A 43,261-nucleotide genomic window follows, 5' to 3' on the forward strand; every position below is an offset into this window, starting at 1 on the left:
TGGTACTGACCTTCGATCGTCTGATCGCCGGTCTCCACCAGAGTGATCGCAAAGTCACCCTGAGCCGTCTTCAGGAGGGTCGTGCCGTCGCCGCTCAGCGTCAATCCGTAGACCTCGGAATCAGTCGCAGCCGCATCGTCCGCACCAAACAAAAGTGCTGCGGAGATGATCGCGGCCTCGCTCGTCGCAATGATCGGACCGCCCACAAAGGCTTCTCCGGCATCCGTCTCGTCCAGAACCACGGAGTCAGCCACAACCACGTTACTCACGCTCGGCTCATCATCAAGCACGCTGATCGTGACCGTCGCGCTCGCGCTTGCTCCGGCGGCATCGGTCACAGTCACGGGGAAGAAGTCGCTGACATCCCCGTCGGAATGATCCTGCGGAGCTGCGAGCTGATACAAATACGAAACCACGCCTGTTCCGGCGTCAAAGCCTGTGATGGTCAGGACGCCGAGGCTTGTGGGGACTACGCTGCCGACCAAACTACCGATCGGGATCACCACGCCATTGATTGAAAGGGAGGTTATATCGCCCAATCCGTCCGGGTCGGAAATGGTGAAGCTACCCGGCAGAAATTCGGCGTTTGATTCCGCGATCGTTCCATTTTCAAGCCCGGCTTCATTAACAATTCCGCCAGAGGCGGAAATTGTTGGCGGACTGTTCAGCACCGACTCTTCCTCCTCCAGCGGATCAGCCTCCAGCGCCTCTATACTGATCGAAGTGAACTCCCTCGGATCCAGGCCGCCCAGCTTGTCCACTCCATCAATAAGATTTCCCGCGTCGTCCCTGTACTGACCGACACCGCCGCTGCCTTCCGCACCACCCTCGGGTCCGGCGGCGGGTTCAACTTCGCTTTCACCCAGGGAGGCCAGGAATTCCTCCATGTTCAGAATGGTTCCATCAGGCATGACCACGTTGGGGGCCTGGGCTGTGCCGAGGTCAGCGAAGTTCAGGACAACCTGTCCGCCACCTTCGAACTCGAAAATGACGTTGCCATTGTTCAATATCACTTCGGCCTGATCAAAAGCAGCCTCAAGCACTATGTCCTGTCCCGGAATCGCGTTGACGATCACGGTCTGTCCAGCCTGAGGGGCCTGTACGTTTTGTCTGGAGTTCTGTGATTCAGCCATGATGTCCTCCGCCTGCGGGGTTATGATAAATTTGGGTATTAATGCCTATTTACTAACATTTTATATTCTTTGAGATTATATATGAGTGCATGAAGGCGTAGGGTCAAGTATGAAAGATTTTTTCCGAGAACCGAGTATTGAATGCGTATTGCCTGATAGGTTTAACTAATCATTTCCGAGTATTAAAAAATTAAAACCATACACAATAACACTAGTACTTCACGCCCCCTCGCCCCCGAGTCTCACACTAACGCATGAACAAGGGCAGCTCGGTGGTCTGAGCAAGGACGGTGCACGGATACAAAAAGGACACGAACTCTCATGACTTACGTGCCGCGAAGTTGCCTGACAGATGAATGCCGCACGGCGCGGCCAGATAGCCCAGAACGGGGGGGGCAGAGGCGTCTTCTCTGTCCCACTAGGCCCAAGAAAAATGCCCCAACCCTCGAAGAATTGAAGCCCTCCTCCAGCCCTGCGCATAAACGACCATAAAAATAGTCATCAAGCTATTTAATGACTATTTTACTGCGCATCTTTCATTTTCATTATTGGAACGTCCTGCCATGCTTCGTGGCAGGACAAAACCGAATTTCCCTTGCAAGATGACAGGGCAGGACTTAGTTTCCGGCAACATATCAATATCATCGAGGCCAAGCACGCATGAATGATCCCAAGGTCGCCATTCCCATACCGGCTCCACCGGCCGCCGCCAAACTGCGGCCGGCAATCACCGCCCAGATCAACCCTTCACAAGTTTATTTCACCCCGCCGCTGGTGGGATGTTTGTCCGTGATCTCCCGCCTGCAAGGTCGGCCCGTCAGCACAACGGCCCTGGAAGCGGGCCTGCCACGCACCCAGGAAGGCATGACTCCTTACGCGGTGATCCGTGCGGCGCGGCGTGAAGGCATTGACGCCCAGATCGCGCACAAACCGGTCATCGACAAAATCTCCCCCCTGAACCTGCCCTGCATCCTGCTCATGCAGGACGGCTCGGCCTGCGTGCTGGTCAGCGTGGCGTCAGGCACGGCCCGCATCATCATGCCCGAGAACCCCGACGCGCCCTTCGACACTCCGGTCGAGACGCTGAAAGAAACGTACTCCGGACACGCCGTCTTCGCGCGCCCCAAGGCCAGTCTGGATGGCAGAACCAAAGGGCTCAAGATCTTCAACACCAAGAAGTGGTTCTGGGGCACCATTTTTCATTTTCTGCCCATTTACCGGCATGTCATCCTGGCCACGATTTTCATCAACCTGCTGGCCATCGCCTCGCCTCTTTTCACCATGAACGTGTACGACCGGGTCGTGCCCAACAACGCCCTTGAGACCTTGTGGGTGCTGGCCGTGGGTGTCGGCATCGCCTTCTTTTTCGACTTCGCGCTCAGGAACCTGCGCGGCTATTTCGTGGACGTGGCAGGCCGCAACTCCGACATTCTGGTGGCCAGCAAGCTCATGAGCCACATTCTGTCCATCCGCCTCGATCACAAACCCGAATCCACGGGAGCGCTCGTCAACAACATGCGCGAGTTCGATTCCCTGCGTGAGTTCTTCAGTTCCACCACGTTGCTCGCGCTGGTCGACCTGCCCTTTTTGATCCTTTTCATCACAATCATCTTCTACATCGGCGGCCCCGTCGCCATTGTTCCGGCCGTGGTCGCGCCCATTGTGATTTTGGTCGGCATCATCATGCAGGGCCCGCTGAGACGCGCCATCGAAGGCGGCTACAAGGAATCGACCCAGAAAAACGCGTTGCTGGTCGAGACCGTGAGCGGCCTTGAGACCATCAAGACCAGCCGGGCCGAAGGCTCCATGCTTGGCCGCTGGGAAAACATCGTCGGCATGGGCGCAAAATCGGCCATCCGCTCCAAGTCGCTCTCCACCTTTTCTCTCAGCTTCACCCAGTTCGCCTCTCAGATCGTCTACTGCGGCGTCATCATCTGGGGCGTGTACCGCATCTCCGAAGGCGCGATGACCATGGGCGGACTCATCGCCTGCTCCATTCTGGTCGGCCGGGCCATGGCTCCCCTGGGCGCGGTGGCGGCCATGCTGACCCGACTGCAGCAGAGCCGCATGGCGCTCAAGAACCTGGACCTGCTCATGCAGATCCCAAGCGAGCGCCCCGAAGACGTCCAGCACCCCGAACATCAGGATCTGCGCGCCAGCATCACCTTCGAGGATGTGAGCTTCAAATACCCAAACGCCCTGACCAACGCCCTGTCCCACATCGACCTGCACATCGCGCAGGGCGAACGCGTGGCCATCATCGGTAAGATGGGCTCGGGCAAGACCACCCTTGGCAAGCTCATCAACGGCCTCTACGAGCCGCAAAAAGGGGCGGTGAAGATCGGCGGGCTTGACATCCGCCAGATCGACCCGGCCGAATTGCGGGCCAAGATCGGCTACATGGCCCAGGACAATTTTCTTTTCCATGGCACGGTGCGCGAGAACATCACCCTCGGCGCGCCCCACGTCAGCGACCAGGCCCTGCTGCGCGCCGCGACCATCGCCGGGGTCACGGACTTCATCAAAAACAACCCCGCCGGCTTCAACCTGCAGGTCGGAGAACGTGGCCTGTCCCTTTCCGGCGGCCAGCGCCAGGCCATCACCATCGCCCGCACCCTGCTGCTCGACCCGGACATCGTCATCCTCGATGAACCCAGCAGCTCCATGGACGTGGGCGTGGAGGCCGTGCTCAAGCTTCGTCTCTCCTCGGCATTGAAAGGCAAGACCCTCATCCTCATCACCCACAGACCGAGCCTGTTGTCCCTGGCCACGCGAGTCATCGCCCTTGAAGGCGGATCGATCATAGCCGACGGACCGCGCAACGAAGTCCTGACCGAACTGCAAAAGCGCGGCAACGGAGCTAAAAATGTCTAATCGAGTATATTCCGAATCCGACCTTGAATACATGAGCGTGGTCGACGCGGCCATGTATCGCCGGGGGCACCGCTGGGCCTACGTGCTGTCCGCGACCATCTGCCTGCTCCTTGGTTCGCTCCTGGCCTGGACCCACTTCGCCATCCTCGACGAAGTCACGCGCGGCATGGGCCAGGTCATCCCGTCCCAGCGGGTGCAGATCATCCAGAACCTCGAAGGCGGCATCCTCGAAGAAACCCTGGTGCGGGAAAACCAGCTCGTGGAAAAAGGCGACATTCTGGTCCGCATCAGCAATGAACTGGCGCAGAGCTCCCTGAAGGACACGGCCAGCCAGGCGTTGGAGCATCAGGCCGCCATCGCCCGCCTCAAGGCCGAATCGTCGGAAACGGAGCCGGTGTTTTCCGAAGAGCTCAAAACCAAGGCCCCCAAGGCGGTAAATGACCAGATGGCCATTTATCGGGCGCGCATGGACCAACTGACCCAGGAGATGAACATCCTGCGCAGCCAGTACACGCAGCGTTTGCAGGAAGCCCGCGAGATGACCATCCGGCGCAACCAGACCGCCCAGGACCTGAAGCTGGCCCAGGAGCAGATGAATATCGCCAAGCCCCTCATGGAAAAGAACGTGTACCCGAGAGTCGATTACCTCTCCCTGGAACGTGCCGTCAGTTCCCTGCGCGGCGATCTGCAGAGTCTGGGCGTGGCCATCCCGCGCACGCAGCAGGCGGCCCAGGAAATCAAGGAGCGCCAGGCCCAGCGCATGGCCGAGTTCAAGGCCACGGCCCTGCAGGAGATGAACCAGCATCAGGTGGAACTCAATTCCAAGCTGCACGCCCTGTCCGCCGGTCAGGACCGCGTCACGCGCACGGACGTACGCAGCCCTGTGCGCGGCACCGTCAAGCAGGTCATCCTCAATACCGTCGGCGGCGTGGTCAAACCCGGCGAACCGATCCTTGAGATCATTCCCCTGGACGACACCCTGCTCATCGAAGCCAACATCAAGCCCGCCGACATCGCCTTTCTGCATCCGGGCCAAAAAGCCATGATCAAGATCACGGCCTACGACTTCTCCATCTATGGCGGGCTTGAAGGTTCCGTCGAACAGATCAGCGGCGACACCATCGAGGACCAGAAGGGCGAAAGCTTCTACAAGGTCAAGCTGCGCACCCAGGCCTCGGCCATCGTCTATCGCGGCGAAAAACTCCCGATCATCCCCGGCATGACCGCCAGCGTGGACATCCTGACCGGCAAGAAGAGCGTGCTCGACTATCTCTTAAAACCCATTCTCAAGGCCAAGGAGAACGCCTTGAGGGAGCGTTGACCTATTGAGATGGCCCGTCACCACGATTCTTTCGCTGCTGGCGGCGGCCCTGTGTTTTCCAAGCGATTTCGCGGCAATGGGAACCGGAGCCGCGCCGATGCAAAACCAGACGAGCCAGGTGGAGCTTGCAAGCGAAGATGCAGGTGCCGCAACGGGGGGCACCCACCAAGAGACGAGGCAGGACAGCGGTTCCTCTCGGATAGCCGACCCTTTGAAGACGCAAGCGAATATCAGGCCGGACCAGGAACAGGCCAAGGATGCCACCCCGGCCGTTTCGCTAAAACAAGGAGAGATCCTCGACTCGCAGGCAAGCGATTCCTTGGAACAGGCTCCGGGAACGCCGGCGGCTGTGCAGGGTCGAGATTCAAACGTGACGACGGTTGCCCAGGCGGAGCGGAATCAAGAATCGTCCACCTCAAAAGCGCCCCTGCCCGTATGGCGTCAAGGCGCCCAGACTCAAGCCCCGACACCTTCAGGCCAGGCTCCGCGAGCACAGTCAAACACCGGCGATCAGCCTATACGGCTTTTTCAGAGCGCGGCCTTTCGCGGCAATTTCAATGCCCTGCCCAAATGGAAGCGAATCCTGTCCAAGGTCAAGGGACAGCTCCAGACGCTTGGCAGCTGCACTTCGGCCAAGACCTGCCCGCCCGGCGCGACCAGCTGGCAGCGCATCATAAAGCAAGCCAGAGGCAAGGAGCGCATGGAACAGCTCAAGATGATCAACTCCTTTTTCAACAAATGGCCCTACCGCCTGGACCAGGACGCCTACGGTGTCTCGGACTGGTGGGCCACTCCGCAGGAATTCCTGAAGATATCCGGAGATTGCGAGGACTACGCCATCATCAAGTACTTTGCCCTGCGGGAGCTGGGCTTCTCGAAGGACGAACTGCGCATCGTCGTGGTCAAGGATCGCATCAGAGGCATCGCGCACGCTGTTCTGGCAGTATTCACGGACGGGGATGCCTACATCCTGAACAACATCTCCGACGCAATTTTCACGCACGGCAAATACAGACACTACATTCCGCAATACTCCTTGAACGAGGAGCATCGGTGGTCACACATCCCTGTAGCGAACTAAACTTAACGGAGAGGGGAATATGACAGCATCAAGCAGCAAAGCAGCTCTGCCCGCCATGGGCAAAAACAGGTCGGAACTGGTCATGGGGGTGGCCATCATCTCCCTGATCATCGTGGCCCTGTTGACCTGGGTGGCCTGGAGCGTCCGGGCCAAGCAGGGAGAGCTGCAAGAGCAGATCCAGGGACGGCTCGAATTGCTGGCCACCAGCCGCGCCGAAGTGCTCACGGCATGGCTCTCGGGCCTGGTCGAGCAGACCGACAAGCTCATCTCCTCGGACCTGTTCCGGCTTTATGCCACGGACATGGATCTCATCGACGCGGACCCGAGCTTTCTGATCACGGGCATCATCCCCGAAGGCGCTTCCTATGACCAGATGGCCCAACTGACCGACCAGTTCCCCCTCATGCATCAGACCTTCGCCGATTTCACGGTCTTCGCGGGCTTTCTGTCCGGGCGTATCGTGCACCGCAGCGGACAGTCCTACATCGGCTCCGACTCGCGGGTGAACCCGCTCTCTCCGAGTCAGTCGGCCTTGATCAAAAAGACCTTCGCCTATCCCATGGCCTACTTCTCGCCCCTGCGCCAGACAGACAATGGACTGGTCATCGACATGTGCGTGCCGATCTTTTCCACGGCCGAGGAAAACGGGGAAAAGAAGGCGGTGGCCGTGGCCATGCTGACCAAGAGCGCAGGCATGACCATCACCTCCCTGCTCTCCAACACCCCGCTCTCGACCAGGGGGGAGCGGACACGGATCATGCAGATGACCGAGGCCGGATTTCAGGAGATCGTGCCCTGGAGCCCTGGCGGAATCGCCACCATCCAGACGCCGCCGGAACTGGATTCGGGGCAGCGGCTCGGCTTTGACAAACGCAATAGCCTGGGCGGCCAGACTCCCGTCTTTTCACTTGGCGTGAAGCTTCCCGATCTTGACCTGTGGGTCGTCCAGGAGGTGGATACCCAGAGCGCGACCGTGGGCTTGCAGGAGTACACCCGGATTTCCCTGCTCATCGCGGGCCTCATCGCCATGGTCACAAGCCTTCTCTTCGGAGCCATCTGGTCGCGCACCATGGGTCAGAGCCACAAGCGCATCGCCGGCAAGTTTCAGACCCTGGCCCAGGAGCTCGAACAGCAACGCAACTTCCTGGATTCCATCAACGATTCGATCCCGGATTTCATCGCCGTCAAAAACCTGAGCGGCAACTACACCTACGCCAACCCGGCATTGGCCGAAGGCGTGGGGCGGCCGGAAGACGAGGTGCTCGGTCTTGACGATATCGCCCTGTTCGGCTTCGACACCGGCAAACGCCTGGAACAATCCGACGCCCAGACCCTGCAGACCGGGGTGCCCGTGACAGTCACCGAACGCGTCTTCCTCAAGTCGCGGGAACACCATTTCCAGATCACCAAGGTCACCTTGAAGGGCGATCAGGACACGCCGCAAGGCATCGTCTCCGTATTCCGGGACATCACCGCCATGGTTCAGGCCGAGGACCGCAAGCGCCAGGCCATCTCCCAGACCGTTGAAGCGCTGGTCAAAGCCATCGAGTTCACGGACCCATACCTGGCCGGACATTCCCTGCTGATGCGCGACGTGTCCTCCCTGCTGGCGGACAGCCTCAACCTGTCCCCTGAAGACAAATCCACCGTGGAAATCGCCTCCAACCTGTCCCAGATCGGCAAAATCTTCATCGACAAGGCGATCCTGACCAAGGTCGACCAGCTTACCGAGAAAGAGAAGGAAATGGTTCAGAGGCATGTCGACCATGCAGCGGAAATCCTGCGCCAGATCGACTTTGAACTGCCCGTTTACGAGGCTGTCTACCAGATGAACGAACGTCTCGACGGCAGCGGCTACCCCAAAGGGCTGCTCGGCGAGGAGATCAGCATCCAGGCCAGGGTCCTGAGCGTGGCCAACAGCTTTTGCGCCATGATCCGCCCCAGAGCCTACAGACCGGCCATGCGCCCCGGGCAGGCCCTTGAGAACCTGCGCTCGGCGACAAACAGTTACGACCTGCACATCGTCGAAGCCCTGGCCGCCGCCCTTGAAACATCACGCGGCAACAGGCTGCTGGAAAAGGCGGGAGAATAGGACCGCGCCAAACACTAAAAAAAGGCCCATGCGCGTGAAGTGCATGGGCCTTTTTTTGTGCATCGTGATGCGGGACAGGCTGCTTAAAAATCAGGCCTGGAGTTGATTGATCGTGCGGGCCAGCTGGTTGCCAAGAGAGGTCTTGCGGGTAACTTCCTGTTCAACGGAGGCGATACCCTTGATGACCGTGGAATGCTTGCGGTTGAAGCGGCGGCCGATATCCATGAGAGACAGTTCCGTATGCTTGCGCGCAAGGTAGAAGGCCGTGTTGCGGGCGATGACCCGGTCCCGCTTGCGGCTCTTGGAGCGCAGGTCGTCAAAGCCGAAGCCATAGGCCTGGCAGACGAAGCTGATGATTTTGTCGAGATCTATGGAGGCACTGTCAAGGTTATAATTCTGCAGTATCTCCCAGGCCAGATCCATGGTGATGTCCATGTTCAGGAGCTTGGCCTTGAGGATGATGTTCTTCAGGCAGCTCTCAAGCTGGCGGACATCGGTCTTCATCCTGTTGGCCAGAAGCTCGGCCACGCTGCCCGGCATGCTGACCTGCGAAGCCTGCGACTTGGCCTGGATGATGCCCATACGGGTCTGATAGTCGGGCTTGTCGATGACGGCCATGAACCCCTGCGCGAAACGGGAGAGCAGGTTGGCGTCGATGTCGGACAGCTCGCGGGGCAGAAACGTGCTGGTCATGACCACCCGGCGCCCCTGGTTCTGGAGCGATTTCAAGGTGTTCAACAGCTCATCCTGCATTTTCTCCTTGCCCTGGAAAAAATGCACGTCTTCAAGCAGGAGCAGATCTACGTTGGTTCTGAAACGGGCCTTGAACTGCTCCACGGCCTTGGCTTTGATGGCCATGACCAACTGGGAGGCAAACTCCTCGCCGCTCAGGTAGCAGACGCGCAGGTGCTGCCGGTTGGTTTGCCGGGCGATCTCGCTGCCGATGGCCTGGGCCAGATGGGTCTTGCCGAGGCCCGGCGCGGAGCACAGGAAAAGTTGATCCGACCCCTGCACGTCCTGGCAGAAGCTGCGCGACGCGACATAGGCGAGATTGTTGCAGGGTCCGACGATGAAGTCGTCAAAATCATGCCGCCAGTTCTGCACGGTTTGAGTAGGCAGGGCGTGAGCCATGGGCAGGCCCATTTGGCGGGTGATGATCTTCTTGGCGGGCGCGGGCTGAACATGCACGGTCGCGGGCGCATCGGCCTGGGCGGAACAGAGCTCTATGGTCGGCGCGAAGCCAAGGGTCTCGGCGGCCGCATCCTTGATCTTGCCAAGCATGCGTTCCCGGACCCATGTGCATACAAAGGAGTTGGGCGCACAGAGGACCAAGGTGTCGTTGTCGAGACACCCCTGTAGGGGTTTGATCCAGAGCTGGTAATGGCCCGGAGTGAGGTTCTTCTCAAGGGAAAGTGAAATGTGATGCCATGCGTCAATCATGGGAACGGTTCCTAGCCAAGCGACAGCCCTGCGACAACTCCGGTATAACCAGCCAGTCGCAACTTGGCCCAACTCTTTCTATACAGGACAACAGCCTAAAATAATTACACTTCCTTCTTATGCATTGCTTTTGTGGCTCTGACGCGAAGCTGTCATTGTCCCGCAAGACCGGGGCTCCCGAGTTGTCAACACTTAATTTTAAACAACTGCGGAAAACTTTTAAACAATAGCTACAAAATTATCTCCGTTTTTCGCTTATTTTCTTCAAATTTTGATTTTCCCATTTAAAGTCTTGAAAGTTCCAATGCTTCCGGCTTCTACTGACAAACATGAAATATATTATACTTAAATATTAGTATAAAATATTAATTACAAGGTAGGGTCGTTTTTTTGCCATCTCTGAAAATATCCCGATACGGGAAAAAAAATAGATGTAAACGCTCCGAATTTCCTGCATCAAATAGGCAAAACTGGGATTAACTCTTGCTAGACCTCGTTTCCAAGCCATCCCACGATTCTGTCGGACATTTCCTCACATCCCCCAAAAAAAAAGGGCACGTTTCTTGAACATGCCCTTAGGTACTCTCAAGCAGTATAAAATATCAGAACAGGCGGGCGGCGGCGCCCTGGGACTCCAATTCGGCGAGGGGTTCGGCGAAACGCTCCCCGAGATCATCGAAGAGCAGAGGAATGCGCTGCTGAAAAGCGCTCATGAGCGGAAGCATGACCTGGCGCATCTGCGGATGGGCGGCCTTGTCGCAACGCAGTTTGAAAATGTGCCGCCATTCCCGGATGTTGGCCGTGGTCACGATCTCGGTCTTGAGGCTGTTGGGCAGGACGCTTCTGGCCTCCTGGGCCGTGGCCCCGGCGTCCACCAGGCGCAGGTAGGCGTCCTCGCAAGCCTGCATGGTGGACAGCCACACCGCGTAGCGGGCGTCATCCTCGGCCCAGAAAAAAGGACGGATCACCGTGATTTCGCTGCCGAACTTGTCCTGGGCGTAGTTGGCGTAGCGGGTGCTTTCCTGAGAGAAGGCGCACAGCCGATGGCGGACCAGTTCGTGGGTTACACCCCTGTCGCAGACGATGCGCACCGTTACGCTGATATGCTCAAGAACACTGTCATGACCCAGGCGCACGATGCGGGAGAGTAGCTTGCGGGCCGAATCCGGACTGGCCTTGTCCTCGGACTTGTAACATGTCCGCGCGGCCAGTTCGAGGTGACTCAGGACAAACTCGCCGTCGGGCAGGTGCATGAAGGAAAAACTCGGATCAATGACTTTCATGGCTCCTCGCTGGGCTTAGGTGATGACAGGTCAAAAAAAAAGAGTCGGACAGAACCGACGGCCGGGGCATTGTCCTTGCCGCCTCAAATGAGCACCTCGGGCTATTGGCCGCGCAGCTTGAGTCCACCGTCGAGATGCTGGTAGGCCTTGGGCGTGACCACCCGTCCCCGGGGGGTGCGCTTCAGGAAACCGCACTGAATGAGGTAAGGCTCGTAGATATCCTCGATGGTCCTCACCTCTTCGGAGCAGGCCGCCGCAATGGTTTTCACGCCCACGGGACCGCCGCCGAAATGATCGATGATGCATTCGAGGATCTTGCGATCCATCATGTCCAGACCGCGCGAGTCAACATCCATGATATCAAGGCCCTTGGCCGCCACGTCCGCGTCGATGAGCACGTTTCCGGCCACCTGGGCGTAATCGGCCACGCGGCGCAGCAGGCGGTTGGCGATGCGTGGCGTCCCCCGGGAGCGCTTGCCGATCTCGAGCGCTCCGTCAGGGCTGATCTCAAGGCCGAGGATGCGCGCGGCGCGCGTCACGATCAGTGACAGCTCCCGAGGATTGTAGAACTCCAACCGACAGATGACACCGAAACGGTCGCGCAGGGGCGAGGTCAAAAGTCCGATGCGTGTTGTCGCGCCTACCAGTGTGAACGGTTCAAGCTCGATCTTGACCGTGCGCGCTCCAGGACCCTGGCCGACGATGAGGTCGAGCTTGAAATCCTCCATGCCGGGGTAGAGGATTTCCTCGACCACGGCCGGCATGCGGTGGATTTCATCGATAAAAAGCAGATCGTGCCGGTTCAGGCTGGTCAGGATGGCTGCCAGATCGCCGCTGCGCTCCAGGACCGGCCCGGAGGTGGAGACCATGTTCACGCCCAGTTCGCTGGCCATGATCTGAGCCAGGGTGGTCTTGCCCAGACCGGGATTGCCGTAGAGCAGGCAGTGATCCAGATGCTGACCACGCTCCTTGGCCGCCTGCAGATAAATCTTCAGGTTGCCGCGGACATCCTCCTGGCCGATGAAATCGTCCAGGGTGCGGGGCCGGATATGCTCTTCGCTGGGGTTTTGCATCATGCTACTTGGCGGCAAAAATCTTCAAGGCCTGCCGGATGGCGCTGCCCGCATCCAGATCAGGCTCGTTTTCGAACACGGTTCGTACCACCTCGTCCACATCATGCCGCCCATATCCCAGCGATACCAGAGCCGCCGCGCAGTCCGAGGCGGCCGAGACCACCGGTGCGGTCCTTCCCGGACCGAGAGACGGCCGGGCCACAAGCTTGTCCTTCAGGTCAAGGAGCAGGCGTTTGGCCGTCTTGGCGCCGATGCCGGGCACGCGGGTCAGGGCGGCCACGTCCTCGCGGGCAATGCATGCCGCAAGCTCGGCGACATCGTAACAGCCAAGCATGGCCAGCGCCGTCTTGGGCCCGAGCTTGGGCGCGCCGAGCAGGGTCACGAAGGCCTGCCGCTCCTCCCAGGAGGTGAACCCATAAAGAATGAGCGCGTCCTCGCGGACCAGGGTATGAATGAAAAGCCGGGCCACTTCGGCCCCGGAGCCAAGGGTCGACAGCCCTTGCGTGGTCAGGTGCACCTGATAGCCCACGCCCCCTGCAGTGAGCAGGACGCAAGACTCTTCATCGCGGCGCAGGATTGTTCCTTCAAGGTAGGCTATCATGTGTGGGAGCTATAGACGAGTTGACCCGTCTTGACCAGTAGGCTGGCCAGGGGTCTGGCCAGCGCTGACAGCGGCCATGAACCGAAAATGGTTCAAATGGCAAATGGCCAGGGCCAGGGCGTCTCCCGCATCCTCGGCCCAGTCCGGCCGAACGCCCAGAAGCTGACCGACCATGAACGAGACCTGACTTTTCTCCGCCCGCCCCGCGCCGACCAGGGACTTCTTGACCAGGGTGGGCTCGTACCCGAAGACCTCCACCCCATGCACGCCGCAGGCGGCCAGCACGGCTCCCCGCGCCTGGCCGAGCTTCAGGGCCGAAGCGGAGTTACGGGCGAAGAAGACATTCTCCACGGCCACGGCACAGGGGGTATGGGCGCCGATCAACTCGGCGATGCGCGTGTACATGAGGCCAAGGCGCGTGCTCATGGCCTCTTCCGAGGGACGCACCACACCCGCCTCCACCAGGGACAAAACCCCGGACCGCTCCCGCACAAGGCCGTAGCCCATGCAACGGGATCCGGGGTCAACGCCCAGGATGATGCGTTCCACTGCCATGCGGCCGGGCTACATCTCCGCCAGGAGTTCTGCCGGCAGCTCGAAATTGGCGTACACGTTCTGGACGTCATCGTTGTCGTCCAGCGCGTCATAGAGTTTCATGACCTTGCGGCCGGTCTCGACATCGACGGCCACCGTGGTCTGCGGGATGCGGTTCAGCTCCGCGCTCATGATCTCGATGCCTGCGGCCTCGAAAGCGCTTCTGGCGGTATGGAAATCCTCGGCCGCGCACAGAACCTGCCAGGAATCGTCGTCATCGAGCACATCCTCGACGCCGCCCTCAAGCCCGGCTTCAAGAAGTTGATCCTCGGTGTATTTTTCCTTGTCGAAGGCAAAGACGCCCTTTGTGTCGAACATCCAGGCCACGCAACCGGCCGCGCCCATGGACCCGCCGTTCTTGCTCAGGATGTGGCGCACTTCGGCCACGGTACGGTTCCTGTTGTCCGTGACAGCCTCGATGAGAATGGCCACGCCGCCCGGGGCGTATCCCTCGTACATGATCTCTTCGAGGGCCTCGGAAGCCAGCTCGCCCGTGCCCTTCTTGATGGCCGTCTCGATCTTGTCCTTGGGCAGGTTCACGGCCTTGGCGGCGTCAATGGCCGCGCGCAGGCGGGCGTTCATATCCGGATCGCCGCCGCCCTTGGCCGCCAGAATGATCTCCTTGCTGACTTTGGTGAACATCTTGCCACGCTTCAGATCCTGACGTCCCTTACGATGCTGGATATTCTTCCATTTACTATGTCCTGCCATACAATCCTCCGAAAAAAGTTATGCGGGCGGGGCCTCGCTGGCCGCGGGAACAAAACCCAAACCCAGGATGAATATTTCCTTGCTCTCCGCCCGGCTGCTTTTGGGCTTGAACATGCCGACCTTGGCGAAACGGACTTTAAGAGACTGCACAAAGGGCTGCACGTCCGGACCTTCGAAAACCTTGGCAATAAAGGTGCCGCCGGAAACCAGCCATTCCTCGGCCACGCCGAAGGCCGCTTCCACCAGCTGGATGGAGCGGGCCTGATCGGTGAACTTGGAACCCGTCGTCTTGGGGGCCATGTCGCTCATGACTACGTCGAAAGGGGCAAGCGCCTGCAAATGCCCGAGAAAAAGAGGAGTGCGGGCAAAGATGTCTTCCTGCAGGAAAATCACCTGTTCCGGGAAGCGGGTATCCGGCATGTTCAGGTCGATGCCCAGCACCCGACCTCCCGCGCCGACGCGTTCGGCGGCGTAAAGGGTCCAGGAACCAGGGCAGGCTCCGAGATCAAGTACTTTCTGGCCCTGGCGCAAGAGCTTGTGCGCCTTGTCCATTTCCTGAAGCTTGTATACGGAGCGGGCAGGATAATTGTCCTGCTTGGCCTTTTTGAAATAGTAATCGCGGTATTGTTTCATGCTTTTATGACCGGGGCAGCATCCCGACCACCCAAGCGAGCGCCTTCATGCCAGCCAGACCCATACGTGTAAAGTTGAAAAACGAACTCGGGAATTCTACATCGCTCCCCGCAGGAGAGCAATATCTTCATCTCCATGGCCAAGGCGAGGATCTGCTCATCACCTTTCCCGGACCGGAACCGGGCCTCTGCGCCCGTCACACGAGCGGCAGGCGCCGCGTCATGCGACTGCGCGTGCCGGGGATCGACGGCCAGATGCCCGAGTCATGGCACGCGGCTCTGCCTTCAGACTGGGAAGACATCACCCTCGCGCAGGCGCACAGCCTTCTGCCCGGCATGCGCGTACTCCACTATGCCCCGGCAAGCCGCCTCTTTCCTTCCATTTTCGCGCCCCTGATGGCCAAACTCGACCCGGCGCCCTTGATTCCGCCTGCCAAAAGTCTCTGGCTGCCCGGACCAAAAAACGCCCTGATCATCCCGGAACTGGCCCATGCGGCCAGGGACCTGGGCCTTGATACCAGGCGTCTGCCCGCAAGCCTCTCGCCTCAAGACCTGCGCCGTCTGCTGGAGCAGGAGCGCCCAAGCCTTTTTCTGAGCGTCAACTTCCACGGCCTGGACCCGTACGGGGAAAATCAGGCCCTGCTGCAGGCTGCGGGCGTTCCCACGGCCGTCTGGTGCGTGGACAACCCGCTGCACCTGCTTACCGATCAGAAGCATCAGCTCTGGAAGAACTTGCCACTCTACGTCACCGATGACTGGTTCGTCGAGCCCCTGCGCGGCATGGGCGCAGACGCGCGGCACCTGCCTCTGGGCGTGAGCCCGCGCTTCTTTGCCCCCGGTCGGCCCTGCCCTTCGGGAAACGACCTGACCTTTGTCGGCCGCTCGGCTTTCCCGGACAAGGATCGTTTCTTCGCGGCCTGCCGCATTCCGCAGGAACTGGCTAAAAAGGCTCAGGCCATGCCCGGGCGCGATGCGCATTTCGGATGGTGGCGTCAGCGCCTTCCAGGACTTGCGTTGTGGCCCGGAAACGACGTGCGGATCATAGGCCTTGGCGCGGAAACAGCTTCGGCCGCCTGGCGGCAGGAATGCCTCGCCGCGCTTGCAAAAGAGATCGACCTGACGGTTGTCGGCGACGAACAGTGGCAAGCCCTGTTGCCCGGAACCAGAATCCAGCCACCCGTGGACTACTACACGGGACTGGCCGATACATACCGCAACGCGTCCTTTTCCCTGAACCTGACCAGCCTGCTCCTGCCCCACGGCCTGACCCAGCGCCACTTCGACGTCTGGGCCTGCGGCGGCTTCCTGCTCACGGACAACACGCCCGGCATGAACATCTTCCCACGGGAACTGGCCCAGGCCGTGACCTTCAGCTCACCGAAAGAAGCAGCGGAACTCCTGCGCGCCCTTGCCGCCGACCCGAAACGCAAGGAAGATCTGCGCCGCGCCTGGCAAATGCATGTCCTGGAAGAACATGGCTATTGCCGCAGGCTGGCAAGCATCACGCGCGATATCATCCCATCATCCTCGACCACGGAGAATCCATGCAACCCCTGGACGTAAGCCTGATCACATATACCTATAATGACGGGCATTTTGTCGACGGCCTTCTGGATGAGGTTTCCAGTTGGACGCATCGCCCATCGGAAATAGTCATCTTCGACGACGGATCTTCCACTGCGTATTCTCCACCGCCCACCACCATCCCCACCCGGGTGTTTCGGTACGACACCAACCGCGGCATAACCGTGACAAAGCATGAAGCCATCTCGGCAGGTTCTTCCCGCTTCCTCCTGGCCATGGACTGCGATACCAGGATTTCGCCAAACTGGCTTGAAACCAATCTCGCGCACGTTCAGCAGCCGGATATCGGCATGGTTTCGGGCCCGGTCATCTACTTGTCAGGCAACGATCTCGTTTCCAGGTTCCAGCGGTATTTCGGCGACAATCACAATCTGGAAAAGACGGGACCAGTCGATTTCATCCCGGGAAACGCGTTTCTGATGCGACGGGAAATCTGGGAACAGTGCGAAGGCATGGCAGGCCACCATCGCAACGTTTGCGAAGATCATTTCTTGTGTCAAAAAATCAAACAGCGGGGCTTGAAATTATGGATCGACGCCAAGGCCAGGGCACGGCAAATCAGGCGCATCAACAGAATTGCGATGCTCAAGCGCTATTGGAAATGGTGCCATGCCCCCATCAAAAAAGAAGCTGAACACCAGCAGGACATCCCGAGGTATCTCCAGCACGCATTGATAACCCCTCATGCCGATAGACTGAAATTTTCCATTGAACGTGAAGAACTTTTGTTCATCTACATCGAGATGCTCTATGCCAGCTTCATTGTTCTGGACGTATTGGACCACTTGATTCTCAATAATCGCCAGGCATCCGTCCAGAAGGCCGCCTGGTGGTTCGAGCTTTCCAGCATCGTCAGGCAGTACCCGCTCATGTACGCGGTTCTTCGCTCGGACCTGGCCCAACTGGGACAGACGCCGGTTCCGGGATGGGAATCGAGTCAGCAAAATCCATGGTCGCATGCATTCGAAGCGTTGCGGGCGATAGAACCCAGCGGGGTGTATGACTGGCTTAACAGGTCGGGAATACCGTCCATGCTCGCCGAGGAAGAATCCTTGAACTATGATTTTTCATTTTACGAGAACGAAATCTTTTGCCCATCCGCGCGCCGAAGCTGAGCAGCAAAACGCATCATCGACGCGGCGCGAATAAAAGCTTCCGCCGGGAAATTTCGCGGAATTCCGGCGTAAAAATCCCCAAAAAAGGCTCTCAGCGCTCGTTCATGGTGCAGATCCTGTTTCTCCCTCGCCCCTTGGCCCGGTACATGGCCTTGTCGGCCTCGTCGATGAGCCTGGCTCCCGCCTCGTCGGCCCACTCCCGTTTCAGCTCGGCCACGCCGATGGACACGGTGATCTTGATGCCCTTCTGCAGCACCTGCCCGTTGTGGTCGCGGATGATGAAGTTGTAGTCCTCGATGATGGTGCGTAAGTTTTCCGCGTCTTCCGCCGCCTCGGCAAGCCCGATCCCGGGCAAGGCGACCACGAACTCCTCCCCCCCGAAACGAGCCGGAAAAAAGCTGCGATTGGGGATGGTGCCGTACTTTTGCGCGTAGCCGGTCAGCTTGCTGGCCACGGTGACCAGGGCTTGATCCCCTATGCGGTGTCCGTAGGAATCATTGAAATCCTTGAAATGATCGATGTCGAGAAAAAGGAGGCTCATGGGGTTGCCCGTGACCATGTATTCGAGCAGCGTCGTCTGGTAGTAGCGGTCGAAGGCCCGGCGGTTGCTGAGCTTGGTCAGGGAGTCGGTATAGCTCATCTCGACCAAATCCCGGGTGTCCTGCTCCATGTGCGTAAGCACCTTCTCGAAGGCCGCCTTGATGCCAAGGACGATGTCTTCCAGGGCGTTCTGTTCGGTCACGGTGTGGATGGTCGTCTCCCGCAGATCCCGGACCTCCTTGGTCCGCATGAGATTCTGGGAGCGCACATGCTCGATGAGGGCCACGGTTTCGCGAAAGGTCTCCTCCAGCTTCTTGTTCCAGGGCTGATAGAGGATCTGTTCCTTGCGGCGCACGACATCCTTGAACTTGGCGTCGGAAAAATCCCCGTCGCGCACGATGTTCATGACCAGGGTCTGCATCTGGCGCTTCTGGTCGGCCGAAAGAAAATCGTATTCCGAAATGGAACGCATATAGAGAATGAGCGCGCCCCACTTGGAATTGGACGGCACCCCCGCCTTGATGAGGGAATTCACGACCTCGTGCGAACAAAAGAAGTTTTCGTGCTGCATGCTCATGGTTCGATCCATTTTGGTTGACTGCTAGCTCTTTTCTCCGAAGGAGCGTCCGATCTCGAACGCCTGGCCCACATACTCGCCCACGGTGTGATAGGCCCTGGTCACGGGGGTGAATATGAGCGGCCTGACCTTGGCTACGTCGGGATAGCCCTTCTCGTCGAGGACGTCCGCCTCCGCCTTGACATCGACTATTTCTCCAACGAACTGGATATGCATGCCAAGCTCCACGGTGCGTAGCAAAGTGCACTCGAGCACCAGCGGAAATTCTCCCACATAGGGGGCGTCGACCAGTTCCGAACGCACCGGGGTCAAACCCGTGGCCGCGAACTTGTCCACGTCTTTTCCCGATGCAATTCCAAAATAATCGGCTTGCGCCGCGAACGCGACCGAAGGCACGCTGACCGTGAACGCACGACGCGCAAGAATGGATGCATAGCTGTGGCGATCTTCACGCAGGGAGACGGTGATACACGGCGGTTTGGAACAGCATATCCCGCCCCAGGCAGCAGCCATTGCGTTGGCATTGCCTTTTTCATCATAGGATCCGACAATCCACAACGGCGCAGGCTGGGCCAGCGTCTTCGCACCAAGAGAAATTTTCATCACCATCTCCGTAATACAATAATATTCATCTTGCATTTTCCCTGCCACTTGTCAGCCATTCTCATATGGTTATAAGAAGCATCCCGCAAGTCAAATGTCATCCTTCAACCGTTCACAACAGAGACTTCATGGACACCAAAGTCATACATATCGCCGGCGCGCGTCAGCATAACCTGAAGAACCTGACCCTGGACATCCCCCGCGACAAACTGGTCGTGGTCTGTGGTCCGTCCGGCTCGGGCAAGTCCACCCTGGCCTTCGACATCGTCTACGCCGAAGGGCAAAGACGCTATGTCGAATCCCTGTCCGCCTACGCCCGCCAGTTCCTGCCGCAAATGGACAAGCCGGCCATCGACCTCATCGAGGGGCTGACCCCGGCCATCTCCCTGGAACAACAGACCCTGTCCAAAAACCCGCGCTCCACCGTGGCCACGGTCACGGAAATCTACGATTTCCTGCGCGTCTTCTATGCCCGTCTCGGCACGCCCTGCTGCCCGGATTGCGGGGTACCCATCGCGGCCCAAAGCAGCGACGAGATCATGGAGCGCATTCTGGGCCTTCCGGAAGGGACGAAATTCATGCTTCTGGCACCCCTGGTCGATCACAAAAAGGGCACCCACGCCGATCTCTTCAAGAAGCTCAAGACCCAGGGCTTTGTCCGCGCCAGAATCAACGGCGAGGTGACAAATCTTGATCCGGTCCCGGAGCTGGCCAAAAATCTGAAACACAACATCGATCTGGTCGTGGATCGTCTGGTCTTGAAACCCGACATGCGCAAGCGCCTGGCCGATTCCGTGGAACTGGGCCTCAAGTCCGGCGAGGGGCGCATCATCGTCTCCATCATCGGCGGCGAAGACATCTTCTTCTCAACTGACGCCGTCTGCCCCAAATGCAACATCAGCCTGCCCAAGCCGAGCCCCCAGCTCTTCTCTTTCAACAGCCCGCAGGGAGCCTGCCCGCACTGCTCGGGACTTGGAGCCGTCGAATACTACGAACCCCTGCTGCTCGCTCCCAACGGGGGGCTGTCCCTGCGCCAGGGCGCGGTCCTGCCCTGGAAGGGCCGGGCTTTCGAGCGCCACGCCCAGGACCTGAAGGAACTGGGACTCAAGCTCGGCTTCACCCTGGACACACCGCTGCATGACTTCAAGCCCGAGGCCCGGCACGCCCTGTTCCACGGTGACGCTGCGTGGCCGGGGGTAATCCATTTTCTGGAACAGGGAGGTGGCCTCGGACACATCTGGCGCGACGAACTGTCCCGCTACCGTCAGACCATGGCCTGCCCATCCTGCCACGGAGCACGCCTGCGGCCCGAGTCCCTGGCCGTACGCATCGAGGGCCTGAACATTTTCGACTTCTGCTCGCTGCCCATCACCCGAGCCCTGAACTGGCTGCAAGGCCTGCACTTCTCCGGCGTGAATGTGGAGATCAGCACCCCGCTCCTGAAGGAACTTCGCCACCGGCTTGAATTTCTGGTCAACGTCGGGCTCGACTACATCAACCTGGCCCGCAACATGACCACCCTGTCCGGCGGCGAGGCCCAGCGCATCCGCCTGGCCGGACAGCTCGGTTCAGGGCTGGTCGGAGTGACCTACGTTCTGGACGAGCCGAGCATCGGCCTCCACCCCCGCGACAACCAGCGCCTCATCAACACCCTGCGTCAGCTTCAGGGGCGCGGCAACACGGTGCTCGTGGTCGAACACGACGAGCCGACCATCCGCGCCGCCGATCATGTGCTGGAACTGGGCCCCGGTTCGGGCTTTCTGGGTGGAGAGCTGGTCTTTTCCGGATCTCCCGAGGATCTGGTGGGAAAATCAAAAAGCCTGACCGGCAAATACCTGCGCGGCGAACTGCGCATCGCAAGGCCCGCCAAGCGCCGGACCTCGGACCGGGCCATCACCCTGCGCGGCGTGACCACCAACAACCTGCGCGGCATCGACGCCCGCTTTCCGCTGGGCACCCTGGTCTGCATCACCGGCGTCTCCGGCTCAGGCAAAAGCTCGCTGGTCATGGACTCGCTCTACAAGCATCTGGCCCTGGCCCAGGGGCTCAAGGTGGACAACCCCGGCACCATCGGCGGCATTGAGGGCGCCGGAGCCGTGGAAAAAATCATCTCCATCGACCAGAGCCCCATCGGCCGCACGCCGCGCTCCAACCCGGCCACCTACACCAAGATCTTCGACGAAATCAGGGCCATCTTCGCCGGGAGCAAGGACGCCAAGAAGCGCGGCTACAACGTCGGCAGGTTCAGCTTCAACGTACGCGGCGGCCGCTGCGAAGCCTGTCAGGGCGACGGGCAAATCCGTGTCGAGATGCATTTTCTGCCCGACGTCTTCGTCACCTGCGAGGTCTGCGGGGGCAGGCGCTACAACCGCGAGACTCTGGACATCCTGTACCGCGACAAGTCCATTGCCGACGTGCTCGAAATGACCGTGAGACAGGCGCGGCAATTCTTTGCCAACCATCCGGCCCTGGAACGCAAACTGGGTGTGCTGGAGGAGGTGGGCCTCGAATACATCCGCCTGGGCCAGCCCGCGACGACCCTGTCCGGCGGCGAGGCCCAGCGCATCAAGATCTCGCGCGAGCTCGGCAAACGCAGTCTGCCGGGGACGCTGTACATCCTGGATGAACCGACCACCGGTCTGCACATGCACGAGGTCGGCAAGCTCATCTCCGTGCTGCACACCCTGGTCGACAAGGGAGCCTCGGTCATTGTCATTGAACACAACCTCGACGTGGTCGCGGCCTCGGACCACGTCATCGATCTTGGACCCGGCGGAGGAGAAAACGGAGGCCTCATCGTGGCCGAGGGAACACCGGAGGACCTTACGAGCAACCCCGGGTCGGTCACGGGGCCTTTTCTGGAGCTGTAAAATCAGCCGGGCCGAAAAAGGCCGCGTTGCGTCAGGCGCAAGGCGTGCCCCATTTTAGGGCAAGCACGATCCTCAACCAACTCGCTGCAAAAGCAAGGCGGGCGACCGGGGAAATCCCTAGCCGCCCGCCTTGCTTTAATCCCAAAAAAATCAATATCTTGAAGTCAGATGCGCATAGGCCTGCATCAGATAGTTCTGCACGTAATCGGTCACCCCTTCCTCCAGCGGCCTGAAGTTTACGTCGCAGCCGCGACCGGCGAGCTTGGTCAGGTCGGCGCAGGTGTAGTACTGATATTTGCCGCGCAGATTGTCCGGCATGTCCACGTATTCGATCTGCGGTTCCCGTCCCATGGCCGCGAACACGCCTCGCGCCAGATCGTTCCAGGTCCGAGCCTGTCCCGTGCCTACGTTGAAGATGCCGCCCACGTCCGGATTTTTGATCAGCCAGTCGATGACTTTCACGCAATCCTTGATGTAGACGAAATCCCGGCGCTGTTCGCCATCGGCGTATTCCTCGCGGTAGGACTTGAAGAGCTTCAGCTTCCCGGTCTGGCGGATCTGGGTGAAGGCCTTGCAGACCACGGAGCGCATGTCGTCCTTGTGGTATTCGTTGGGGCCAAAGACATTGAAGAACTTGAGCCCGGCCATCTGGTCCAACAATCCGTCACCCTTGAGCCAGAGGTCGAAGAGATGCTTGGAATAGCCGTACATGTTGAGTGGATGCAGGCCTTCCATGGCGGAATCCGAGTCGTCGAATCCGCGGCTGCCGTCGCCATAGGTGGCTGCGGAGCTGGCATAGATGAAGCGCGCGTTGCGCTCCTGGGCGAAACGGCACATGGCCTTGGAATATTCCAGATTGTTGCGGATGAGATAGTCGCAGTCGGCTTCCGTGGTCGCGGAGCAGGCGCCCATGTGGATCACGGCCTCGATGCGGCCTTCCATGTATCGGGTGTTGAGCAAATCCAGGAATTTGTCTTTCTGGATATAGCGATGATAGGCCAGACCGACCAGATTGCGCCATTTATTCGTGGATGCCAGGTTATCGACCACGACGATGTCCCTGTATCCCTGCCGGTTCAATTCCCAGACCATGGCGCTGCCGATGAAGCCCGCGCCGCCGGTGATGATGATCATAAATCCCCCTTCGAATCTTCTTCACCCGCCCCTAGCCCGAAACCCTGGCCGGGGCAAGACGCCTTGCGGCCAGACACCGGGGAGCACCTTCGCCCAGGAACCCGGCCGCTGCAAAAAAGCCGGGCAACCGGGCCTTGGTTTTTGCGAGGTCTTTAGCTAGAGTGTCTTCTTTTCACCCCATGCTACAGGAGCTCCCCATGCTAGCCATCCTTGACTACAAGGCCGGCAATCTGACCAGTGTCAAGCGCGCACTCGACTATCTCTCCATCCCGTGCACCATCACTGCCGACGCTCACGCCATCGCGGACTGCCAGGGCCTCATCTTCCCCGGTGTCGGCGCCGCCGGTTCGGCCATGGCCAATCTGCACCAATCCGGCCTGCGCGACGTCATGGCCCGGGAAATCGCGGCCGGCAAACCGCTCCTGGGCATTTGCCTGGGCTGCCAGATCCTGCTCGAATACAGCCCGGAGAACGACACCAAGACCCTCGGCCTCATTCCCGGACGCTGCGACATCTTCACCCCGGATCTGACCGAAGAGGACGGCGCGCCCATCAACATCCCGCACATGGGCTGGAACACTGTGAACACCAAAAAGCCGTGCCCGCTCTTCAACGGCATCTCTCCCGAGAGTGAATTCTATTTCGTGCATAGCTACTACCCGAATCCGGCTCCGGAATTCGTCATCGCCACGACATATTACGGCCGGGAATTCTGTTCCGTGCACGGCCGCGACGGTCTGTGGTCGGCCCAGTTCCACCCGGAAAAGAGCGGACGGCCGGGCCTGAAGATGCTTTCAAACTTTTACGATTACTGCAGGGAGGCGGCCAATGCTCAGTAAACGCATCATTCCCTGCCTCGATGTCCGGAACGGCAAGCTGACCAAGGGCATCAAATTCGAAGGCAACGTCGACATCGGCGACCCCGTGGAGACCGCCCGGCGCTACTACGAAGAGGGCGCAGACGAGATCGTCTTCTACGACATCACGGCCTCGCACGAGGGCCGGGGCATCATGCTCAAGGTCGTGGAGAGCGTGGCCTCCCAGATTTTCATTCCCTTCTCCGTGGGCGGAGGCATCTCCACCGTGGCCGACATGCGCGACGTGCTCCTGGCCGGAGCCGAAAAGATCTCCGTCAACTCGGCGGCGGTCAAAACTCCCCACATAATCTCCGAAGGCGCGGCGGCCTTCGGCTCCCAGTGCATCGTCGTGGGCATGGACGTGCTGCGCGTACCGAAAAGCGAAGCCATCCCCTCGGGCTACGAGATCGTCATCCACGGCGGCCGCAAGCACATGGGCATCGACGCCCTGTGGTGGGCCAAAGAGGTGGAACGTCTGGGTGCGGGCGAACTGTGCATCAACTCCATCGACGCCGACGGCACCAAAGACGGCTACGAGCTGACCCTGACCCGTCTCATCGCGGACAACGTGCGCATCCCGATCATCGCCTCGGGCGGAGCTGGCAATCCGCAGCACATGGTCGACGCCGTGACAACGGGCCGCGCCTCGGCCGCGCTCATCGCATCCATCGTGCATTACGGCGAATACACCGTCACGGACCTCAAGAACCATATGGCCGGAAAAGGGGTCAAGGTCCGCCGAATCTGGTGAGAAGGTATTGAGTTCAGAATTGAAAAAGCCTCCGTATGAACGCGGAGGCTTTTTCAATTCTGAAGAAGGGGGCCAGGCAACCGCCGGAGGTTACGCTACCCGTTTTCCACGGTTCAAGCGCGCCTCAGCTTGGCGATGGTGTTAATGAGATCGGTCATGCCGACCGGCTTGGGCAGGTAATCGTCCATTCCCGCCCCCAGGAACAATTCGCGATCCCCGCTCATGGCGTGGGCGGTCAGGGCGATTATGGGAATGTCCTTCTTGGATCCAGACAAGGCGCGGATCTTCCTGGTCGCTTCAACGCCGCTCATGACCGGCATCTGCACATCCATGAGGATGCAGTCGAAATCTTCCGCCAGCAGCAAATCCAGCACTTCCTGGCCATTGCACGCCAGCGCGACCACATGCCCGGCCCGTTCCAAGAGCGTGCGCATGGCCAGCTGATTGATGGCCTCATCCTCGGCCAAGAGAATGCGCAAGGAGCGTCCCGCGCCCGTGTCCACAACTTCCGCAACGGTCTCCGCGAGCGGGCGATAGTCACTGGCGGCGCTCAGGGGCAGCGTGACGCGCACGGACGTTCCCGTTCCGGCGGCGCTCTTGACCTCGATGCTGCCATGCATGAGTTCCACCAGTCGACGAACAATGGTCAGGCCAAGCCCGGCGCCTTCGTATCTGCGGGTGTGGGAGCCCTCCACCTGCCTGAACGGCTCGAACACACCCGAGAGCATCTGTTCGGGGATGCCGACACCCGTGTCGGCAACATGCAGGCAGACGCCGCCTGACAGGCAGGAATCTGCGCGTAGTGGAGACAATTCGACTGTCACGCCGCCCTGATCCGTATATTTCAAGGCGTTGCCGACCAGATTGAAGAGAATTTGACGCACCCGCGCCTCATCGCCGACGAGTTGTGCTGACAGGCCTGGATGAATGACGCAATCAAGCGAAAGCCCTTTTTCACGCGCGGGGATCGCAAACAATTCCACGACCGAATCGACAAGCTCGGCCACACTGAACGGAGCCTCAAGGATACTCATCTTCCCGGCCTCGATCCTGGAGATGTCCAGAATGTCGGTCAGCAGACGTGTCAGCCGCATGGCTGACGTGATGGAAAGATCCACGAACCGTTCCTGCTCCGGGTCAAGGTTGGTCTGCCGCAGAAGCTGCATCATGCCTTGAATGCCGTTGAGAGGAGTGCGGATTTCATGGCTCATGTTGGCCAGAAATTCCGTCTTGACCGTGTTGGCGGCTTCGGCGGCTTCCTTGGCGTCCAGCAAGGCCGCCTCGGCCATTTTGCGTTCCGTGATATCGATCTCGACTCCGTCCCAGAGCACGCGATCCGCTGACAACATGCGCGGCGCCGAGGCCAGATGGCTCCAACGCACAGTTCCCGACGGCAGACGGAATCGAACCTCGGCCTGAAAAAGCGACTGGGCCGATTCGGCTTGAGCCTGGCGCTTGGCCAAGAACGCCCGATCCTCGGGTTCGACCTGCGCGTAGATGACCGCAGCGTCATCCAGTACCTCCTGCACGCTCACCTCATGCAAAAGTTCGACGCCCGCGCTGACGTATAAAAAACGCCGATGTCCGCCGCCAAGGTCGGTCTCCAGCTGATACACGAGCCCGCCGGGCAGATTGTCGCTGAGCGTCCGCAGTCGCTCCTCGCTTTCCCGCAAGGCCTCCTCGGCCCGTTTGCGCGCGGTGACGTCGCGGTAGATTGATTGATAGGTCCCGTCCGGCATCATCTTGCTGCGCATCTCGACATGAAGTTCGGACCCGTCCGCGCGCAGAAGAGTGCGCTCTTTTTGCACGATTTTGCCCTCTTCCAGCAAATGGAAGTGCAAGGGTGTTTTCGCCAGACTCTCAGGCTTGAACGGAAGGTCGCCGACATGTTTTCCAATCAAATCCTCACGCGTAAGGCCAAGAAGATCACACATGCATTCGTTGGCACCGATGATCACGCCCTCATGAGAGCCAAGGAGAATTCCGTCCACGGCAAGTTCGACCAGGGTCCGATATCGGGCTTCGCTTTCGCCGAGAGCCGCCTCGGCCCGCTGCCGCTCGCCCAACTCCAGCTGCATTGCCTGCATGGTATCGGCCAGCTGCAGGGCCATCCGATTGAAGGAACGGGTCAAGCTTTGGACCTCTGAAAACCGGGAGATTTCGTCTATCCTCTCAAGTCCCCCGCCTCCGGCCAATCGCCCGGCGGCGGCATCAAGCCTCGATATGGGTTTGACGATCCGGCGGGCCAGCACCGCCCCGACCAGCAGCGCCAATATGAGAACGCCGGGAATCAGAACCATGCTGACGCGGGCATTTTCCCCGATCCTGGCCATGAAGTCCGCTTCCGGCACCACGACGACGATCAGCCAGTCAATGCCCAGGGGATCGCGCAGCGGCGAGGCCGTCATCAGGATTTTTCGGCCTCGGTCGGTAAAATCAAGGTGGTGCTCCGCGTTGATCCGATCAAGCGCGCCGAATTTGGAAACAAGGGTTTGAACAGCGCCTTGCACCAGCGGATCCCGGCTGTGCTCGCCCAAAAGACGGCGGCCGGGGTTGCCGTCCCGGCCCGGTATGAAGAGCGGTTCCGTACCCGAACCGGCCACCATCAGGCCCGCGCGATCCACGATAAACGCCTTCCCGGCACTGCCGATGCGAAGCCGCTGCAAAAAAGCGGTGATCTGGGACAAAAAAACATCGACGGAAACCACCCCAAGCGTTTGACCCCGATCGTCAAACACCGGGCGGCTGGCGGCAAGGGCCAGGTCCTGGCCGGTAAAAAGCACATATACATCACTCCAGACCGGCCCCTCCGCGAGCAGAGCCTTGGCATACCACGGGCGCGTCCGCGCATCGAAGCTGGTCACACTGGCCATTTCCTCGCCCTGATTGCCAAGTGAATCCATGGCAAATTTGCGAAAAACACCGGCCTTGAAATCGTCTGTGCGGATGGAATACTTGAAGCCATGCTCAGGATCCCGACCACTGTTGGCAAGGCCACCCTGAACATTTCCAAAATAGATGCTCGACACGGAAGGAAAAAAATCCACCTGCTCGGCAAACCGCGCAACCAGCTGCTCGGGATCGTCGGCGGACACGAACCCGGCTTGCAGGGCCCGCGCGTTGCCGCGATTTATTTCGTGGGGCAGTCGAAGGAAATCCAGCAGATGCTCGGAAATGCGCTGGGAAACCTCCTTGCGCAGTTGCAGGCCAACATCCCCGACCGCTTCACGGCTCCCGGTGAACGAAACCCAGCTGATCAGGATGGTGGAAAAAAGGATGACGCAGACCAGAAGCAACGGGATCGAGGTACGAAGAGAAATGCCGCCGCCAAAAAATCTCATGCGAAATCCTCGCGTAGGTCGCGCCACCAGGCATGTCCGACCGGCGCTACAAGCCCAAGGTTCAAACCCACGCCGGCTGCATGGCCAGTGTCGCGCAACGTGCAAGGAGATTCGTGATCCATGGGCAGCTTGTATGACAGGAGTTCAGACTCTGGCAAGACAGCCTTCAAGCCCTCATACCGGGCCAAAGGTAAAAACACCATGCACCCGCGACTCGCCTGGAACATGGGCGCAAAAAAAGGCTGAACACCATGTGAACAGCCTTTTTTTGTTGACGCAGCAGATCGCCACTTTTCAACGACCTGCTAGGAACGCGCGACAGGTCCCAGCGGAAGCACCGTACGGCCATAAACCTCGTTCAAAACCTGCGCGATGGCCGTATAGAAAGCGGAGAAACCGCACAGGATGCCCACATATCCGCCAATGACCTTGTACGCCGCGATGTGGGTCAAATCACCGATGGCCAGCAGCCAAAACAGAGCGACCAAAGTGCCGAAAACGACCTGTAGAGCCCGGCTCAGGCGGAAGGTTCCGATGAACATGCCAAAGGTGAAAAGACCCCAGATGGCCAGATAGAAGCCCATGGCGGTTTCATCGGCCTTCTCGGCAAGGCCCAGGGCGGGCAGGGTCCAGATGGCCACGAGCGAGAGCCAGAAGGAACCGTAGGCGGTAAAGGCTGTCAGGCCGAATGTGTTGTTTTTCTTGGATTCGAGGATGCCGGCGATGATCTGGGCGATGCCGCCCACGAAAATGCCCATGCCCAAAATCATGGAGTTATTGGGATAAAGACCCGCATTGTGGATGTTGAGCAAAATTGTGGTCAGCCCGAAGCCCACCAGTCCCAGCGGAGCAGGATTGGCGGAAGTGTCCTTGATGCGCATTTCAGAGTTCACGAATAATCCTTGTTTGTTATGAAAAAAAATTACTTTCCGTTGTCGGATGGAGACAGGCCTTGTTTGCAAAAAAACGCGCTCTGGAAATCCAAAGCGCGCACTCATAATTTCCGGGAGTGGAGATGCTACTCGGCGTTGAACTCGCCGCTTTTTCCACCGCTCTTGTGCGTAAGCCTGCAATCCGTGATCAGAATGTCGCGCTGCACGGCCTTGCACATGTCGTAGATGGTCATGGCCGCAACCTGGGCGGCCATGAGCGCTTCCATTTCCACGCCTGTGGGTCCGGTGGTCCGCGCCTCGGCCTCGATCTCTATGGCCAGATCGGCAGGCACGGGCGTGAGCTTCACGTCGACCTTGGAAAGCAAAATAGGGTGACACATGGGAATGAGCTCCCAGGTACGCTTGGCGGCCATGATCCCGGCCACCTTGGCCGTGGTCAGCACGTCACCCTTGGGCAGGGCGTTTCTGGTCAAAAGGTCGAAGGTGCGTGCATTGAGCAGAACCCGTGTCCGCACCACCGCCCGGCGCCTGGTATCCGCCTTGTCGCCCACGTCCACCATGACCACGTTCCCGGCCTCATCGATATGCGTCAACCTCTCGTCCATGTTCCCCTCCGCAAAAGAAAAGGCCGGAAACATGCGCTTCCGGCCTGCTCGATTCATGTGTAAAGATCAGTCGCCCATGGCTTTCTTGAAGAAATCCTTGACCTTGTTCAAGGGACGGCTCTCTTCGAGTTTGTCGAACTCGCGCAGCAGTTCTTCCTGTTTCTTGGTCACCTTGGTCGGGATGCGCACGGAAACCTCCACCAGCAGGTCCCCTTTCTGAGTGCTGCCCAGATGTGGCAGTCCCATGCCCTTGATGCGCAGAATCTTGCCGGACTGCGTGCCCTTGGGAATTTCCAGGGTCACGGGCTCGTCAAGGGTAGGCACCTCGATCTTGGCGCCAAGGATGGCCTGCACGATGGAGATGTCGGCCACGATGACCAGATCCTGGCCCCGGCGGGTGAAGATCTTGTCTTCCTCGACATAGATGACCACGTACAGATCGCCGTGCGGGCCACCGAAATCACCCGGCTCGCCCTCGCCGCGCAGACGCAGGCGGCTGCCGTTGTCCACGCCCCCGGGAATGCGCACCTTGAGGCTCTTGTTGACCTGCACGATGCCCTGTCCGCGACATTTGGCGCAGGGATGGGTGACGACCTTGCCTTCTCCCCGGCAGACCGGGCAGGGCACGGAAATCCTGAAAAAGCCCTGGCTCTGGGTCACCTGGCCCTGGCCGCGACAATGCTGGCAGGTCTCGGCCGTGTGTCCGGGAGCGGAGCCCGAACCGGAACAGTCGGAACAGACTTCCTTCTTGGGGATGTTGAGGTCAACCTCCGTACCCTTGGCCGCGTCACGGAATGAAACGGTCAGGTTGTAGCGCAGATCAGCCCCGGCACGGGGACGCCTGCGGCCGCCGGCGGCAGCGCCGAAGCCGAAGAAATCCCCGAAAATATCCCCGAAAGCACTGAACACGTCTTCAGAGGAATGGAAATGGTCTCCAAACCCCTGGCCATTCATGCCGGCGTGCCCGAAACGGTCGTACTGGGCGCGTTTGCTCGCGTCCCCCAGCACCTCGTATGCTTCTGCGGCTTCCTTGAACTTGTCTTCCGCCTCCGGATTGTCGGGGTTGCGGTCCGGGTGGAATTGCAACGCCATCTTGCGGTAGGCACTCTTGATTTCATCCGCCGCTGCGTCGCGGCCTACACCGAGCACATCGTAATAATCACGCTTGTCAGCCATTATTCATCCTGATCGTCAGCTTCAAAACTCAAATCCTCGACGCGCTCCACGTCGGGCAGAACCTTTCCTTCGGCAATTTCCCTGAGGGCGGTCACGATCTCCTTGTTTTTGCTTGCTACAAGGGGCTCGTATCCTTCATGATATTGCTTGACCCGCTTAATGGCCATCTGCACGATCAGAAATCTGTTGTTGACCTTCTCCAAGCAATCTTCAACGGTAATTCTGGCCATTGCACCTCCGAAAAAATGTATATGAATGTGTGAATAAACGACAAAAAGTCCCGGCCGCTAAAAAGTCGAGTCGGGAATAACATTTCACGCTACGCATAACCCCAGGACACTGTCAACTCACAATTCGCAGGCGAGCAGCCAAGACCCTTTACACGGCCCGAAGCGCTTTGTACTGACCTGCGCTTCTGATGGGTCATAATACCCGCAAAGGATCTGTCAAATCCTCACGCGCGAGCCGACCCCGCGACACTTCAGCCCAAGGACGAGCAACATGGCCCAGTGGGGAAGACTCAAATACGCACAGCAATTCTGTCTCGGACAGGCCGGCAAGATCATGCAGCAGACAGGCATGGCCTGGCCCGGGGCACGCATCGGGCTGGCCGTTTCCGGCGGCATGGACAGCTGGGTCATGCTTCAGGTCATGGTCATGCGCCAGCGCATCGTCCCCTTTCCCATCGAACTGTTTGTCATCCACCTGAACCCCGGCTTTGACGGAATGACCCACGCACCCCTGGCGGAGTGGATGCGCGTGAACGGCGTTGCGGGACATCTGGAAACCACCGATTTCGGACCCAGGGCGCACTCTGCCGAGAACCGCAAGAAATCGCCCTGTTTTTTCTGCGCGTGGCATCGGCGCAAACGCCTCTTCGACATCTGCAAGCAGTACAACCTGACCCACCTCGCCCTTGGGCACAACACCGACGACCTGGTCTCAACCTTCTTCATGAACATGCTGAAAACAGGCAAAATCTACGGACTGGTCCCCAAGGAGAGCTATTTCGGAGGCAGGCTGACCCTCATCCGCCCCCTGCTCCTGCTGGACAAGGCCACCATCACCCAGGCGTGCAGACAGTGGAAACTCCCGGTCTGGGAAAACGACTGCCCCTCCAAGGACAAGACCTCCCGCAGCCAGACCCTGAATCAGGCCCTGGCGCTGTGCGGAGGCGACAAGCGCATCCGCACCAACATGTTCAACGCCCTGCGCCGCTGGCAGCTCGAGTCCTGGCCCGGCATGATCTGAAAAGGCCCGGCCTTGTGCCGGAAGCCGTCACCCGACGTCGAAACCGAGCGCGGACTTTTTATGGTCCGCGTTTTGCTTTGGCACCTCCATGGATCTCTTCTCCCTCGACCCCGCAGTCATTTTGACCTTCATCTTTGCGCTGATGCGCATAAGCCTCATTCTTTTCCTGATGCCTTTTTTTGGCGGCGCAGTCCTGCCCGCCACTGTCAAAGCCGCACTCTGCCTGACCCTGACCCTGGCCCTGTGGCCAAGGCTTCCCATGGTGGGAGTCCAGATGCCGAGCCATCCCTTTGCCCTTGCGGTCATGCTGGGCGCGGAACTGCTGCTGGGCCTCATCCTGGGCATGGTCATCCGCTTCATCTTCGCCGCCATCCAGACTGGCGGGCAGCTCATCGGCTTCCAGATGGGCTTTGCCATGGTCAACGTCGTGGACCCCGATTCCGGCGCTTCCGAGGCGGTCACGGCCCACTTCATGTACATGGTCAGTTTGCTGACGTTCCTGTCCATCAACGGGCATCTGTATTTGCTGAGCGGGCTGATGAAAAGTTTCGATCTGCTCCCGCCCGGCTCCATTCTCATTTCCGCGCGGCTGACGGACCAGATATTCGCCCTGTCGGGTCAGATTTTTGTCCTGGCCATTCAGATCGGCGCGCCGGTCATTGCCGCCATCCTCCTTGTGGACCTGGCACTGGCCCTTATTTCCCGTGCGTCTCCGCAGATGAACGTGCTCATTATCGGCTTCCCGATCAAGATCGCCGTCGGCTTCCTGTTTATGGGTATCATCTTTGAAATCATCAGCCTGCACATGGAGGGATTCGTGTCCCGCATGCCGCTGCTCTTCTCCCAAATCATCGGCGCGATGCGCTAGGCAACCATGGCACAGAACGATCCGAGTCGCACCGAAAACGCCACCCCCAAACGACGCAACAAGGCGCGTGACGAGGGAAATGTCCCCAAGAGCCAAGAGCTGCCCAAGCCCCTGACCCTGCTCTTCGGCCTGCTCATGCTGCAGCTCTATCTCGGCACCATACGCACCGAAATCGAAAATCTGATGAAATGGTTTTTCACGGAAGGATTCGTTTTCGAACTGACTCCAGGGTCGATTCTCTCCCTGTTTCAAACCTGCCTTTACAGCATTTCCGTGATGGTCCTGCCGATCATGCTCGTCATCGCTGTCGCCGCCTTCATCACCGTCCGGCTGCAGGTCGGACAGCTTTGGGCGCCAAAGGTCTTCAAGCCGAAATTCCAGATGTTCAACGTCTTGTCCGGCCTCAAAAAACTCTTCAGCAAGCAGGCCCTGGTCCGCTTGGTCAAAAGCATCTTCATGGCGGCGGCCGTGGCCCTTGGGCCATACATCGTCATCAAGCAGGCCTTCGGAGAAGTCATCCCGCTCTTTTACCAGCCCGCCGAAAGCATCGCCGCTTACGTGCTCAACGCCGGGCAGACCATGTTCTATTACGCGCTCACCCCCATGATCCTGATCGGCATCGCGGACCTGCTCTATACCCGCTGGGACTACGAGGAGAACCTGAAGATGACCAAGAGCGAGGTCAAGGACGAACGCAAGCAGGCCGAGGGCGATCCGGCCATCAAGAACAAACAGCGTCAGAAAATGATGGCAGTCATGATGCGGCGCATGATGCAGGACGTGCCCAAGGCCGACGTGGTCATCACCAACCCCACCCATCTGGCCATCGCCATCCGCTACAACGCCATGGAAGCCCCGGCCCCCATGGTCCTGGCCAAGGGTGCCGGAGCCGTTGCCCAGCGCATCAAGGACATCGCCCGGGAGAACAATGTGCCCATCCGTGAAAACAAGCCCCTGGCACGCGCCTTGTATAAGGTGATCGAAGTCGGCGACACGATTCCCGAGGAATTCTACCAGGCAGTGGCCGCAATCCTGGCCCAGATTTACAAAACCAAACAAAATCCGCGCTGAGCATCAGCGGCAAGGACGTCAAAATAATGGCTACACGCACCGAGGCCATGACCATCAACTACAAACGCTTTACCCGGCAGGGAGACATCCTGCTGGCCGCAGGCGTTGTCATGACCCTCTTTGTCATGCTGGTGCCATTGCCGACCATCATCCTCGACATACTGCTGGCTTTTTCCATTTCCTTCTCCCTGGTCATCCTCATCACCTCGATGTTCATGACCTCGCCTCTGGAATTCTCGATCTTCCCTTCGGTCCTGCTCGTGACCACGCTGCTGCGCCTTGCGCTCAATGTGGCCTCGACCAGGCTCATCCTGCTCCATGGAGACCAGGGCACCTCGGCGGCGGGCAAGGTCATCGAGGCTTTCGGGCAATTCGTGGTCGGAGGCAATTTTGCCATCGGCGCGGTCATTTTCCTGATTCTCTTCATCCTGAACAAGACCGTCATCGTGGCCGGCACGACACGTATCGCCGAGGTCGCGGCCCGCTTCACCCTGGACGCCATGCCCGGAAAGCAGATGGCCATCGAGGCCGACCTGAACGCCGGACTCATCGACGAGCAGCAGGCCATCAAGCAGCGCGAAAATCTGCGCCGGGAAGCGGACTTCTACGGAGCCATGGACGGCGCGGGCAAGTTCGTCTCTGGAGACGTCAACGCGGGCATGTTCATCACCTTCATCAATATCGTGGGCGGCATCTTCATCGGCGTGCTGCAAAAAGACATGAGCTGGATGGAAGCGGCCCAGACCTTCTCCCTGCTGACCATCGGCGACGGCCTGGTCTCGACCATCCCGTCGCTCATCACCTCCACCTCGGCCGGCCTCATTGTCAGCCGGGCCGCGGCCGAAGCGCGCATGGGCGAGGAATTCATCGGCCAGTTGACCAACCATCCCAAGGCTCTCAGGCTGGTCTCGGGCGTGCTCCTGCTCTTCGCCATAGTCCCGGGCATGCCGACCGTGGCCTTCATGACCCTCTCCCTGGTCCTCTTCATGGTGGCGCTGTTCGCCGATCGCATCAAAGCCGAAAACAAGTTGCCGGAAACCGGAAAAAAGAAGAAGGGCTCCGCGCCCGACAGTCCGGAAGAAGTGCAGGCCCTGCTCCCGCTCGACATCATGGAACTCGAGGTGGGCTATGGACTTATCCCGCTGGTGGACGAGGACCAGAACGGCAATCTTCTGGCCCGCATACGCTCCATTCGCCGCCAGTTCGCCCTGGACATGGGTGTCATCGTGCCGTCCCTGCATCTGCGCGACAACCTGCAGCTCAAGCCCGGCGAATACGTGGTCCAGATCAAGGGCAACCGGGTGGCTTCGGCGGAAATCATGATCGACCATTTCCTGGCCATGGACCCCGGCGACGCGCGCCACGCCATCAAAGGCATCGAGACCCTGGAGCCGGCCTTCAATCTCCCGGCGCTGTGGATTCCCGACGCCAAGAAGGACGAGGCCGTCATGGCCGGCTACACCGTGGTCGATCCGTCTACGGTCATCGCCACGCACCTGACCGAGGTCTTCAAGCAGAACCTGCATGAATTCCTGGGCCGCCAGGAAGTCCAGGCCCTGCTGGACAACCTGTCCCAGCGCGCGCCCAAGGTCGTTGAAGAGCTGGTGCCGGGCGTCCTGTCACTCGGCGTCCTGCAGAAGGTCTTGCAGAACCTGGTCCGCGAAAACGTGTCCATCCGCGACCTCCTGTCCATCGTGGAATGTCTGGCCGACTACGGTCATTCCTCAAAGGACGCGGATCAGTTGACGGAGTTCGTGCGCCAGCGCCTGTCCCGCACCATCATCAAGCCGTACCTGGGGACTGGCAACCTGCTGCCCATCATCTCCCTGTCGCCGACGATAGAGAACACGTTTCAGGAGAGCATCAAGCGTACGGACAACGGCTCCTATCTGGCCATGGAGCCGGGGACTGCGCACAAGATCATCCAGGCCATCAACAAGGCTGCGGAAAAGGGCATCGTGGCCGAGGGACAGCCTGTGCTGCTGACCTCCCCGGTCATCCGCCAGCATCTGTCCCAGCTTCTGGCCCGTTTTTTGCCAACCATGCCTGTCATCTCGCAGGCGGAAATACCGGCGGACATCAGACTTGAATCCGTAGCCATGGTGGAAATCTAAGATGCAGGTCAAAACATTCAGCGGAAAAAGCACCTCGGAAATCATGGCCCGGATCAAGAGCGAACTCGGTCCCGACGCCATCATCCTGAGCAACCAGAAACAGACCCGCAAAGGCGTCACCTGCTACGAGATCATGGCGGCCCTTGATATGCCGCAGGAACAGGCCTCGCCGGCGGAGTCCGTCATGCCTCTGGCCCAGAACGATGCCAGCTGCCTGCGCGAGGAATGGTCCAGGCTGCGCAAGCAGCTCATGGCCGTCCTGAAGCCGCAGATGGACATGCAGCTTTTGACTCCGCGCCAGCAGCTGGTTTTCGAATATCTGGAACGGGAGGGCGTGAAGGAGGATGTGCTGATCGATCTGTGGGAAAAATTCCGCCACGCGCCCGATGCGCCCACCCTGTCCGTCATGAACGGAATGGTCAGCCTCAGCCCCTGGTTCGATACGAACTGGTCGCACAAGTTCCATCTTTTGACTGGCCCCTTCGGCAGCGGCAAGACCAGCACCACCCTGCGGCTGGCCCTGTCCCTGAAAAAATTACGTCCAAAGGCGCGCATCCTGGTGGTCAACGCCGATCGCTCCCAGGGCAAGGGGCGGCTCTACCTGCGCCATTACACGGAGCTTTCGGGGCTGTCCTACCGGGAGCTCGACAACTCCGCCCAATGGGAGAGCCTTGAGCGCGACGCCAGGTCTCATGATCTCGTCCTGCTCGACCTGCCGGGTCTGCCCGCCCATCAGCAGCTTGACTCCTGGCTGCAGGAGGTTTCCGGAGGGAAGCTTCCGGCCTGCCACGTGCATCTGGTGCTGAGCCCGCTTTTCGCGCCCCCGCAGATGGATGCGTTCGTGTCCAGATTCCGCTCCGCCTCTGCGGCCAGCATTATCTGGACGAAGCTTGATGAAGCCTGTAATTATGGGGAAATAATCAATCAGGCCAACAACACCGGCCTGCCGATCTCTCTTTTTTCCATGGGGCCGGATCTGAAGAACTCCCTGGCCCAACCCAAGGATCAGGATGTCTGGAAACTCTTGCTGAGGCACGAGCTGCCGCAAGCAACCAACTAACCTTTTTTATCCCGGACACAGCATGAGCTCCTCTCTCCCCATTGTACTCTCGGTCACCTCCGGCAAGGGAGGCGTCGGCAAAACGAACGTTTCCGTCAATCTCGCCCTGTGCCTGAGCAAGCTCGGCAAGCGATGCGTCATACTTGACGCGGACCTCGGGCTGGCCAACGTGGATGTCGTGCTGGGCCTGACTCCGGAGCGAAACCTATTCCATGTGTTCCACGAAGGGGTCTCCCTGGGCGACATCCTCTGTCCCACCGAATATGGATTCTCAATCCTCCCGGCGGCCAGTGGAGTCAGCGAGATGCTGTCCCTGTCCACAGGGCAGAAACTCGAACTTCTGGAAGCCATGGACGTGCTGGAAGACAGCATCGACTTTCTGATCGTAGACACGGGAGCGGGCATCAACGACAATGTGCTCTATTTCAACCTCGCGGCCCAGGAGCGCCTGGTGGTCGTCACGCCGGAGCCGACCTCCCTCACCGACGCATACGCCCTGATCAAGGTACTGAAGCTCAGGCATGGCGTGGACAAATTTCATATCGTGGTCAACATGGCCAAGAACGAAAAATCGGCCAAGGACATCTTTGCCAAGCTGTACAATGCGTGCGACCACTTCCTGACCGGGGTCTCCCTGAATTTCGTCGGCGCCATTCCCCAGGACAAGGCCGTGCGCCAGGCCGTCATCGAGCAGCAGCCTTTTTGCAGCCTGACCCCCGACACCGAAGCCTCCCTGGCGATGCAACGCATCGCCCGAAACGTGGTGCACTGGACACCGCAGGATCATCTCGATGGGAACATCAAGTTCTTCTGGAAGAAGCTCCTCTTTGCGGAATAATTCCGCAGAACCTGTCTGGGCCGTTCTGGAGCAGCCGGGCATCACTTTTGCGTCCCTGAGTCCATCGGACAAGGATTGCATCGCTCGCGGCTTTGCCTCCCGCATCAAGATCATCGCCCTGCATCTTAAAGCCAAACTCCCGGCCCATATCGAACTATCCGACCTGATCAGCGCGGGCACACTTGGCCTCATGGAGGCGTTGGGCAAATTCCAGCCGGAACTAAACATCCGCTTCGAAACGTTCGCCGACAGCCGCATACGCGGGGCCATGCTGGACGAACTGCGGCGCATGGACTGGTACTCCAGGGGGCTTCGCCAGCGCATCAAAAAGCTTGAACAGGTCATCAGGGATTTCGAGCAGGAAAATGGACACGCCCCTTCACGCAACGATCTTCTGGAGCTCACCGGACAGGACCGCCAGGAGCTTGAGGCGACGCTTGAGGCAGTCAACTCCCAGATCATCCTGAGCCTTGATGCGATCCAGGACCAATGGAACCAACCCGGAGAGGGGGGCAATCACCGCGAACCCTTTGCCTCCGTGGCCTTCCACGACATCATTGACAAGCTCGGTCATCTCATCGATAGACTTAATGAACGGGAAAAGCTGGTCTTAAGTTTGTATTACACTGAAGAACTCAATATGAAAGAAGTGGCGCTGGCCCTCGACATAACCGAAGGGCGGGTCTCTCAGCTGCACTCCCAAGCGCTTGGAAAGCTCAAGAAAATGTTTGTGCGCGAATACGGCGATATCAACTGATCACACATTTTTGATTAATTTCTCGAAAAGCTCATGTGGAGGGATACATGGCGGTCAATACGAACATGCGGGTGCTCATCGTTGATGATTTTTCGACCATGCGACGGATCATCAAGAATATTCTTCGTCAGCTCGGTTTCAACAACATCATCGAAGCTGACGACGGAACAGCGGCCTGGGAAGTCCTGACCAAGGACCAGGTGGATTTCATAATCTCCGATTGGAACATGCCGCAGATGACCGGCATCGAACTCCTGCGCAAGGTGCGGGCCAGCGAGGAATTCGGCGACCTGCCCTTTCTCATGGTCACTGCTGAAGCCCAGCAGGAAAACATCATCGAAGCCGTGCAGGCCAAAGTGTCCAATTACATAGTCAAGCCCTTCACTGCCGAGACCCTGGGGCAAAAAATCAATAAAATCTTCGAATAACAACCATTCTGGCCGGCATTCTCGTATTGCCGGCCAGCTCAGGCCCCATGATCCTGCTCATCCTTCTCGCCCAGATTTCCCCTGAAGGCGACAAAAACGTCGCCCTGGATGATGAACGCCTGCAGGACAGCGTCCCCAAAGGCCTGCAGAAAGTTGAACTCGATCTGGATGACGCCCTCTTTCTTGAATTCGAAGAAACCGAGGAAGAAACCGAAGCCACTTCCGTCGAATCCCTGCCTGAACCCGAGGAAGCGGCTCCTCCTTCGGAACAGACCGAAACACCCGCCAAGAAAAACCGAAAGAAATTATGGATTCTCGGAATTGCCGCAAGCCTGTGCTTGCTGTTTGGTGCCGGAGGATCCTACTACTTCATGAAATCCGGTCCGCCAGCCCCGGAAGAACAGACCGCCACAGAATCGGAAAGTTCCCCGGAACAGCACGCGCCCGAAGGTTCTGCTTCAGACGCTGCCGAGTCTCACGAAAATGCCAAGACCCAGCCGCCGGAACAAATCGAAGCCTACTCCCTCGATCAGTTTCAAATCGAGTACAAGCTCGACGGTAAAATCCGCTTTCTGACCTGCCGTTTTTCCATATCGGACACGACCGAGATAATGCGTGCTGAAATCCAGGCCAAAAAGCTGTTCATTCGCGACGGAGTATACCGATATCTCAAAAACTCGCCCCTCTCACTGCTGGATACCTCGCAAGAGTCCGATAAATTGAAGGCTGACCTGGCGGCTGTCATCAATCAGACCTTAAAGAGCGGCCAAGTGTCTGAAATTCTGCTGGAAGAATATGTGGTGAAATAAATGGTGGATAACCTCAATCTTTCAACGCTCATCAGCCAGATCCCCGAGGCGCAAAAAATCCATCATACGCAGCTCGCGCACCCGGAGATTCAGCAGGCGTTGGCTAAAGAATTGGTTCAGCGTCGCCAGCGGCGGGAAAAGGACCTGGTGGCCAAAGGCGAAGCCAGCGCCGCCGACACAGCGGTTGATCCCGAAGGGCACAATGAGTCGGCTCCGGAACAATACGCCGGCGAACGGCAGGCGCATCCCCATGAACCTGACTTCGAATCAGATCAGGGCCACCTGATTGACACGCAGGTATAGATGAACCCTCAAATTTCGTACTGGATACTTACTGCATCAACCCTGATGGAGATTCTGCTCATCGGTCTCGCCTTTTTTTTCTATGGCAAGCTGAAGAAATCCGAACTTCTCGTGCGTTCCCTGCAAGACAGACAAGAGGAATTCCTGCAAAAATTGGACATGAACGCCCGTCTGGAAAAAGAAATCATAGGCACTTTCACCAAACGTCAGGAAGAACTGACTGCCCTCGAAGAAAAGCTGCATTACCGCGCCCTTGAAATGCGCCGGCTGCTTGAACAGGCTGAAAATTTCACCAAATCGCCGCAGTTTCTGCGACAGACAATCCTGAGCGGATTCAAGCGCGGTCAGTCAGCCGAAGCCCTGGCACAGGCTACGGGACTGAGCGTGGACGAAGTGGAACTCATCCTTGACCAACCAAAAAATTGAAGCCAGATATCCTTGCCCGCCCCATGAACCACCCCCGCGCCAATCATTGACAAGCCAACCATTTTTATGCGGCGTTTGAGCGGGCCTTTTTTCCGTTCAAATTATGAAGGCCGACAATCCAGCCGCTGAATTCCAACATATTTTTATGAAAAAAACACTGTTCCCCATAACCCCCGACAAACCTTGGCTTGCGCCTCTGGCAGGATATTCCGATCTCCCTTTTCGGCTCCTGTGTCACGAGTATGGATGCAGCGCGGCCGTGACGGAAATGGTCAGCGCGAAGGGACTGATCTACAACAGTCCTGGCACCAAGGAGCTTCTTCAGACCTGTGATGAAGACAGCCCCCTGATCGTACAGCTTTTTGGATCGGAAGAGCCTTTTCTTGTTCAGTCCATCGAACGCCTGCGGGAAGCGGGCTTCCGCTATTTCGATCTCAACTGCGGTTGCCCGGTGCGCAAGGTTGTGAAAACAGGCAGCGGCGCAGCCCTGCTCAAGGAACCGGAAAAGCTCCTCGGCATTGCGAAATCCATGATCAACGAAGTAGAGCCCGGTTGCATGGGCTTCAAGATCCGTCTGGGCTGGTATGTCGGGCAACCAGTCTACCTACAGGTGGCCACCAAACTCGAGGAACTGGGCGCTGGCTGGGTGACCATGCATCCGCGCTTCGGAGCCCAGGGTTTCACCGGACATGCCGACTGGTCCCATCTGAAAACGCTGAAGGAACACGTGAGCCTGCCTGTCATCGCCAGCGGAGATCTCTTTCACGCGGAAGATGCCATGCAATGCGTCGAACAAACCGGTGTGGATAGCATCATGTTCGCGCGCGGAGCCTTGAACGATCCGTCAATTTTCAAACGATATCTGCACTTGCTACGAAAAGAAGAGCCGGATTCAAATTCATGGACGCACATGGTTGGCATGGTTCGCAGGCTCAGTGAGCTCTATCCGCAGCATGACATGGAGAGGCTTGGCCTGCTCAAAATGCGCACGCTGGTGCCCAGATTCCTTAAAGGCCTGCCCGGAGCACGCGCGATCCGTCGCGATATCGTATTCTGCAAGTCATGGGACGATGTTTTCAGGATTTTAGAAGCCGGCATGAATGAACCCGAGGAGGAGATCTGAAATGGAACTTGTCATCGCTAAAACAGCGGGCTTTTGCATGGGAGTGGACATGGCGCTGCACAAGCTGGACAACGCCGTGGCCGCTCCACCTCAAGATGTAACCATCTACACTCTGGGCCCCATCATCCATAATCCGCAGGTCCTGGCACGATACAAGGAGCAGGGGGTGCTGCAAACCGACGGAACAAAACCTTTGAAAACGGGAGATGTCGTGGTCATTCGCGCCCATGGAATCCCAAGGCGCATACAGTTGGAACTGGAAGCACAAAACGTGACGATCGTTGATGCTACCTGTCCCAAGGTCAAAAAAGCCCAAATTCTTATCCAGAGGCAAGCCGAGCAGAACAAACACCTGCTTCTCTTCGGAGAACGCGATCATCCAGAAGTGCAAGGACTGGTGAGTTACGCCCCTAGGCACACCGTGTTCGAAACTCTCGAAGAATTGTGCGCACATGGAATTGATTCTGCTGAAACCTATTTTCTTGCGGCCCAGACCACGCAAGACAGGGAATCTTTCAATGCCGTACGCGAATATCTCATCAAGCATGTCGATGCAGACATGACTATTCTCGACACGATCTGCATGGCAACCAAGGACCGTCAGGAGGAAGTCCGCGAGCTGTCCCACAAGGTTCAGGCAATGGTCATCGTCGGAGGAAAGAATAGCGGAAACACAAGAAGATTGGCTCAAATAGCGCAGGAATCAGGGATATTCGCAGTCCACGTCGAAACAGCTGAAGAGCTCCCCCTGGAGGAACTTGCCGCGTTTGAACGTATCGGGTTGACCGCTGGAGCCTCAACCCCTTCCTGGATCATTGAGGATGTCGCACAGACACTTCGCATGGCTCTTCCTGACAAGGTATAGACGGCCTCGTAGACGCCACAAGATGACGCGGTCAGCCTCCTTGGATTGGAGCCCCATTATCTCACATGAAAAATTTATGACTATATGAAAAGAGACGAGCGCTTACGCAGAAACAGAAAAAGGTGGCGGCTTTTAACAAGCCCCACCTTTCTAGAGAAGAGAAAAAAAAGGTCCTGGCGACGACCTACTTTCCCACAAGTGAACTTGCAGTATCATCGGCGCTGGAGGTCTTAACTTCCGAGTTCGGAATGGAATCGGGTGGTTCCCCTCCGCCGTGGTCACCAGGACGAAATATATAAGAGAAACAGGTGAAGAGAGAGAGTTAAGACTCACGATCTATTAGTACCGGTCAGCTGAACACATTACTGCGCTTACACTTCCGGCCTATCTACCAGGTGGTCTGCCTGGGATCTTCAGTGTCTTGCGACAAGGGAGAACTTATCTTGTGGCTGGTTTCCCGCTTAGAT

At 58.7% G+C, this 43,261-nt stretch carries 37 protein-coding genes, 2 rRNA genes and 1 pseudogene; 22 read left to right on the forward strand and 18 right to left on the reverse strand.

Annotation, left to right across the window (positions count from 1 at the left end):
* Positions 1–1,133: pseudogene (locus tag BMZ40_RS17950) on the reverse strand (DUF5801 repeats-in-toxin domain-containing protein); the annotation flags it as partial.
* Positions 1,134–1,793: 660 nt separating this feature from the next.
* Here BMZ40_RS17950 and BMZ40_RS17955 point away from each other — a divergent pair.
* From BMZ40_RS17955 to BMZ40_RS17970, 4 genes are all read left to right on the forward strand, one after another.
* Positions 1,794–4,007 carry a type I secretion system permease/ATPase gene (locus BMZ40_RS17955; RefSeq protein ID WP_092379230.1) on the forward strand — a complete coding sequence of 738 codons (2,214 nt, stop codon included), beginning with the start codon at positions 1,794–1,796 and terminating at the stop codon, positions 4,005–4,007.
* Positions 4,000–5,328, forward strand: a complete 1,329-nt coding sequence (locus BMZ40_RS17960) for an HlyD family type I secretion periplasmic adaptor subunit (protein WP_092379233.1) — start codon at positions 4,000–4,002, stop codon at positions 5,326–5,328. Before BMZ40_RS17955 ends, BMZ40_RS17960 begins: the two co-directional genes overlap by 8 nt.
* A 97-nt stretch (positions 5,329–5,425) precedes the next feature.
* The gene (locus BMZ40_RS17965; RefSeq protein ID WP_092379318.1) at positions 5,426–6,409 is read left to right on the forward strand and encodes a transglutaminase-like cysteine peptidase; all 984 of its coding nucleotides are present in this window, start codon (positions 5,426–5,428) and stop codon (positions 6,407–6,409) included.
* Between the two features lie 19 nt (positions 6,410–6,428).
* Positions 6,429–8,501: an HD domain-containing phosphohydrolase gene (locus BMZ40_RS17970; protein WP_092379236.1), complete on the forward strand. Its 2,073-nt coding sequence runs from the start codon at positions 6,429–6,431 to the stop codon at positions 8,499–8,501.
* 90 nt (positions 8,502–8,591) lie between these two features.
* Here the strand turns inward: BMZ40_RS17970 and dnaA are convergent, their stop codons facing one another.
* The 7 genes from dnaA to BMZ40_RS18005 form a co-directional block, all read right to left on the reverse strand.
* A complete protein-coding gene (gene dnaA / locus BMZ40_RS17975) occupies positions 8,592–9,941 on the reverse strand; it encodes a chromosomal replication initiator protein DnaA (protein ID WP_092379238.1) in 1,350 nt (449 codons plus the stop codon).
* A gap of 602 nt (positions 9,942–10,543) precedes the next feature.
* Entirely contained in the window at positions 10,544–11,224 is a 681-nt protein-coding gene (gene thyX / locus BMZ40_RS17980; RefSeq protein ID WP_092379241.1) for an FAD-dependent thymidylate synthase, read from the reverse strand.
* A 101-nt stretch (positions 11,225–11,325) separates the two neighbouring features.
* Complete coding sequence (gene ruvB / locus BMZ40_RS17985; RefSeq protein WP_092189424.1) at positions 11,326–12,300, reverse strand: Holliday junction branch migration DNA helicase RuvB; 975 nt, start codon at positions 12,298–12,300, stop codon at positions 11,326–11,328.
* Between the two features lies 1 nt (position 12,301).
* Positions 12,302–12,898, reverse strand: a complete 597-nt coding sequence (ruvA, locus tag BMZ40_RS17990; protein ID WP_092379244.1) for a Holliday junction branch migration protein RuvA — start codon at positions 12,896–12,898, stop codon at positions 12,302–12,304.
* A gap of 9 nt (positions 12,899–12,907) precedes the next feature.
* Complete coding sequence (ruvC, locus tag BMZ40_RS17995; RefSeq protein ID WP_092379247.1) at positions 12,908–13,453, reverse strand: crossover junction endodeoxyribonuclease RuvC; 546 nt, start codon at positions 13,451–13,453, stop codon at positions 12,908–12,910.
* 9 nt (positions 13,454–13,462) lie between these two features.
* Positions 13,463–14,203, reverse strand: coding sequence for a YebC/PmpR family DNA-binding transcriptional regulator (locus BMZ40_RS18000; RefSeq protein WP_092379250.1), 741 nt, complete (start codon positions 14,201–14,203; stop codon positions 13,463–13,465).
* An 18-nt stretch (positions 14,204–14,221) separates the two neighbouring features.
* Positions 14,222–14,836: an RlmE family RNA methyltransferase gene (locus BMZ40_RS18005; protein ID WP_092379253.1), complete on the reverse strand. Its 615-nt coding sequence runs from the start codon at positions 14,834–14,836 to the stop codon at positions 14,222–14,224.
* A 47-nt stretch (positions 14,837–14,883) separates the two neighbouring features.
* Here BMZ40_RS18005 and BMZ40_RS18010 point away from each other — a divergent pair, with 47 nt between their 5' ends.
* Together BMZ40_RS18010 and BMZ40_RS18015 are read left to right on the forward strand one after the other, a co-directional pair.
* Complete coding sequence (locus tag BMZ40_RS18010) at positions 14,884–16,398, forward strand: glycosyltransferase family protein (RefSeq protein ID WP_092379256.1); 1,515 nt, start codon at positions 14,884–14,886, stop codon at positions 16,396–16,398.
* Complete coding sequence (locus BMZ40_RS18015) at positions 16,380–17,534, forward strand: glycosyltransferase family 2 protein (RefSeq protein ID WP_092379258.1); 1,155 nt, start codon at positions 16,380–16,382, stop codon at positions 17,532–17,534. Before BMZ40_RS18010 ends, BMZ40_RS18015 begins: the two co-directional genes overlap by 19 nt.
* 91 nt (positions 17,535–17,625) lie before the next feature.
* Here the strand turns inward: BMZ40_RS18015 and BMZ40_RS18020 are convergent, their stop codons facing one another.
* Together BMZ40_RS18020 and BMZ40_RS18025 are read right to left on the reverse strand one after the other, a co-directional pair.
* Positions 17,626–18,651: a GGDEF domain-containing protein gene (locus BMZ40_RS18020; RefSeq protein WP_177193266.1), complete on the reverse strand. Its 1,026-nt coding sequence runs from the start codon at positions 18,649–18,651 to the stop codon at positions 17,626–17,628.
* Positions 18,652–18,675: 24 nt separating this feature from the next.
* Positions 18,676–19,254, reverse strand: a complete 579-nt coding sequence (locus BMZ40_RS18025; protein WP_092379264.1) for a flavin reductase family protein — start codon at positions 19,252–19,254, stop codon at positions 18,676–18,678.
* Positions 19,255–19,382: 128 nt separating this feature from the next.
* Here BMZ40_RS18025 and uvrA point away from each other — a divergent pair, with 128 nt between their 5' ends.
* On the forward strand, positions 19,383–22,124 hold the full coding sequence (gene uvrA, locus BMZ40_RS18030; RefSeq protein ID WP_092379266.1) for an excinuclease ABC subunit UvrA: 2,742 nt from the start codon (positions 19,383–19,385) through the stop codon (positions 22,122–22,124).
* 150 nt (positions 22,125–22,274) lie between these two features.
* On the opposite strand, the gene rfaD is transcribed toward uvrA, so the two are convergent.
* Positions 22,275–23,258, reverse strand: a complete 984-nt coding sequence (rfaD, locus tag BMZ40_RS18035) for an ADP-glyceromanno-heptose 6-epimerase (protein WP_092379270.1) — start codon at positions 23,256–23,258, stop codon at positions 22,275–22,277.
* Between the two features lie 197 nt (positions 23,259–23,455).
* On the opposite strand from rfaD, the gene hisH reads away from it, so the two are divergent.
* Positions 23,456–24,097 (forward strand): imidazole glycerol phosphate synthase subunit HisH, encoded by a 642-nt coding sequence (hisH, locus tag BMZ40_RS18040; RefSeq protein ID WP_092379273.1) that lies wholly within the window; start codon positions 23,456–23,458, stop codon positions 24,095–24,097.
* Complete coding sequence (hisF, locus tag BMZ40_RS18045; protein WP_092379275.1) at positions 24,087–24,866, forward strand: imidazole glycerol phosphate synthase subunit HisF; 780 nt, start codon at positions 24,087–24,089, stop codon at positions 24,864–24,866. The genes hisH and hisF overlap by 11 nt, the downstream gene beginning before the upstream one ends.
* Before the next feature lie 113 nt (positions 24,867–24,979).
* Here the strand turns inward: hisF and BMZ40_RS18050 are convergent, their stop codons facing one another.
* From BMZ40_RS18050 to rpoZ, 5 genes are all read right to left on the reverse strand, one after another.
* Positions 24,980–28,207, reverse strand: a complete 3,228-nt coding sequence (locus BMZ40_RS18050; protein WP_092379278.1) for a PAS domain S-box protein — start codon at positions 28,205–28,207, stop codon at positions 24,980–24,982.
* Between the two features lie 305 nt (positions 28,208–28,512).
* Positions 28,513–29,082, reverse strand: coding sequence for an acetate uptake transporter (locus tag BMZ40_RS18060; protein ID WP_208599801.1), 570 nt, complete (start codon positions 29,080–29,082; stop codon positions 28,513–28,515).
* Positions 29,083–29,225: 143 nt separating this feature from the next.
* Positions 29,226–29,705, reverse strand: a complete 480-nt coding sequence (moaC, locus tag BMZ40_RS18065) for a cyclic pyranopterin monophosphate synthase MoaC (protein ID WP_092379321.1) — start codon at positions 29,703–29,705, stop codon at positions 29,226–29,228.
* 66 nt (positions 29,706–29,771) lie between these two features.
* Entirely contained in the window at positions 29,772–30,881 is a 1,110-nt protein-coding gene (gene dnaJ / locus BMZ40_RS18070) for a molecular chaperone DnaJ (protein WP_092379284.1), read from the reverse strand.
* Positions 30,881–31,111, reverse strand: coding sequence for a DNA-directed RNA polymerase subunit omega (gene rpoZ, locus BMZ40_RS18075; RefSeq protein WP_092189456.1), 231 nt, complete (start codon positions 31,109–31,111; stop codon positions 30,881–30,883). The genes dnaJ and rpoZ overlap by 1 nt, the downstream gene beginning before the upstream one ends.
* Positions 31,112–31,382: 271 nt before the next feature.
* On the opposite strand from rpoZ, the gene BMZ40_RS18080 reads away from it, so the two are divergent.
* From BMZ40_RS18080 to ispH, 13 genes are all read left to right on the forward strand, one after another.
* Positions 31,383–32,132, forward strand: coding sequence for a tRNA lysidine(34) synthetase (locus BMZ40_RS18080; RefSeq protein WP_092379287.1), 750 nt, complete (start codon positions 31,383–31,385; stop codon positions 32,130–32,132).
* A gap of 88 nt (positions 32,133–32,220) precedes the next feature.
* On the forward strand, positions 32,221–33,000 hold the full coding sequence (gene fliR, locus BMZ40_RS18085) for a flagellar biosynthetic protein FliR (protein ID WP_092379289.1): 780 nt from the start codon (positions 32,221–32,223) through the stop codon (positions 32,998–33,000).
* A 6-nt stretch (positions 33,001–33,006) separates the two neighbouring features.
* Positions 33,007–34,071, forward strand: coding sequence for a flagellar biosynthesis protein FlhB (gene flhB, locus BMZ40_RS18090; RefSeq protein ID WP_092379292.1), 1,065 nt, complete (start codon positions 33,007–33,009; stop codon positions 34,069–34,071).
* A gap of 26 nt (positions 34,072–34,097) precedes the next feature.
* Positions 34,098–36,185, forward strand: coding sequence for a flagellar biosynthesis protein FlhA (flhA, locus tag BMZ40_RS18095; protein ID WP_092379295.1), 2,088 nt, complete (start codon positions 34,098–34,100; stop codon positions 36,183–36,185).
* A 1-nt stretch (position 36,186) separates the two neighbouring features.
* Entirely contained in the window at positions 36,187–37,245 is a 1,059-nt protein-coding gene (locus BMZ40_RS18100; protein ID WP_092379298.1) for a flagellar biosynthesis protein FlhF, read from the forward strand.
* A gap of 22 nt (positions 37,246–37,267) precedes the next feature.
* Positions 37,268–38,083, forward strand: coding sequence for a MinD/ParA family protein (locus BMZ40_RS18105; protein WP_092379300.1), 816 nt, complete (start codon positions 37,268–37,270; stop codon positions 38,081–38,083).
* The gene (locus tag BMZ40_RS18110; RefSeq protein ID WP_092379303.1) at positions 38,037–38,840 is read left to right on the forward strand and encodes a FliA/WhiG family RNA polymerase sigma factor; all 804 of its coding nucleotides are present in this window, start codon (positions 38,037–38,039) and stop codon (positions 38,838–38,840) included. Before BMZ40_RS18105 ends, BMZ40_RS18110 begins: the two co-directional genes overlap by 47 nt.
* A gap of 47 nt (positions 38,841–38,887) precedes the next feature.
* Positions 38,888–39,268, forward strand: a complete 381-nt coding sequence (locus BMZ40_RS18115; protein WP_092189472.1) for a chemotaxis response regulator CheY — start codon at positions 38,888–38,890, stop codon at positions 39,266–39,268.
* 47 nt (positions 39,269–39,315) lie between these two features.
* Positions 39,316–40,077 (forward strand): flagellar basal body-associated FliL family protein, encoded by a 762-nt coding sequence (locus BMZ40_RS18120; RefSeq protein WP_092379306.1) that lies wholly within the window; start codon positions 39,316–39,318, stop codon positions 40,075–40,077.
* Entirely contained in the window at positions 40,078–40,380 is a 303-nt protein-coding gene (locus tag BMZ40_RS18125) for a hypothetical protein (RefSeq protein ID WP_092379309.1), read from the forward strand.
* The gene (locus BMZ40_RS18130) at positions 40,381–40,806 is read left to right on the forward strand and encodes a hypothetical protein (protein ID WP_092379312.1); all 426 of its coding nucleotides are present in this window, start codon (positions 40,381–40,383) and stop codon (positions 40,804–40,806) included.
* Between the two features lie 145 nt (positions 40,807–40,951).
* Positions 40,952–41,929, forward strand: a complete 978-nt coding sequence (locus BMZ40_RS18135; RefSeq protein WP_092379323.1) for a tRNA dihydrouridine synthase — start codon at positions 40,952–40,954, stop codon at positions 41,927–41,929.
* A 1-nt stretch (position 41,930) separates the two neighbouring features.
* A complete protein-coding gene (gene ispH, locus BMZ40_RS18140; protein ID WP_092379315.1) occupies positions 41,931–42,794 on the forward strand; it encodes a 4-hydroxy-3-methylbut-2-enyl diphosphate reductase in 864 nt (287 codons plus the stop codon).
* Between the two features lie 171 nt (positions 42,795–42,965).
* Here ispH and rrf read toward each other — a convergent pair.
* Positions 42,966–43,080 (reverse strand): 5S ribosomal RNA (gene rrf / locus BMZ40_RS18145).
* A gap of 32 nt (positions 43,081–43,112) precedes the next feature.
* Positions 43,113–43,261, reverse strand: a 23S ribosomal RNA gene (locus BMZ40_RS18150); the annotation flags it as partial.

The organism is Desulfomicrobium apsheronum (assembly GCF_900114115.1).
Lineage (GTDB): Bacteria > Desulfobacterota > Desulfovibrionia > Desulfovibrionales > Desulfomicrobiaceae > Desulfomicrobium > Desulfomicrobium apsheronum.

Coding starts and splice junctions, on each gene's coding strand:
- BMZ40_RS17955 (WP_092379230.1), top strand. CDS start 1,794: ATGAATGATCCCAAGGTCGCCATTCCCATACCGGCTCCACCGGCCGCC.
- BMZ40_RS17960 (WP_092379233.1), top strand. CDS start 4,000: ATGTCTAATCGAGTATATTCCGAATCCGACCTTGAATACATGAGCGTG.
- BMZ40_RS17965 (WP_092379318.1), top strand. CDS start 5,426: ATGCAAAACCAGACGAGCCAGGTGGAGCTTGCAAGCGAAGATGCAGGT.
- BMZ40_RS17970 (WP_092379236.1), top strand. CDS start 6,429: ATGACAGCATCAAGCAGCAAAGCAGCTCTGCCCGCCATGGGCAAAAAC.
- dnaA (WP_092379238.1), bottom strand. CDS start 9,941: ATGATTGACGCATGGCATCACATTTCACTTTCCCTTGAGAAGAACCTC.
- thyX (WP_092379241.1), bottom strand. CDS start 11,224: ATGAAAGTCATTGATCCGAGTTTTTCCTTCATGCACCTGCCCGACGGC.
- ruvB (WP_092189424.1), bottom strand. CDS start 12,300: ATGATGCAAAACCCCAGCGAAGAGCATATCCGGCCCCGCACCCTGGAC.
- ruvA (WP_092379244.1), bottom strand. CDS start 12,898: ATGATAGCCTACCTTGAAGGAACAATCCTGCGCCGCGATGAAGAGTCT.
- ruvC (WP_092379247.1), bottom strand. CDS start 13,453: ATGGCAGTGGAACGCATCATCCTGGGCGTTGACCCCGGATCCCGTTGC.
- BMZ40_RS18000 (WP_092379250.1), bottom strand. CDS start 14,203: ATGGCAGGACATAGTAAATGGAAGAATATCCAGCATCGTAAGGGACGT.
- BMZ40_RS18005 (WP_092379253.1), bottom strand. CDS start 14,836: ATGAAACAATACCGCGATTACTATTTCAAAAAGGCCAAGCAGGACAAT.
- BMZ40_RS18010 (WP_092379256.1), top strand. CDS start 14,884: ATGCCAGCCAGACCCATACGTGTAAAGTTGAAAAACGAACTCGGGAAT.
- BMZ40_RS18015 (WP_092379258.1), top strand. CDS start 16,380: ATGCAACCCCTGGACGTAAGCCTGATCACATATACCTATAATGACGGG.
- BMZ40_RS18020 (WP_177193266.1), bottom strand. CDS start 18,651: ATGAGCATGCAGCACGAAAACTTCTTTTGTTCGCACGAGGTCGTGAAT.
- BMZ40_RS18025 (WP_092379264.1), bottom strand. CDS start 19,254: ATGAAAATTTCTCTTGGTGCGAAGACGCTGGCCCAGCCTGCGCCGTTG.
- uvrA (WP_092379266.1), top strand. CDS start 19,383: ATGGACACCAAAGTCATACATATCGCCGGCGCGCGTCAGCATAACCTG.
- rfaD (WP_092379270.1), bottom strand. CDS start 23,258: ATGATCATCATCACCGGCGGCGCGGGCTTCATCGGCAGCGCCATGGTC.
- hisH (WP_092379273.1), top strand. CDS start 23,456: ATGCTAGCCATCCTTGACTACAAGGCCGGCAATCTGACCAGTGTCAAG.
- hisF (WP_092379275.1), top strand. CDS start 24,087: ATGCTCAGTAAACGCATCATTCCCTGCCTCGATGTCCGGAACGGCAAG.
- BMZ40_RS18050 (WP_092379278.1), bottom strand. CDS start 28,207: ATGAGATTTTTTGGCGGCGGCATTTCTCTTCGTACCTCGATCCCGTTG.
- moaC (WP_092379321.1), bottom strand. CDS start 29,705: ATGGACGAGAGGTTGACGCATATCGATGAGGCCGGGAACGTGGTCATG.
- dnaJ (WP_092379284.1), bottom strand. CDS start 30,881: ATGGCTGACAAGCGTGATTATTACGATGTGCTCGGTGTAGGCCGCGAC.
- rpoZ (WP_092189456.1), bottom strand. CDS start 31,111: ATGGCCAGAATTACCGTTGAAGATTGCTTGGAGAAGGTCAACAACAGA.
- BMZ40_RS18080 (WP_092379287.1), top strand. CDS start 31,383: ATGGCCCAGTGGGGAAGACTCAAATACGCACAGCAATTCTGTCTCGGA.
- fliR (WP_092379289.1), top strand. CDS start 32,221: ATGGATCTCTTCTCCCTCGACCCCGCAGTCATTTTGACCTTCATCTTT.
- flhB (WP_092379292.1), top strand. CDS start 33,007: ATGGCACAGAACGATCCGAGTCGCACCGAAAACGCCACCCCCAAACGA.
- flhA (WP_092379295.1), top strand. CDS start 34,098: ATGGCTACACGCACCGAGGCCATGACCATCAACTACAAACGCTTTACC.
- BMZ40_RS18100 (WP_092379298.1), top strand. CDS start 36,187: ATGCAGGTCAAAACATTCAGCGGAAAAAGCACCTCGGAAATCATGGCC.
- BMZ40_RS18105 (WP_092379300.1), top strand. CDS start 37,268: ATGAGCTCCTCTCTCCCCATTGTACTCTCGGTCACCTCCGGCAAGGGA.
- BMZ40_RS18110 (WP_092379303.1), top strand. CDS start 38,037: ATGGGAACATCAAGTTCTTCTGGAAGAAGCTCCTCTTTGCGGAATAAT.
- BMZ40_RS18115 (WP_092189472.1), top strand. CDS start 38,888: ATGGCGGTCAATACGAACATGCGGGTGCTCATCGTTGATGATTTTTCG.
- BMZ40_RS18120 (WP_092379306.1), top strand. CDS start 39,316: ATGATCCTGCTCATCCTTCTCGCCCAGATTTCCCCTGAAGGCGACAAA.
- BMZ40_RS18125 (WP_092379309.1), top strand. CDS start 40,078: ATGGTGGATAACCTCAATCTTTCAACGCTCATCAGCCAGATCCCCGAG.
- BMZ40_RS18130 (WP_092379312.1), top strand. CDS start 40,381: ATGAACCCTCAAATTTCGTACTGGATACTTACTGCATCAACCCTGATG.
- BMZ40_RS18135 (WP_092379323.1), top strand. CDS start 40,952: ATGAAAAAAACACTGTTCCCCATAACCCCCGACAAACCTTGGCTTGCG.
- ispH (WP_092379315.1), top strand. CDS start 41,931: ATGGAACTTGTCATCGCTAAAACAGCGGGCTTTTGCATGGGAGTGGAC.